Genomic DNA, 51826 nt, shown 5'->3' with positions numbered 1-51826 from the left:
ATAGCCCCGCTCCGGGACTGAAGGCCATCCATGAAGTTCGTTGACGAAGCCACCATCGATATCGCCGCCGGCAACGGCGGGGCGGGCTGCGCCAGTTTCCGCCGCGAGAAGTTCATCCCGTTCGGCGGACCGGACGGCGGGGACGGCGGCCGGGGCGGCAACGTCTTCGCGATGGCCGATCGCAACCTCAACACGCTGATCGACTACCGCTATGCGCGCCGCCACGAGGCCCGCAACGGCGAGGCCGGTCGCGGCTCGGACCAGTTCGGCGCCGCCGCCGAGGACATCACCTTGAAGGTGCCGGTCGGCACCATCGTGCGTGACCTGGAGACCGACGAAATCATCGCCGAGTTGATCGAGCCCGATGTGCCGGTGCTGCTGGCCAAGGGCGGCGACGGGGGCTTCGGCAACCTGCACTTCAAGACCTCGACGAACCGCGCGCCGCGTCAGAAGACGCCCGGCTGGCCCGGCGAGGCCAAGAAGATCAAGATGGAGTTGCGTGTGCTGGCCGACGTCGGTCTGCTCGGTCAGCCCAACGCCGGCAAGTCGACGCTGATCGCGGCCGTGTCCAACGCGCGCCCGAAGATCGCCGACTACCCCTTCACGACGCTGTACCCCAACTTGGGCGTGGTGCGCGTGGGGCCGGAGAAGAGCTTCGTCATCGCCGACATCCCGGGCCTGATCGAGGGCGCCGCCGAAGGCGCCGGCCTTGGCCACCAGTTCCTGCGCCACCTGCAACGCACGCGTGTCCTGCTGCATGTGGTCGACCTCGCGCCCTTCAATCCGGATGTCGATCCGGTCGCAGAGGCCAAGGCCATCGTCAAGGAGCTGAAGAAGTACGACGAGGCGCTCTATGAGAAGCCGCGCTGGCTGGTGCTGAACAAGCTGGACATGGTGCCGGTGGAAGAGCGTGCCGCCCGCGTGAAGGACTTCGTCAAGCGCTACAAGTGGAAGGGGCCTGTGTTCGAGATCTCCGCGCTGACGCGCGAAGGGTGCGAACCGCTGATCCGCACCATCTACGACCACGTGGCGGCGATCCAGTCGCCGCCGGTGGAGGATCCGGACGCGCGCTTCGACGAGCCGACGATCGATCCGCCGAAGGCTTTCCAGGAAACGCGCAAGACCCGCGCCACGAAGAACAAGGCGGTCAAGGCGGCGAAAGCCGACAAAGCCGAGAAAGCGGAGAAGGCTGAAAAGCCGCCCGAGCGCGATCCGCGCTTCGATCCGCTGCCCTGACTTCCGGCTCCGCACTCACGGCTCCCTGATCCTCCTCGCATGAGCAACGGCAATCTGACTGGCAACCTGGGTGGTGAACTGGCTGGTGTCCTCAAGGACGCGCGACGCATCGTCGTGAAGGTCGGTTCCAGTCTCGTGACGAACGAGGGTCGCGGCGTCGATGCCGAGGCGATCGGCAACTGGTGCCGGCAGCTCGCGGAGCTGGCGCGCGAGGGGCGTGAGGTCGTGATGGTGTCCAGCGGCGCGATCGCCGAAGGCATGAAGCGCCTGGGTTGGGCGAGCCGCCCGAAGGAATTGCACGAGCTGCAGGCCGCGGCGGCCGTCGGGCAGATGGGCCTGGCGCAGATGTACGAGACCAAGCTGCGCGAGCAGGGCCTGACCAGCGCGCAGGTGCTGCTGACGCATGCCGACCTGGCCGACCGCGAGCGCTACCTGAACGCACGTTCGACGTTGCTGGCGCTGCTGCAGCACCGTGTGGTGCCGGTGATCAACGAGAACGATACCGTCGTCAACGACGAAATCAAGTTCGGCGACAACGACACGCTGGGCGCGCTGGTCGCGAACCTGGTCGAAGCCGATGCGCTGGTGATCCTCACCGATCAGAAAGGTCTGTACTCGGCCGATCCGCGCAAGGACCCGAACGCCCGCTTCATCGACCGCGCGACGGCCGGCAAGCCCGAGCTCGAGGAGATGGCCGGCGGTGCCGGGACCAGCCTCGGCCGCGGCGGCATGATCACCAAGATCCTGGCGGCCAAGCGCGCGGCCAGCAGCGGCGCGAACACCGTGATCGCCTGGGGTCGCGAGCCCGACGTGCTGCTCCGCCTGGCCGGCGGCGAGGCGATCGGCACGGCGCTGATGGCGTCGACTGCCAAGCTCGCGGCACGCAAGCAGTGGATGGTTGATCACCTGCAGCTTCGCGGGAAGGTCGTCGTCGACGCTGGCGCGGCGATCAAGCTGCGGGAAGAGGGCAAGAGCCTGCTGCCGATCGGCGTGCAGGAGGTGTCGGGTGAGTTCCATCGCGGCGATGTCATCGCGGTCGTCGACCTCGCCGGGAAGGAACTTGCGCGTGGACTCACCAACTACGGCAGCGCCGAAGCACGCCTGATCGCCCGCAAGCCGTCGTTCGACATCGAGCGCGTGCTGGGTTACGCGGCCGAGCCGGAACTGATCCACCGCGACAACCTCGTGCTGCGCTGAGGCGGCACGCGAGCGCCGCGGAAGCGCTCAGTCCTTCGAAGGCTCTGCGGGACCGCCGTGAGCGGCACCCGGCGGCGACACCTCGCGACCGTCGTGCGGCGTCTGATGCGTGGTTTCCGCATGCGCCGGGCCGTCATGCTCATGGGGCCGTGGATCGAAGCGCTCGTGCCGGTGGTGGTCCTGATCGCCGTGATGATCTGCGTGATCGCCGTGCCCGCCGTGGCGATCGCCGCCGCGCGGCGGCGGCCGCATGCCGGCGCGCAGGTAGCGGTTGTGGTGATTCAGGCGCGGCAGGAATCGCGCGAGCTCGGTCAGCGCCATCTGATACACGCCGCGCTTGAACTCGATCACGGCCTCCAGCGGCACCCAGTACTCGTTCCAACGCCAGGCGTCGAACTCGGGGTGGTCGGTGGCGCGCAGATTCATGTCGCTGTCGCGACCCATCATCTGCAGCAGGAACCAGATCTGTTTCTGTCCGCGGTAATGCCCCCGCGCGTCGCGCCGGATGAAGTGGTCCGGGACTTCATAACGCAGCCAGTCCCGCGTGCGCGCGATGATGCGCACGTGGTCCGCAGTGAGGCCCACTTCCTCATGCAGCTCTCTGAACATCGCCTGCTCGGGCGTTTCTCCATGCTTGATGCCCCCTTGGGGGAACTGCCAAGAATGGGTGCGTATGCGCTTGCCCCAGAACACCTCGTTCTTGTGGTTGAGCAGGATGATGCCGACGTTGGGCCGGAAGCCTTCACGGTCGAGCATAATCAACCTTCAAATCATTCGTTGGATTGATTATTGCACCCGGGCAACAACCCGGCGCGATCATCGCTAACCCTCGGTGATGCACGGTGTTTTCCGCGGCGGCCCGGCTGACCGCGGACTTTTATTTTCTGCGCCCATGAAAGCCTCCCAGTTCTTCATCTCCACGCTCAAGGAAGCGCCCGCCGATGCGGAAATCGTCAGCCACAAGCTGATGATGCGGGCCGGCATGATCAAGCGCCTGGGCGCCGGCATCTACAACTACATGCCGATGGGACTGCGCGTGATCCGCAAGGTCGAGCACATCATCCGCAGCGAGATGAACCGCGCCGGCGCGGTCGAGCTGCTGATGCCGGTCGTGCAACCGGCCGAGCTGTGGCAGGAGACGGGCCGCTTCGACAAGATGGGCCCGGAGCTGCTGCGCGTGAAGGATCGCCACGGGCGTGACTTCATCATCCAGCCGACGTCGGAGGAGGTCATCACCGACATCGCGCGCCAGGAGTTGCGCAGCTACAAGCAGCTGCCGAAGAATTTCTATCACATCCAGACGAAGTTCCGCGACGAGCGCCGGCCCCGTTTCGGGATCATGCGCGGCCGCGAGTTCACGATGAAGGATGCGTACTCGTTCGACCGGGACAAGGACGCGGCGGGTCGCAGCTACGATGCGATGTACTCGGCCTACGGCCGGATTTTCGACCGCCTGGGCCTGCAGTACCGCGCCGTGGCGGCGGACACCGGCGCGATCGGCGGCGACCGCTCGCATGAATTCCAGGTCATCGCCGAGACCGGTGAAGACGCCATCATCTACTGCCCGACCAGCGACTACGCGGCCAACATCGAGCTGGCCGAGGCGCTGTCGCTGATCGCCACGCGCGGCGCCGCGACGCAGCCGCTGACGAAGACGCCGACGCCCGGCAAGGCCACCTGTGCCGATGTCGCCGACCTGCTGAAGCTGCCGCTGTCGCAGACGGTGAAGTCGCTGGTGCTGGCGACCGACGAGCTCGACGACGACGGCAACATCGTCAAGTCGCAGGTCTGGCTGCTGCTGGTCCGCGGCGACCACGACCTGAACGAAGTGAAGGTCGGCAAGCTTGAAGGCCTGAAGGGCGGCTTCCGCTTCGCCACGGCCGCCGAGATCGACACCCACTTCGGCTGCAAGCCCGGCTACCTGGGCCCGATCGGCCTGAAGCAGCCGCTGAAGGTCATCGCGGACCGGACCGTCGCCCACATGGCGGACTTCGTCTGCGGCGCCAACGAGGCCGACTTCCACTTCACCGGTGTGAACTGGGGCCGCGACCTGCCCGAGCCCGATCTGGTGGCCGACATCCGCAACGTCGTCGAGGGCGATCCCTCGCCGGACGGCAAGGGCGTGCTGGCGATCCAGCGCGGCATCGAAGTCGGCCATGTCTTCTATCTCGGCACGAAGTATTCGGCCGCGATGAACGCGAGCTACCTCGACGAGACCGGCAAGCCCCAGCTGATGGAGATGGGCTGCTACGGTATCGGTGTGACCCGCATCCTGGGCGCGGCGATCGAGCAGAACCATGACGAGCGCGGCATCGTCTGGCCCGACGCGATCGCGCCGTTCACCGTCGTGGTCTGCCCGATCGGCATGGACCGCAGCGAGGACGTGAAGGCCGCGGCGACGAAGCTGCACGAGGAACTGCTGGATCTTGGCATCGACGTGCTGCTGGACGACCGCGGCGAGCGCCCCGGCGCGATGTTCGCCGACTGGGAACTCGTCGGCGTGCCTCACCGCGTGGTCATCTCCGACCGCGGCCTGAAGGAAGGCCAGGTCGAGTACCAAGGCCGCCGCGATGTCGCCGCCACCAAGCTGGCGCTGGCCGACGTCGTCCCCCATCTGAAGCAACGACTGGCGTGAACACGGCCCGTCCGCCGCAGCGTGTCGCGGCGGTGGACGCGCTGCGCGCGCTCGCGCTGTTCCCGGTGGTGGCCGTCAACTGGGTGGGTTATCCGGCCTTGCCGGATGCGGGGCCCCTCAGTCCGCCGTCGCCCGTCGACGGTCCCCTGGCCCAGATCGTGTCCTGGTTCCTGCACGCGCTCATCGCGGGCAAGGGCATTGCGCTCCTCGCCTTCCTGTTCGGCTACAGCCAGGGCCTGTCCCAGTCGCGAGGCGAGGAGGCCCTGGGCAAGCGTCGACGGCGCCTCGCGAAGCTGCTGACACTCGGCCTGCTGCACGGCACGCTGCTCTACATGGGCGACATCCTGACGCTCTATGCGGTCTCCGGCGCGGTGCTGGCGATCTGGGCCGGGCATTCGATGGCGATGCTGAAGGTCCGGCTGCGGGTGCTGATCGGATTGGAGCTTGCGGTGATCGCACTCACAGTCCTGATGGCCAGCATGCCGCTGTCGGGCGAGCCGTCGATGGCGCTCTCGGCGCCGGCGGCCTGGGGCGACTGGACGCTGCGCAACGCGGGTCACTTCATCACGTCGACCATCGCCTTCGCCACCTTGGGCTTGCCGACGCCCTTGCTGCTGATGACCGCCGGGTTGATGGCCGCGCGCTTGCGGCTGTTCTCCCATCCGCGTTGGGAGCCCGCATTGCGGCGCTGGTCGCGTCGCGCGTTGTGGCCGGCGGTGGCGGTGAACATCGCGTTCGCCTCGTTGCTCTGGCCGGGGCTGCGCGACGGCGACAGCCATGTCACCGGCCGCTACGCGATCTTCTACCTCTATCCGACGATGCTGCTGCTGAGCGCCGCCGTGCCCGCGCTGGTGCTGCGCCTGCGCCGCGATCCGCGGCTGCTGGACGTGCTCGCGCCGTTGGGGCGGCACACGCTCAGCCTGTACCTCTTCAGCTCCGTCCTGAGCTTCGTGTTGTTCAGCGGTGCGGGCCTGGCGTGGCAGCCGGGCACGGTGGTGGCGGCCGGCCTCGCGCTCTCGTACTGGACCGGCGGCCTGCTGCTCGCGCGCGTGCGCGGTCCGCGACCTTTGCCGCTGGAACGCTGGCTCTCCCGCTGACGGCGGCGGCGCACGCCGTTATGCTGCCGCGCCTCGGCCTCTCGCTTGTCGATCGAGTTCCGATTTCCCCCTGATCCCCTGATCCCCTGATCCCCTGATCCCCGCCGTTCCCGTGACTGACTCTGGCTTCAAGACGATTGCTCCCACCTCGCGCCGCGCGCTGCTGCTCGCCGGCGCGGCCAGTTGCCTGCCGCGTCCGGCGTTCGCCGGCGCCCAGGTGGAGGAGCCGCTGGCCGATGCAGTCCGCTCCGCGATGTCGGCCGCGATCGCCTCGGACGCGCCGCCCAAGCCGCATTTCGATTCGATCGAGCCGCGCCTGGCCTACCTGCGCTGGCTCGGCGAGATGAGCGAGCGCATGAAGCGCAAGAAGAGCGAGACCCAGGTGCGGATCGAATTCCTGGAGACCCTCTGGTACGAGAGCGCCCGCGCGGGCCTGGAAACCGCGCTGGTGCTGGGCCTGGTGCAGGTGGAGAGCGGCTTCAAGAAGTACGCGATCAGTGTCGCGGGCGCGCGCGGCTACATGCAGGTGATGCCGTTCTGGATGCGCTCCATCGGCGACGGGCAGGTCTCCCGGCTGTTCCACATGCAGACCAACCTGCGCTTCGGCTGCGTGATCCTGCGGCACTACCTGGACCGCGAAAAGGGCGACCTGTTCCTCGCGCTGGGCCGCTACAATGGCAGCCGGGGGCGCGCCGAGTACCCCAACATGGTGATGGGCGCCCGCAAGGGCTGGTTGATGCCGGGTCAGACCTGAGGTCGAAGCCCCCGCCACGCCTGCGGCGTCGCGCCGGGCAGTTGCGCGAGTTCGAGCACGCGCTCGACGGTCTCGGCCACCATCTCGTCGATCGAAGTCGGCTTCAGGTACAGCGCCGGCAGCGGCGGGAAGACGATGCCGCCCATCTCGGTCACCGCGGTCATGTTGCGCAGGTGGGCGAGGTTGAACGGCGTCTCGCGCACCATCAGGATCAGACGGCGACGCTCCTTGAGCGTGACGTCGGCGGCGCGGGTCATGAGGTTGTCCGACAGCCCGTGCGCGACCGCGGCGAGCGTGCGCATCGAGCAGGGCGCGATCACCATCGCGGCGGTCGGGAAGCTGCCGCTGGCGACGCAGGCGCCGATGTCGCCGGGCGCGTAGGCGAAGTCCGCCTCGCGCTCCAGCGCGTCGCGCGCGAGCCCCAGTTCATGGTGGGCGTTGAGCACGCCCGCGGGGCTGAGGACCAGATGGGTCTCAGCGCCGATCGCGCGGGCCCGGCGCAGCAGTTGCAGCCCGTACGCGGCGCCGGTCGCGCCGGTGATGCCGACGATCAGGCGCGGCCGAGATGCCGCGGCCGCGGTCATCAGGCCTTGGCCAGCAGCTGCTGCAGCTCGCCGCTCTCGTACATCTCCATCATGATGTCGGAGCCGCCGACGAACTCGCCGTCGATGTAGAGCTGCGGGATGGTGGGCCAGTTGGCGTAGTCCTTGATGCCTTGGCGGACGCTCTCGTCCTCGAGCACGTTGAAGGTCTTCAGCTCGCTGGCGCCGCTGGCCTTCAGGATCTGGATCGCGCGGCCGGAGAAGCCGCACATCGGGAACTGCGCGGTGCCCTTCATGAAGAGCACGATGCGGTTGCCCTTGACCAGGTCGTCGATGCGTTGCTGAACGTCGCTCATGGCGGAGATCCTCTGAAAGCTGATGCGGGAAGGCGTGTGCGGTGCGCGGCAGGATCCGTTCCGGGGTCCAGGGACCTGGACCGTCACCGAGCTGCGCGATGAGAGGATTATCAAGCAGCGCGCAAGCCCGCGCTGGGCTGGGCTCAAACCGTTCGCCTGGCCTCAGCCGGGCGGCTCCACCCGGTCGGCTCGATCCGGTGCGGACCGGATCAGAAGCTGTAGCTGACGCCCAGCTGGATGACCGGCTTGTAGCGCAGGTCCTGCGACAGCTCGGCCTGCGGGGCGCTGTTGCCCAGACGCAGGCTCGAAGCACCGCCGCCCACCACGCCCACGTCGGCGCTGAAGCCCCAGCCGTTGCGCAGCGAGTAGCTGGTGTAGCCGACGCCCACATAGGAGAGCGACAGGTTGGGTTCGCGCTCCGGCCCGGTGAGCAGGCTGAGGCTGCGGCGACCGGCCGACAGCGACGGCGTGACCGTCGCGGCCTGGCCCAGCGCCACGCCGGAACTGCTCTGCAGCAGCGACATCGGGCCGAGCATCAGGCCGCCGGTGGCCCGCAGGCCGCCGCGCGTGCCGGCGCCCATGCCGGATCCGGTGAGGTAGTAGTCCGCCAGCAGATTGGCGCTCAGCACGCGGCTGCCGCTGCGGGCGTCGAAGGAGAGGCTGTCGTTGTCCTGGGTCTGGCTCAGCTGCAGCCGGCCCTGCCAGCTGGTGAAGGCCTTGCGGTCCGGTTTCAGTTGCAGGCCCTGTTGGGCCCACGCGGCGCCGACCATGCAGACACTGCCGGCCAGGACCACGGCAAGGCGCAGGAGCAAGGGGGCGGCGCTCATGACAGGTCTCCCAGACTCACGACAAACCCGTTTCAAGATGGATCAAAACGGGCACCAAGTCAGACCATGCTACGCCCGGGCCGGTTACCGCGCCAGATCGAGTTGAGGGGGTTTCCAGGCACTGTTGCGGATTCCCGGCGCAGTTTCTCGCAGTGTGGAAACAGTCTGTGAGGCGCGCCACATTCCTGTGCGGGCCGCCACATTCCTTACGCCGGCCAGCGGCCGCCGCTGGCGCGGGGTTGACCGCCCAGATCGCGCCGGTTCTCGACGTCGACGAAGCCTCGTGCGCTCAGCAGACCGGCCACTGCCTCGGCCTGGTCATACCCATGTTCGAGGAGCAGCCATCCGTTCGGACGCAGCCGGGCCGGCGCGCCGTCCACCAGCTCGCGCAGGTCGGCCAATCCGTCGCCTTCCGGCGTCAGCGCCATCCGGGGTTCATGCCGCAGCGCATCGAGGTGATGGTCGTCCCCCGCAACGTACGGCGGGTTACTGAGGATCAGGTCGAATGCCGATTGACCCGCCAGCGGCTCGTACCAATGGCCGAGGTGGCTGTCGACCGCCAGACCCAGCCGGCGGGCGTTGTCCTGGGCCACGGCGAGGGCGCCCGCACTCGCATCGATCATCCGGACGTCCGCGTCGGGACGTTGCGACTTGATCGACAGCGCGATCGCACCGGTGCCGGTGCCCAGGTCGACGACCCGGGGCGCGGACAGTCCCTCGAGGCGTTCGAGCGCCCACTCCACCAGCACCTCGGTGTCCGGCCGCGGGATCAGCGTGTCCGGCGTGACGCGCAGCGTGAGGCCGAAGAACTCCTTCTCGCCGGTCAGGTAGGCGAGCGGCACGCCGTCGAGGCGGCGGGCGAGCCAGTCCTGGAAGCGCTCCTGCTGGCGCGCATCGAGCGGATCGGTGTCGTGCGCGATCAGCCACGCGCGCGAGACGCCGAGCAGTGCCTGCAGCAGGTACAGCGCTTCGGCGCGCGGCAGGCCGGCGGCGATGGCGGCACGTGCTGCGCCGACGATCGTCAAGGCCCCATCGGGGGTGCTCATGCCTGACCGCCTTCCAGCGCGGCGAGCTGTTCAGCGGCCTGCGCCTGCTGCAGACCTTGGAGGACGTCGTCGAGGTCGCCGTCCATGATCGCGCCGAGCTTGTAAAGCGTCAGGTTGATCCGATGGTCGGTCAGGCGTCCCTGGGGGAAGTTGTAGGTGCGGATGCGGTCGCTGCGGTCGCCGGTGCCGACGAGGCTCTTGCGCTGCGCGGCCTCCTTGGCGGCACGCTCGTTGCGGTCCTTGTCGCGCAGCCGCGCGGCGAGCACCGCCATCGCCTTGGCCTTGTTGCGGTGCTGGCTGCGGTCGTCCTGGCACTCGGCGACCAGGCCGGTCGGCAGGTGCGTGATCCGGATCGCGCTGTCGGTCTTGTTGACGTGCTGTCCGCCCGCGCCGCTGGCGCGGAAGGTGTCGATGCGCAGTTCGGCGTGATTGAGCTGGATCTCCTCGGCCTCGTCGGGTTCCGCCATCACCGCGACCGTGCAGGCGCTGGTGTGGATGCGCCCCTGCGATTCGGTGGCGGGCACGCGCTGCACGCGGTGGCCGCCCGACTCGAACTTCATCTGCCCGTACACGCCGTCGCCGTCCAGGCGCAGCACGATTTCCTTGTAGCCGCCCAGGTCCGATTCGCTCACGGACAGCACCTCGCAGCGCCATCCGCGGCCTTCGGCGAAGCGCGTGTACATGCGCGTCAGATCGCCGGCGAAGAGCGCCGATTCGTCGCCGCCCGCGCCGGCGCGGATCTCGAGGAACGCGGGTCTGTCGTCATCCGGATCGCGAGGGATGAGCGCGAGCTGCAACTCCTGGTCGAGCTGCGCCAGATCGGCTTCGGCGCCGGCGATCTCCTCGCGGGCCATCTCGATCATGTCGGCATCGCCGCTGTCGAGCAGCTCGCGCGCCGCGACGAGGTCCTGCTCGCGCTGCACGTAGCGCCTGTAGCGCTCGACCAGCGACGACACCTCCGACTGCTCGCGCGTCAGCGCGCGGTAGCGCTTCATGTCGGCGGCGGCGCTGCCGTCGGCCAGGGTGCTGTCGAGCTCCGCCAGCCGGTAGCCGAGGCGGTCGAACTTCTGGCGCAGGGCGTCTTTCATGGGGGATGGGCAGCGAGGGCGGGGAGAACGAAGCGGCGGAGGGACGATCGGTCGATGGACCGGGAGCAGGGCGGCAGGGGGTGCCGAAGAGCAGCCGGTGCCGGCCGCTCGCGCGCGGAACGCGCCGCTACGAGTCCGCTTCGTCGCCGAGCGCGTCCGGGCGGACGCCCGTGGTCTTCGCGCCGCCGCGCAGGAACAGCCGCGACACGGTCTGCGCCATCTGCAGGCGCTGCTCGCCGTCGCTGCCGTTCAATTCGGCCATGGCGCCGTGCAGCATCTTCTGTGTCAGTCCGCGCGCCAGCGCGTCCAGCACGCTGTCGATGTCCTCGCCCTTGGCGATCAGCTTGCGCGCGCGCTGGATCTCGGCCTGACGCCAGGTGTCGGCCTGCTGATGCAGGGCCTGGATCAGCGGCACCGTATGGCGCTGGCCCAGCCAGTGGACGAAGCTCTGGACGCCGGACTCGATGATGGCTTCCGCCTGCTGGACCGCGGCCTGGCGCTTCTCGCCGGCGGTCTGGACCAGCTGGGAGAGGTCGTCCACCGTATAGAGGTAGACGTCGTCCAGCTTGGCGACTTCCTGTTCGATGTCGCGGGGCACCGCGAGGTCGACCATGAACATCGGCTTGTGGCGGCGCTTCTTCAAGGCGCGTTCGACGGCGCCGAGCCCGATCAGCGGCAGGCTGGAGGCGGTGCAGGAAATCACCGCGTCGAATTCGTGCAGGCGGTCGGGAAGGTCGGCCAGCCGGAAGGCCTCGCCGCCGAGCTGATGGGCGAGCTTCTCGCCGCGTTCCTGGGTTCGGTTGGCAATGGCGATCGCCTTCGGCGCCTTGGCGGCGAAATGCGTGCCGACCAGCTCGATCATCTCGCCCGCGCCGACCAGCAGCACCTTGATGTCGGTGAGCTTCTCGAACAGCTGCGAGGCCAGACGCACGGACGCCGCGGCCATGCTGATCGAGTGGCTGCCGATCTCGGTGGAGCTGCGGACTTCCTTGGCCACCGAGAAGCTGCGCTGGAACAGCTGGTGCAGCGTCGTGCCGAGCGTGCCGGCCGAATCGGCCTCGCGCACGGCCTGCTTGAGTTGGCCGAGGATCTGCGGTTCGCCCAGCACCATCGAGTCCAGCCCGCTGGCGACGCGGAAGGCGTGCCGCGCGGCGGCGCCGTCCTCGACCACGTAGGAATGGTCCATCAGCATTGAACTGCCGACCCCGCCCATCTGCGCCAGCCAGTCGACGGCGGGGCGGACCATGTCGGCATCGCCGGCGACGTAGAGCTCGGTGCGGTTGCAGGTGGAAAGGATGGCCGCTTCCGCGGCGGCGGTGCGACGGCGCTGATTCGTGCCGATCTGGTCCTGGAAACGCAGCAGCGTCGGCGCCAGTTGCTCGAGCGTGAACGCGAAACGTCCACGCAGATCGAGCGGCGCGGACGTGTGGTTCAGACCCAGGGCAAAGACGGACATGCGGCGATTATAAAATTCCCGCCCGGCCCGTGTCTCGCACGGGCCTTGGCGGCGCGCTCATCGCCCCGGGATGCGTCAAGGAAAGACGCCTTTCCACCGCCGTCCCGTTACATCTACCTCTCGCCCGGAGCGACCGACCCGTGGATCCACTCGACGCCGTCTGGCATTTCGGCAACCTGTTCCTGCCCGCCTGGGGCGTCGCGGCGCTGATGGCCGCCGCCCTCAAGCTGATCTGCCGGGAGACCGTCTCAGGCATGCGCTGGCGCACGCTCGCCCTGTGGGGCGGCGTCGGCGGCTCGCTCGGCCTGTTCGCCGCGCTGATGCTCCTCGGCGCCGACGGCACGATGGCCGGCTACGGCCTGATGCTGCTCGGCATCACGGTCACGCAGTGGGGCGTCAGTTACAAGCGATGAGCCTGGCGGGGCGCGGGCTGACGCCACGCGCTACCGCTTTCGAGTGAGGCGTACCGGCCCTTCAGCCCACCCGCTCGTCAGCCCTGCAGGTCCTCGGTCACCGGCACCTCGCCGCGCAGCGAGTGCGCGAAGGCTTCGGTGATGTGCATCGGGATGATCTGGTGCATCAGGCGCTCGTGGCCCTTGAAGTTGACGATGCGGTTGCACTCGGTGCGGCCCATCAGCTCGGTGGCGTCGCGGCGGGCGTGGCCCGAGACCAGCACCGGCACGGTCTTGCCGACCATGCTGTGGTTGTAGCGGATGGCGGTTGCCTCGATCTCGGCCTGCAGCTCCTGCAGACGGCGCACCTTCAACTCATGCGGCGTGTCGTCGGCCAGGTTGGCCGCCGGCGTGCCGGGACGCGGGCTGAAGATGAAGCTGAACGAGGCGTCGAAGCCGATGTCGCGCACCAGCTGCATGGTCTTGGCGTGGTCCTCGTCCGTCTCGCCGGGAAAACCGACGATGAAGTCGGAAGCGATGCGGATGTCCGGCCGGATGGCGCGTAGCTTGCGCACGATGCTCTTGAACTGCAGCGTGGTGTAGCCGCGCTTCATCGCCATCAGGATGCGGTCGGAGCCGTGCTGCACCGGCAGGTGCACGTGGTTCACCAGTTTCGGGATCGTGCCGTAGGCGTCGATCAGGCGCTGGCTGAATTCGTTGGGATGGCTGGTGGTGTAGCGGATGCGCTCGATGCCGGGGATCTCGGCGACGTATTCGAGCAGCAGCGCGAAGTCGGCGATCTCGTCCGTGCCGCCCATGCTGCCGCGATACGCGTTCACGTTCTGTCCGAGCAGCGTCACTTCCTTGACGCCCTGGTCGGCCAGTCCGGCGACCTCCTCGAGCACGTCCTCGAAGGGTCTGCTGACTTCCTCCCCGCGGGTGTAGGGCACGACGCAGTAGGAGCAGTACTTCGAGCAGCCTTCCATGATGGACACGAAGGCCGAGGCGCCTTCCACCTTGGCCGGCGGCAGGTGGTCGAACTTCTCGATCTCGGGGAAGGAGATGTCGACCTGCGGGCGCGACTGCTGCTGGCGCTGGGCCAGCATCTGCGGCAGGCGGTGCAGCGTCTGCGGTCCGAAGACCACGTCGACGTAGGGCGCGCGCTCGATGATCGCCGCGCCTTCCTGGCTGGCAACGCAGCCGCCGACGCCGATCATCACGCCCTTGGCCTTCAGGTGCTTGATGCGGCCCAGGTCGGAGAACACCTTCTCCTGCGCCTTCTCGCGGACCGAGCAGGTGTTGAACAGCACCAGATCGGCCTGATCGACGTCGGTGGTGGGCTCGTAGCCTTCGGCGGCGCGCAGGACGTCGGCCATCTTGTCCGAGTCGTACTCGTTCATCTGGCAGCCGAAGGTCTTGATGAAGACTTTCTTGCTCATGGGGAGCTCCGGGAGTCGGAAGGAATGCGGCGGCCCCGCGCAGTGCGCCGATCCGGTGGTCGGTTGGCGCGGCGCGGGTGGAGGCTCAGTGGATCAGGGCTTGCGCCAGACCTGGCTGGCCTGGTCGAACACCAGCTTCGAGGCCTGGTCCGGCGTGGTCGGCCAGGTCTTGTTGGCCAACTCGACCTCGTTCAGCACCCAGACGTCCATCAGCAGGCCGCTGATGTCGGTGGTGTACAGCACGACGACCTTCTGGCCATACAGCGAGCCGGGCGTGGCGACCTGGTCGACCGCGTTGCGGATCCGGGCGCCCGGGGCAAGGCGCGCCGCCTTGCCGTTGAGCTTGACGTCCGGCGTGACGCCGACGATCAATTCACCGCGCAGCGCGCGCTGCGGGAAGTAGCGATGGCCCGGGGCGATCTGGGCCTGGGCGGGCGTCGGCGTCGCGATCGCGGCGATCCCCCCGAAGGCGGCGACGAGCGAGAGCAGGGCGGTGCTGGCGGCCGCCGCCATCATCGGACGACGGCGGGGCAGGGCGGGCGAGGCACAGCGGTACATGGTGTAGATCCAGTGGCTGCGGAAATGCGCAAGGGCGCAAGTGTAGCGGGGGTGTTCCCAGCTCAGAGACGCCCGGTGGCGGTGTTCTGCGCGACGGCCGCGGAGCCGGGTTCGGGCAGCACGTAGACGACGCCCGGTCCGCGGCCGAGCACCGGCGCGACGACCCGGTCGAAGAACTCGCCCGCGACGACCACGCAACCCAGCGAGATGCGGTTGTCGTCCGGCGACGGCGACGCGAGGCGCTCGGCGCGACGCTCGTATGCCGGGCTCGGACGCAGCCGGTGGATGGCGAACGCGGCGTCGTAGTCGACCCAGATGACGGTCTCGCCCTTGAGGTTGGGACCGGGCTGGCTGTCGTAGCGACCGGAGGGCGTCGTGCGCAGCGCCGGCGGGATCCCGGTGTTCACCATCTGGCCGACGCCGGGGGCGACGGTGTCGCCGCGGGCCAGGCCGAGTAGCGCCGACGCCGCGCCGACCAGTTGGCCGTCCGCGTTGAAGACGAAAAGCTTGGCTTCCTTCTTGTCGACGACCGCGAAGGGGCGCCCCTTCGCGTCGAAGCCCTCGAACGCCGCACGCGCCGCGGCGCGCGCTTCGGGAGAGGCGGTCTCACCGTGGAAATCGACCGCGAGCGGCGCGATATGCGTGGCAGAAGGGGCAAGTGGCGCATGGACGGCGGGTTCGGCATGAACCCCTGCGACGCCCAGCGACATGGCGGCAACGGCCGCCATTGCCATCCATTTCCGCTTCACCTGTTTCGATTGATCCAACCACCACCCGATCGACTGCATACGGCCCGATGTCCTTCTGGCGGACGTTCTGGCTGGCGCCGGCTGAGGCCGGGGCGAGTCCGCTGGGGCCGCATATTAAGGAGCAACAGCGTATTCCAACGGTCGATCTGTCGGCAAAAACGGCAGGATTTTCCCGTGAATTTGTAAGACGTGCGCGTTGCGGCACCAGTCGACGTACGTTAGGTGCGCGATGGGAACTTCCGCCCCGCACTTGGTCCCGGTTCGCACCATCCCGATGCAGGCCGCCCAAACGCGGGGTGAGTGACCCCGTACGCGTACGGTCATTACCGATCAGCAATACAGGGGCGCGTGCCGACACACAGAATCCGCGCTCGACAAGACCGTCAAACGGTCTTCCACCAGAGAAGCACCGATGACAACGATCGTGGGAACCCGTCCATGCTGATGGCCGCCGTGCGCGTCGCGCTGCGACGCCCTTACACCTTCTTCGTGCTGGCGCTGCTGCTGTTGATCATCGGCCCGCTGGCCGCCGTGCGCACGCCGACCGATATCTTCCCGGAGATCAAGGTGCCGGTCATCGCGGTGGCCTGGCAGTTCACCGGACTGCCACCGGACCAGATGGCCGGGCGCATCTCGACGCTGTTCCAGCGCTCGCTGACGACCACCGTCAACGACATCGAGCACATCGAGGCCAACACCTATCCCGGCGTCTCGGTGGTGAAGATCTTCTTCCAGCCGGGGGTGAACATCTCGGTGGCCAACGCGCAGGTCACCGCGATCGCACAGGTCGCGGTGCGGCAGATGCCGGCCGGCACGACGCCGCCGCTGATCCTGAACTACAACGCCGCCACGGTGCCGATCCTGCAGCTGGCGCTGTCGGGCAAGGGGCTATCGGAACAGCAGCTCTTCGACCTCGGCTTCAACACGATCCGCACGCCGCTGGTGACCGTGCCCGGCGCGGCGATCCCGCTGCCCTACGGCGGCAAGCAGCGCCAGGTGCAGATCGACATCAATCCCGCGGCGCTGCAGGCGCGGGGCCTGTCGGCGCAGGACGTGGCCACCGCGCTGGCGACGCAGAACGTGCTGACGCCGATCGGGACGCAGAAGATCGGCGAACTCGAGTACACGCTGCAGCTCAACAGCGCGCCCTCCGCGATCGAGGAACTGGGCCGGCTGCCGGTGAAGGTGGTCAACGGCTCCACGATCTACCTGCGCGACGTCGCCGACGTGCACGACGGCAACGCGCCGCAGACCAACATCGTCCATGTGGACGGCGGTCGCTCGGTGCTGATGTCGGTGCTGAAGAACGGCGCGGCGTCCACGCTCGCGATCGTCGACGGGGTGCGCGCCAAGCTCGCCGACCTGCGGCCGTCGCTGCCCGACGAGCTGGAGGTCAAGCCGATCAACGACCAGTCCGTCTTCGTGCGGGCCGCCATCAAGGGCGTCGCGATCGAAGGCGCCATTGCCGCGGCGCTGACCAGCGCGATGATCCTGCTGTTCCTCGGCAGCTGGCGGTCGACCGTGATCATCGCGGTGTCCATCCCGCTGTCCATCCTCGGATCCATCATCGGCCTGGCGGCGATCGGCGAGACGCTGAACCTCATGACGCTGGGCGGGCTCGCGCTCGCGGTCGGCATCCTGGTCGACGATGCGACGGTGACCATCGAGAACATCAACTGGCACCTGGAGCACGGCAAGGGCGTCGAGGAATCGATCATGGACGGCGCACGCCAGATCGTGACGCCGGCCTTCGTCTCGCTGCTGTGCATCTGCATCGTGTTCATCCCGATGTTCTTCCTGGAAGGCGTGTCGCGCTTCCTGTTCGTGCCGATGGCCGAAGCGGTGATCTTCGCCATGGCGTGCTCGTTCATCCTGTCGCGCACACTGGTGCCGACGATGGCCAAGTACCTGCTGCATCCGCATGCGCCGCTGACCGACGGTCACGGACATCTGGCGCAGCCGCCGTCGCGCAACCCGCTGGTGCGCTTCCAGCGCAACTTCGAGGCCCGCTTCGAGAGCGTGCGCGAGGGCTACAGCCGCCTGCTGGCGGCCGCGCTGGGACGCAAGAAGCCGTTCCTGCTCGGCTTCACGGCGGTGGTGCTGGTGTCCTTCGCGCTGGTGCCCTTCATCGGCAGCAACTTCTTCCCGCAGGTCGATTCCGGCCAGATCCTGATGCATGCGCGGGTGCCGGTGGGTACGCGGGTCGAGGAAACCGCCGCGCGCTTCGCGAAGATCGAGCAGGCCATCCGCCGCGTGATCCCGTCGGAGAAGATCGAGACCATGGTCGACAACATCGGCCTGCCGCCGTCGTCGATCAACCTGACGTACAACAACACCGGCGTGCTGGGCACCTCGGACGGCGACTTCCAGATCGCGCTGAAGGAAGGGCACGCGCCCACGGCGGACTATGTGCGGCAATTGCGCCAGGTCCTGCCGCGCGAGTTCCCGGACACGACCTTCTCCTTCCCGCCGGCCGACATCGTCAGCCAGATCCTGAACTTCGGCGCGCCCGCGCCGATCGACGTGCAGGTACGAGGGCGCGACGTGGAGTCCAACTTCGCCTACGCGCAGCAGCTGCTCAAGCGGATCAAGGCGATCCCCGGCGTGGCCGACGCGCGCATCCAGCAGTCCGACAAGGCGCCGACCTTCAATGTCGACGTCGATCGCACGCAGGCGCAGCTGCAGGGCCTGACCACGCGCGACGTCGCCAACAGCCTGGTGGTGAACCTCGCCGGCAGCAGCCAGGTCGCGCCGACCTTCTGGTTGAATCCGCAGAACGGCGTCAGCTACTCGATCGTGATGCAGACGCCGCAGCATCAGCTGGACTCGCTGGCCGCGCTGAGCAACCTGCCCATCGGCAACGGCAGCCAGCCGGGCACCTCGACGCTCGGCGGCGTGGCGAGCTTCCAGCGCGTCAACAGTCCGGCGCTGATCAGCCAGTACGACGTGGCCACGATGGTGCAGATCCACGCGACCACGCAGGACCGCGACCTCGGCGCCGTCGCGCGCGACATCCGGAAGGTGATCGCCGAGACGCAGGTCGACGTGCCCAAGGGCTCGAACGTGCAACTGCTCGGCCAGGTGCGCACCATGGACCGCGCGTTCTCGGGGCTGCTGTTCGGACTGCTCGGCGCGGTGGTGCTGATCTACCTGCTGATCGTCGTGAACTTCCAGTCGTGGCTGGATCCGGCGGTCATCGTGTCGGCGCTGCCTGCGGCGCTGGCCGGCATCGTGTGGATGCTGTTCGCGACCGGCACGACCTTGTCGGTGCCCGCGCTGACGGGCGCGATCATGTGCATGGGCGTGGCGACCGCCAACAGCGTGCTGGTGATCAGCTTCGCGCGGGAGCGGCTGGACGCACTCGGCGACGCCACCGCCGCCGCGATGGAAGCGGGCTTCGTGCGCTTCCGTCCGGTGCTGATGACGGCGTTGGCGATGGTCATCGGCATGCTGCCGATGGCGCTGGGCCTGGGCGAAGGCGGCGAGCAGAACGCGCCACTGGGACGCGCCGTGATCGGCGGCCTGGTCTTCGCCACCTTCGCGACGCTGGTCTTCGTGCCGGTGGTGTTCAGCATCGTGCACCGACACCACCGCAAGACCGGACCCGCCGCCGACCTTTCCGATCCGAACGGACTGAACGACTTGACCGCCGGCGCCGCCACCGCGCTGCCCGGGGCGGGAGATGCTTCCCATGCGAACTGATCACGACCACACCGCGGTGTCCTCGCGTCCTCCCGCGCGCTTCAAGCTCGCCGCGACTGTCGCGGTCGTCATCGCGATGGCGGTGGTGGCGGCGGGCCTGTGGTCCCGCAAGTCCAACGCCGAGCAACTGCGGACCGCCGCCGACGAACGCGGCCAGCCCAGCGTCGCGCTGGTCTCGCCGCAGCCGCTGACCGAAGGCGGACTGGAGCTGCCCGCGCGCATCGAGGCGTGGTCACGCGCGCCGATCTACGCACGGGTCAGCGGCTACCTGAAGCGCTGGAACGTCGACATCGGCGGCAAGGTGAAGGCGGGGCAGCAGCTCGCCGAGATCGAGACGCCCGACCTCGACCAGCAACTGATGCAGGCCAAGGCCGAGCTCGCGACCGCACGCAGCAATGCCGCGCTGGCGGCGAGCACCGCCAAGCGCTGGCAAGGGCTGCTGGAATCGGATTCGGTGTCCAAGCAGGAAGTGGATGAACGAACCGGCGACATGACCGCCAAGCAGTCGCAGGTCACGGCGCTGCAGGCCAACGTGGATCGCATCGAAGCGCTGAAGCGCTTCACGCAACTGACGGCGCCGTTCGACGGCGTCGTCACCGCGCGCAACACCGACGTCGGCGCGCTGATCAACATCGGCGGCGCGCCGGGCAGCGAGCTGTTCGTCGTCTCCGACACGCGCAAGCTGCGCGTCTACGTGAACGTGCCGCAACGCCAGGTCGCGCAGGTGCGCGCTGGGGGCCGGGCCGCGCTGACGGTCCCCGAGCGGCCCGGCCAGCGTTTCGCCGCGACGGTGCAGTCGACCTCGCAGGCCATCAACACGGCCAGCGGCGCGATGCTGGTGCAGCTCGCCGTCGACAACGAGAAGGACGAGCTGCTGCCGGGCGGATTCGCGACGGTGCGATTCGACGGCGCCGCGCCTGCCGTGGCTGGCGCGCAGGCGACCGGGCAAGCGAACGCGGCGGTCTCTCTGCCACCGGGTGCCGTGATCATCAACAAGGACGGCGTGCAGGTCGCGACCGTCGATGCGGGCAATCGCGTGAAGCTGCGCAAGGTCACGATCACACGCGACATGGGCACACGCATCGAGCTCGGCGGCGGCCTGACCGCGGCGGACCGCGTCATCGCGAATCCGCCGGACGGCATTGCCGATGGCGACGTCGTGCGCGTCGCGCAGCCGGTGGCCGCCGTGAAGGGGCGCACATGAAGGCATCCGTGACGGCGCTCGCGGTCGCCGCGTTGATCGCCGGCTGTGCTGAGCCCCCAAAGACGGTGCTGCCCGACGTGCCGATGACGACGGGCTTCAAGGAGGCGCGAGGTCCATGGGTCGAGGCGGGATCGTCGACGACGGCGCCCATCGCCTTCGACGGCTGGTGGAAGGGCTACGGCGATCCGGAGCTCGACGCGCTGCAGCAGCGGCTGATCGCGAACAGCCCCGATCTCGCGTCGGCGCTCGCGCGTTATCAGCAGGCCAAAGCGGCGACCGACAGCCTCCGCTCGGCGCAATCGCCGACCCTGAACAGCGCTCTGAACGGCCAACGCATCCGGCAGTCGGAGAGTCGTCCGCTGCGCGTGCTCGGACCGACCTCGCCCGATTGGTACAACAGCGCGACGCTGGGCCTGGATCTGAGCTACGAAGTCGATCTGTGGGGGCGCATCTCGCAGCAGGTCCGCGCCGGCCTGGCGTCGGAGCGGGCGGCGGCGGCGGACCTCGCTGCGGCGCGGCTGGCGCTGCAGGCGCAACTGGCCGATTCGATGCTGCAACTGCGCGGACTCGATCGCGACAACGCGCTGCTCGCCGATGCCGAAGAGGCCTACACGCACGCGTTCGACCTGATCTCGCGCCGTCACCAGGCCGGCATCGCGTCCGGTCTTGACCAAGCACGTGCGGAGGGCCAACTGGAATCGGCGCGTTCGCAGCGCCGGCAGTCGCAGGCGCAGCGCGCCGTGCTGGAGCACGCGATCGCCGCGCTGGTCGGTGCCAACGCCTCGAACTTCCGCATCGAGCCGGCCGCTTCGCTGGATCTGGCGGTGCCGGTCGTGCCGACGGGCCTGCCGTCGACCTTGCTGGAGCGCCGTCCCGACATCGCCGCGGCGCAGCAGCGCGTGGTGGCGGCGACCGCGACGCTGGGCGTGGCGAAGACGGCGTTCTTCCCCTCGGTCGTGCTGAGCGCGCAGGGCGGCTTCCAGAGCAGCGACTTCGGTCGTTTCCTTGAAGCGCCCAACCTGTTCTGGGCGATCGGACCGACGCTGGCCTACAACCTGTTAGACGGCGGCCGACGCAAGGCCGAGGAAGCGCGCGCGTCCGCGGCGCTGGACGAATCGGCGCAGCGCTATCGCGGCACGGTGCTCGCGGCGTTCCAGCAGGTCGAGGACCAACTCGTGCTGCTTGATCGCTACGGCGAGGCGCTGGCATCGGAGAACAAGTCGGTCGCCGCGGCGGAGCGCTCGCTCGCGCTGGCGACGAACCGCTATCGCGCCGGCGCGGCGGCTTACCTCGAAGTGGTGACGTCGCAGACGGCCGGTCTGCAGGCGAGGCGCAGCGCGGTGGACCTCGCCACGCGGCAGCGCCGCGCCACGGTGGCGCTGGTGAGGGCGCTCGGTGGGGGATGGCAGGAGCCGGTGGAGATGAAGGCGGACGCGCAGCGTTGAACGCCTTGGCGGGAGACCTCTGACGTCAAGCGGGGCGCAGGGGCATCGCCACGAGGCGCAAGCCCAGTGCCGCGCAGACCTTGCTCACCGTATCGAACCGGGGAGAGGCGCCAGGACGCAGTGCCTTGTAGAGTGCCTCGCGGGTGATGCCGGAGTCCTTGGCAATCTGCGTCATTCCGCGAGCGCGGGCAATGTCGCCGAGGGCGGCGGCCAGCAGTGCGGGGTCGTTCTCCTCAAGGACCACCGTCAGATAGATCGCGATGTCTTCTTCCGACGTCAGGTATTCGGCCGCAGGCGGTTGGTCAGACGCAGCCGGGTGGTCGGGTCTTCGCAAGCTCCTGAGCCAGTGGGAGAACTCGTTCACCTGCATGACTGTGTCAGGCATCCGGCGAGCGTAATCGAACGATGACACCCACCCACCCAGTCGACGCAGCGTTTGATGGATTTCCGTAACGCTAGATCGTCAAATGTAAAACGCCTTTCCGAAATCAGGCGGGCTCGTTAGTCTGCCTCCCGTTGTCGACGTGGCCGCGCCTGCGCGCTGGCGTGTCGACACGTGGCCTGTGCCGACGGCCACCGTCCCCGATGCGGATCCTGCTGGTTCGTGTCGTGCGAGGCGGAGGAAACGGCTTTGGGTTCCCGAGCATTTTTTGATTCACCGCTGACCGGTGAGGGCGGAGCCATGCCCGTGCCGATCGCTTCAACATTGGGAGACATTCGATGAAAAGCACCCGAATTGACGAGTCCGCCATGCTGGTCGCGCCGAAGCCGCCGACTGCCGGCGCGTTGCGCGCACCGAGCCCTCGGCACGGTCTGTTGGCGATGGCGGTCGCCGTCGGCGCCGTGGCACCGATCGGCGTGGCCCACGCGGCGGACTGGCCGTCCGGCTTCTCCAAATGCGCGGACGAAGGCGGCACCTGCAAGGCCGGCGACACGACGCGCCAGGTCTCCTTCGGTGTGAAGGACAAGTGGGTCATCAAGAGCTTGAAGGGCAATATCGCCTGCACGTCGGCCACCTTCGGCGGCGCGGATCCCAACCCGGGCAAGGCCGAGAAATGCGCGGTGGGCCCGACTGGATCGCCGGCGCCTTCTCCGTCCCCGGCACCGTCCCCCTCGCCGGCGCCATCGCCTTCTCCCGCACCGTCACCGGCCCCGGCCGGCCACAGCGGCGGATACGCGGGTCAGGTCACCGGCGGCGGCTCGGCAACGCCGATCACCGTCACCACCGCGGCGCAGATGCAGGCGGCGATCGATGCCTACAGCGGCACCGGCGGCCTGGTGATCCGCTATGCGGGCACCTTCGATTTCGGCACCATCCCCGATCCCTGCACGCAGTGGAAGAAGGTGGCGGGCGCGGTCGTCGAGGTCAAGAACAAGAGCAACGTCACGATCGAAGGCGTCAACGGTTCGGCGGCGAACTTCGGTCTCGCCATCAAGGCCGCGGCGACCAACATCATCATCCGCAACATGACGATCGGTCTGCTGCCCGGATCCATCGATGCCATCGGCATCGAAGGCCAGAGCGGCAAGTTCCCGGGCTATGTCTGGATCGACCACAACACGCTGTTCAGCTCCACCGCCGAATGCTCCGGCGCGGGCGACCTGGAGTTCGACGGCCTCATCGACAGCAAGGCCGGCGCGCATCACATCACCTACTCGTACAACTACCTGCACGACCATCACAAGGTCGGCCTGATCGGATCGAGCGACAGCGACGCGAGCGACCGCTACATCACCTTCCACCACAACGTGTACAGCAACGTCGGCTCGCGGCTGCCGCTGCAGCGCGCGGGCTACACGCACCTGTACAACAACCTGTACTCGGGCGTGCTGACCTCGGGCGCCAACATCCGCATGGGCGGCTACGCGCTGATCGAAGGCAACTACTTCGAGAACGCGCAGAACCCGGTGACCTCGCGGGACAGCTCGTCGATCGGCTACTGGGAACTGCGCAACAACAACGTGCGCAGCCCGGCCGACTTCGCGACCTACGGGATCAAGTGGGTGGCCAGTGGTTCGAGCCCGTCGCGCGACGCGACCGATTGGGTGACGACGGCCAACTTCCCGGTGGGCATCCCGTATCCGTACACGGTGCACACGCCGGCCTGTGTGAAGCAGAAGCTGCTCACGGTGGCGGGGGCGGGGAAGAACTATGCGACCTTGAGCTGCAATTGAGCTGCCGTTGATCAGTCATTGAGTGGCTGATTGAAAGGGGCCGTCGCTATGCGATGGCCCTTTGTCGCTGAGAGACCGTTGAGAGGCGTTGGAAACTTGGATCCGGCGGCCCAAACGGAAAACCCCGCAGAACTTACGTCCTGCGGGGTTTCGTATCTGGTGGCGCTTCAGGGATTCGAACCCCGGACCTGCGGATTATGATTCCGTCGCTCTAACCGGCTGAGCTAAAGCGCCTTGCGAAGACAACGACTATAGCAAAGTTTTCGAAGACAATGCAAGCCCCGCCGATCACGGCATCGACATTTCGGCGCGCGCGTCCCACTCGACCCCTCCATGTTCAGCTTCCTCAAGAAAAAACTGGGCTTCGGCTCCGCCGAACCCACGCCGGCTCCCGCTCCCGAAGCGCCGCCGGCCCTCGACTCCGCGCTCCCTCCGGCCGCCCCCGCGCCCGCCATCGAGCCGCCGTCGACACCGCCATTCCCCCCGGCCACTCCGCAAGCCCTGACCCCGCCGACAGCGCCCGTTCCGGCGGCCGCCCCAGTCGTCGCTCCGGCCGTTGTTCTGGCGCCTGTCGCAGCCCCCGCGCCGGTTGCGCCTGTACCGACGCCCGCGCCTGTCGCCGCGCCGAAACCTGCTCCCGTTCCCGCACCTGCTCCCGTCGCGGTGGCTCCGGTTGCGGTCGTTGCGCCCGCGCCAGCACCGGTCCCCGAACCCGCACCGCGCAAGAGCTGGATGGACAAGCTCCGCCAAGGTCTGCGCAAGACCGGGTCGAGCATCTCCCAGGTCTTCACCGGCACGCAGATCGACGACGCGCTGTATGAAGAGCTCGAAGCCGCGTTGCTGATGGCCGACGCCGGCGTGAAGGCGACCGAGTTCCTGCTCGACGACCTGAAGCGTCGTGTGAAGGACGCCAAGGCCACCGATCCGGCCGCCGTGCGGCAACTGCTGGTGGACGCGCTGACCGACCTGCTGCAGCCGCTGCAGCGCCAGCTCGTGATCGGCGAGCACTCGCCGACGGTGATGATGGTGGTCGGCGTCAACGGCGCCGGCAAGACGACCAGCATCGGCAAGCTCACGCGCCATCTGGCCGATGCCGAAGCCAACGTGCTGCTGGCCGCCGCGGACACCTTCCGCGCGGCGGCGCGCGAGCAGCTCGCCGTGTGGGCGGACCGCAACCGCGTTCAGATCGTCAGCCAGGAGGGCGGCGATCCGTCCGCGGTGACCTTCGACGCGGTGGTGGCGGGCAAGGCGCGCGGCTGCGACGTCGTCATCGCCGACACCGCCGGCCGGCTGCCGACGCAGCTCCACCTGATGGAGGAGCTCAAGAAGATCAAGCGCGTGATCGGCAAGGCGCAGGAGACGGCGCCGCACGAGGTGCTGCTGGTCGTCGACGGCAACACCGGCCAGAACGCGCTGATGCAGGTGAAGTCCTTCGACGACGCGCTCGGCCTGACGGGCCTGATCGTCACCAAGCTCGACGGCACGGCCAAGGGCGGCGTGCTCGCCGCGATCGCGCGCGAGCGGCCGATCCCGGTCTACTTCATCGGCGTCGGCGAGAAGCTCGAAGACTTGCAGACCTTCGACGCGCGAGAGTTCGCACAGGCGCTGCTGGAATGACGTGCCCCGGGGATTGAACCGAAGCAATCCCGGCGGATCTCATCGATGAAAAAAGGGCTCCGTGTGGAGCCCTTTGTCTTACATCGGGAACCCGCCGCCTCCGCCGCCCATGAGGTTCTTGAGGCCGCCCATCTTCTTCATCATCTTCATCAGGCCGCCGCCCTTCATCTTCTTCATCATCCCCTGCATCTGGTCGAACTGGTTGAGCAGGCGGTTGACTTCCTGGATGTGGACGCCCGCGCCCGCGGCGATGCGGCGCTTGCGGCTGGCCTTGGACTTGCCGTCCATCAGCAGCGCCGGCTGGCGGCGCTCCTTGGCGGTCATGGCGTTGAGGATGCCTTCCATGCGCTTCATGTCGCGCTCGGCCTTGTCCATGTCGGGCTGGCCGGCCTTGGCGGTCATCTGCGTGGGCAGCTTGTCCATCAGCCCGGACAGCCCGCCCATCTTCTTCATCTGCGAGATCTGCGCGAGGAAGTCGTTCAGGTCGAATCCGTCGCCGGACTTGAGCTTCTCGGCCAGCTTCTGCGCCGCCTCGACGTCCACGCCCTTCTGGACTTCCTCGACCAGCGCGACGATGTCGCCCATGCCGAGCACGCGACCCGCGTGACGCTCGGCGTCGAAGACCTCCAGGCCGTCGATCTTCTCCGACACACCCGCGAACTTGATCGGCGCGCCGGTGATCTGCTTGACCGACAGCGCCGCGCCGCCGCGCGAGTCACCGTCCAGCTTGGTCAGCACGATGCCGGTCAGCGGCAGCGCTTCCTTGAAGGCTTTTGCGGTGTTGATCGCATCCTGACCCTGCATCGCGTCGACGACGAACAGCGTCTCCACCGGCTTGAGCGTCGCATGCAGGTCGCGGATCTCGGCCATCAGCGCTTCGTCGATCGCCAGGCGGCCGGCCGTGTCGACCAGCAGCACGTCGAAGAAGTGGCGTTTCGCATGGTCGAGCGCGGCCAGCGCGATGTCGTGCGGCTTCTGGTCCGGCGCCGAGGGGAACCATTCGGCGCCCGCCTGCTTCGTCACCGTCTTGAGCTGTTCGATCGCGGCGGGGCGGTACACGTCCGCGGAAACCGTCAGCACCTTCTTCTTGCGCTTCTCGGTCAGGTGCTTGGCCAGCTTGGCGGTCGTGGTCGTCTTGCCGGCGCCCTGCAGGCCGGCCATCAGGATGATGGCGGGCGGCTGCGCGGCGAGGTTGATGTCGGCGACGCCGTCGCCCATGGTCGCGGCCAGTTCCTTGTGGACGATGGAGACCAGCACCTGGCCCGGGTTCAGCGAGGCCGCCACCTCCTGGCCCAGCGCCTTCTCCTTCACGCGGGCGACGAAGTCGCGCACCACGGGCAGCGCGACGTCCGCCTCCAGCAGCGCCATGCGGACCTCGCGCATCATGTCCTGCACATTGGACTCAGTGATGCGGGCTTGGCCCCGCATGGTCTTGACGAGCCGGCTCAGTCGATCGGTCAGGGTGGATGCCATCGTTTCGGCCCCGCGCAAGCGGGCGCGCCTCATTACACTTTGAGGATGATTTTATCGTCCGCCTCCGCCGAGCCCAGCGGCCTGCTCCTCGCCGCCCTCAGCGCCGCCGGGGGCCTGGCCTATGCCGCCGCCGCCGTCTTCGCCCACCGCCGCCCCCGCACCTGGCGCGCGGTGCTGGTCCTGGCCTGGCTGCTGCATCTGGCCGCGCTGGTCGTGGACATCGGCGGCATCGGCGCCGCGCCGGTCAACGGCGGACATGCGGCGCGCTTCGGATTCGCGCCCTCGCTGTCGATGACGATCTGGCTCATGATCGGCGTCTACCTCGTCGAAAGCCGCTTCCTGCCGCTGCCGTCCGCGCAGCGGCTGCTCAGCGTGCTGGGGCTGGCCGTCATGCTGGTGGCCTGGGCCTTCCCCGGCGAGTACCGGCCCCAGGCCGGATCGCCGCTGGCGCCGTTGCACTGGGCCATGGGGCTGGCGTCCTACGGCCTGTGCGGCGTCGCGGTGATGCACGCGGTGATGCTCAACCGCGCCGAACGCCAGATGCGGTCGCAGAAGGGGCAGGGCGCGCCCGCCTTCGGCACGCCGCTGCTGCGGCTCGAGCGCCTGACCTTCCAGTTCGTCGGCGCCGGCGTCGTCGTGCTGTCGATTGCGCTGCTGCTCGGGGTCGCCTTCACGCCGGAATGGCGCTGGGACCACAAGACGCTGTTCGCGGTGCTCGGCTGGATCGTGCTGACGGGATTGCTCACCGGGCGCCGCGTGTTCGGCTGGCGCGGCAAGCGGGCCACGCGCTGGCTGTACTTCGGCGCCGCGCTGCTGCTGCTGTCCTATGCCGGGTCGCGCTTCGTGCTCGAAGTCGTCCTGCAGCGCGCGCCGCTCTGATCGCAGATCGCCCTGTCATGTCCTGCCCCTCGATCCCTTCGATGGCTCTTCCTACCGCTCTTTGGACCGTCCTTCCGGCGGCCTCATCGTGATCAAGCTGCTGTTCTGGATCATCCTGCTGGCGGTGGTCGCCTTCATGCTCGGCTTCAAGCGCGGGCGGCCGGCCTCGCGGGACGACCGTGCCTCAGCACCGCCTGCACCGGCGGCATCGCCGGTGCCGCCGTCCGCGCGTGAACTCGAATCCATGGTGAGCTGCGCCGAGTGCGGCACCCACCTGCCGGCCGGCGAGGCCTTGCCCGGTCGCGGGGGCCAGTTCTGCAGCGCGTCCCATCGCGCGGCCCACGAAGCCCGCCTGGACGCGGCCGCCACGGCGCGCGCCCGCGACGGCGCCTCCGGATCCTGAGCGCCGGAGCACGCATGGCCAACAACGAGGCCCGCGGCGCCATCAGCGCCAGCACCATCCAGCGGCTGTACCGCGCCTTCATGGGCGCACGCGCCGCGCTCGGTCTGGCCTTGCTGGCCACGCAGTCGCTGGCCGGCCTGATGGGCGCGCGGCCGACGGGCTGGGTCGCGCTCCTCGCACTGGTCTATGGCGTGCAGACGGTGCTCGCGTGGCTGCTGCCGCGCTGGTTCGGCGGCGGCGAGGCGCCGCCCAAGGATCGCGCCGGCCTGAGCGCGCGCCAGTTCCTGGTCAGCATCGGCGCCGACTTCGTCCTCTTCACGGGCTTGCAATTGCAGGACCCGGGCGGCCCCTACGGCGCGTTGTTCTTCATGCCGGCGCTGATGGCCGGCGCCCTGCTGCCGCGCCTGCGGGCGCTGGGCTGCGCGGCGCTGCCGAGCCTGATGCTGCTGACGCTCTCCGGCTGGGCCGTGATCAGCGAGCGCGATGGCGCGCTGCGCATCAGCCAGGCGGGCCTGCTGGGCTGCGGCCTGTTCGTCGTCACCTTGCTGTCCAACGAGATCGCTTCCCGCCTCGCCCGCGAGGAGCGCGCCGCGCGCGGCAGCCTCGAGTACGCGCGCCAACAGGCCGACCTGAACCGTCTCGTCATCGAGGAGATGGAAGAGGGCGTCCTCGTCGCGGACCGCCGCGGACTGGTGCGCACCGCCAATCCGGCCGCGCGCGCGCTGCTGGCCGAAGGCGCCGCGCTGCGGTCGGGCGCGTTCCGGCTCGATACGACGCCGGCCTGGAAGCCCTTGCTGCGCGCCATCGAGAAGGCCTTCGGCGGTGAGCAGTGGCCCGAGTCCGGCCGCGACCTGTTGCTGGAGTTCGGCCGCGGCAAGCAGCGCTCGCTGCGCGTGCGGATGCGCTTCACTCAGCGGCCGGTCGACGGCGACGACCTCTGCGTGCTGTTCCTCGAGGACAACCGGATGCTGGAGGCGCGCAACCGCCAGGAGAAGCTGGCGGCGATGGGGCGTGTCTCGGCCGGCATCGCGCACGAGATCCGCAATCCGCTGACGGCGATCGCGCAGGCCAACGCGCTGATGGCGGAGGACCTCGCCGACGACCCGCGGCTGGAGCCGCTGACGCGGATGGTGACGTCCAACGTCGAACGCCTCAAGCGCCTGGTCGACGACGTGATGGAGGTGGCGCCGGGTATCGCGCCGGTGTCGCTGACGCTGGCCGTCGCCCCGTTGGTGCGCGAGTACTGCGCCGACTGGGCCCTCACGCAGCGCCTGCCCGAGGGCGATGCCAGCCCGCTGCGCATCGAGATCTGGCGCGACGGGCTGCTCGTGAGCTTCGAACCCGAACATCTGCGTCGCGTGCTGATCAACCTGCTGGACAACGGGCTGCGACATGCGCGGCCCGGCCCCGGTGCCCTGCGCGTGCAGGTGGCCGAGTCCGATGAATGGGTGCGTCTGTCGGTCTTCAGCCGCGCCGAGGCCATTCCGCCGGAAGTCGAGCGGCATCTGTTCGAACCCTTCTTCTCGACGCGCAGTCGCGGGTCCGGCCTCGGCCTGTACATTTGCCGCGAGCTGTGCGAACGCTACGGCGCCCGCATCAGCTACCACCGCCATGCCGCGCCCTCCGGCGGCCCGGCGGATGCCGAAGCCAACGAATTCCGCGTGCTGCTGCCGCGCCCGGTGACGCCGGCCGGCGTGCTGGCCTCGATCCCGTCCGCGGGACCCGACACCTTATTCCCCGATACCGAACTCCATGAGCGCTGATCCCCGCCTGCTGGTCGTCGACGACGAGCCCGACCTGCGCACCCTCTACGAGATGACGCTGCTGCGCGAAGGCTTCACGCTGGACAGCGCGGGCACCGTCGAGGACGCGCTGGAGCTGCTCGGTTCGCGCCGCTACGACGCCGTCATCACCGACATGCGGCTGCCCGACGGCACCGGGCTGGACATCCTGCGCTGGCTCGAGCAGCAGGGCCGCAGCGAACGCGCGCTCGTGATCACCGCCTACGGCTCGGCCGAGAACGCCGTCGAGGCGCTCAAGGCCGGTGCCTACGACTACCTGACCAAGCCGGTCGACCTGCGCCAGTTCCGCATGGTGGTCGCGTCCGCGCTCGGACGCGCGCCCAAGGCCGAAGGCACCGTGCCCCGGCCGTTCTCGTCGGCGCCGCCGGTGTCGACGGTGTCGCCCACGGTCGCCGCGCCGCCGGCCCGCCCGGTCGCCGCGGCCCCTGCTGCGGTCGAACCCGTGGACGACGCGTTCGCGCCGACGGCGCCCGGCACCTTCGACGTCCTGCCCCCGACGGACACGCCCAGGTCGGGCGCGCCCGAACGGCGCAAGGCGCCGCGTCCCGCGCCGCCGCTGACCGGCTCGACCTCGGCGCTCGCCCGCCTGGTCGGCGACTCGGCGCCGATGCGGCAGGTGCGCGAGCTGATCGAGAAGGTCGCGCGCAGCATGGCGCCCGTGCTGATCAACGGCGAGTCCGGCACCGGCAAGGAACTGGTCGCGCGGGCGATCCATGACGTCAGCGCGCGCCGTCCTCAGCCCTTCATCGCGGTCAACTGCGGCGCGATTCCGGAGCAGCTGCTGGAAGCCGAGTTCTTCGGTTATCGCAAGGGCGCGTTCACCGGCGCGAGCGAGGACCGCGAGGGCTTCTTCCAGGCCGCGCAGGGCGGCACGCTCTTCCTCGACGAAATCGGCGACCTGCCGATCGCGATGCAGTCCAAGCTGCTGCGCGCGCTGCAGGAGCGTTCGGTGCGTCCGGTCGGCGCGGTGGCCGAGGTCCCGGTCAACGTGCGCCTGCTCAGCGCCACGCACAAGGACCTGACCGCGGAGGTCGCGGGCGGCCGCTTCCGGCAGGACTTGTATTACCGGCTCAACGTCATCCAGATCCGTGTCCCGCCGCTGCGCGAGCGCATGGAGGACCTGGCGCCGATCAGCGCCCGGATCCTGCTGCGCATCGCCGCGGACGCGGGCGTGGAACCGGTGCCGGTGCTGACCCCGGCGGCGCTGGCGACGCTGTCGCGTTACAGCTTCCCCGGCAACGTGCGCGAACTCGAGAATCTGCTGCATCGCGCGTTGGCGCTGTCCAGCGGCGACGGCATCGACCTGGCCGACCTCGGACTGCCCGACAGCGTGCTGGGCCTGGACGATGCGCCCGCCGATGCCGCCTTCGGCGCCGAGGCGTCGCTCCTGACCGCGACCCTGCCCGCCGAGACCGCGGGTGGCGCGCCGCTGCCGTCCGATCTCGCGGCCTACCTGGACGAGGTCGAGAAGCAGATCCTGCTGCGCGCCCTCGAGCGTCATCGCAACAACCGTACGGCGGCCGGCGCGAGCTTGGGACTGTCGCTGCGGCAGATGCGTTACCGGATGGCCCGCCTGGCCATCTCGATCGGCGGCGACGAGTCCTGACGGGGCAGTCTTCTGCGCGCATTGCGACCATGACCCCACCGCCAGTGGCGGCTAGGGGGTGGTCCTGATCGGGACTTGTCCTACCCCCCGGGGACACCCCGCGAAGTCGTCATCGGATTGCCATCGTCGCAAGCGCAGCAACCATGGGCGTTCGCAGCACATTCGCGCCGCCAGACCGCGTGGATCCTCGCGATCCGGACACGATGCGCGAATCCATCGGGGATGTGCGGGGTCAGGCCTTCCGGCTAGACCAGCGGGTCCCCCACGTCAAGCGGGTGGGGCACTAGCGGTAGTTCCTTGAAGGTCGGGGAGCCACTAGATATAGTGTTTTGCATGCTATCCTGCTGACTTCGCAAACACGGCGATGAATGCTCCATCAGAAGTCTTGTCCGCGGTGCCGGCCCCTCAGCCGGAGGCGCGGAATCACCAAGCCGAGGCGCATCTTCAGCATCGCGAGCACCACCTGACCCCCTGATGTTTGGCCCTTCGGAAAAGCCGGGCCGGGCGCAGCTTTTTTTGTTTTCAGACCAGAACGAGGAACCCATGCAGACAGTCGCCGCCACACCGACCGCTGAAAAGGGCCTGGCGCAGACTCCGCGCGAGTCCGCCGCCGCTTCGGCCAGCTTCCCGCAGCACCAGATCATCCGCCGCAACGGCGCGGTGGTGCATTTCGAGCCCAGCAAGGTGGCGGTGGCGATGATGAAGGCGTTCCTCGCGGTGCACGGCACCAGCGGCGCCGCCTCCGCCAGCGTGCGCGAGACCGTCGACGCGCTGACCGACTCCGTGACCCGCGGCCTGCTGCGGTCGCGTCCGGCCGGCGGCACTTTCCATATCGAGGACGTGCAGGACCACGTCGAGCTGGCGCTGATGCGCGGCGGCCATCATGAAGTGGCGCGCGCGTACGTGCTGTACCGCGAGCGCCGCACGCAGGAGCGTGCCCGCCAGGGCGAACAGCAGCAGGCCGCCGTGCTGGAGTCCGGCATCTCGGTGACCGAGAACGGCGTGCGCGTCCCCCTCGACCTGAACAAGCTGGCCGCGCTGATCGCGTCGAGCTGCGAGAACCTGGGCGCCGACGTGAAGCCGGATCCGATCCTGGCCGAGACCAAGCGCAACCTGTACGACGGCGTGCCGATCGACGAGGTCTACAAGGCCGCCATCCTGGCCGCCCGCACGCTGATCGAGAAGGATCCCGGCTACACGCGCGCCACCGCGCGTCTGCTGATGCACACGATCCGCCGCGAGATCCTGGGCGAGGAAGCGACGCAGGCCGAGATGGCCACCAAGTACGCCGACTATTTCCCGGGCTTCATCAAGAAGGGCGTGCAGGCCGAGCTGCTCGACGAGAAGCTGCAGCAGTACGACCTGGCCAGGCTGGGCGCCGCGCTGAAGGCCGAACGCGACCTGCAGTTCGACTACCTGGGCCTGCAGACGCTGTTCGACCGCTACTTCCTGCACGTCGACGGTACCCGCATCGAACTGCCTCAGGCCTTCTTCATGCGCGTCGCGATGGGCCTGGCCCTGGGCGAGATCGACCGCGAAGCCCGTGCCATCGAGTTCTACGAAGTCCTGTCGACCTTCGACTTCATGAGCTCCACGCCGACGCTGTTCAACGCCGGCACGCGCCGCTCGCAGCTGTCGAGCTGCTACCTGACGACGGTGGCCGACGACCTGGACGGCATCTATGAAGCGCTGAAGGAAAACGCGCTGCTGTCGAAGTTCGCCGGCGGCCTGGGCAACGACTGGACCCCGGTCCGCGCGCTCGGTTCGCACATCAAGGGCACGAACGGCAAGTCGCAAGGCGTCGTCCCGTTCCTGAAGGTGGTGAATGACACGGCCGTCGCCGTGAACCAGGGCGGCAAGCGCAAGGGCGCCGTCTGCGCGTATCTGGAGACCTGGCATCTGGACATCGAGGAATTCCTCGAGCTGCGCAAGAACACCGGCGACGACCGCCGCCGCACCCACGACATGAACACGGCGAACTGGATTCCCGACCTGTTCATGAAGCGCGTCATCGAAGGCGGCGACTGGACGCTGTTCAGCCCGTCCACCTGCCCGGACCTGCACGACCTGTTCGGCAAGGCCTTCCAGACCGCCTATGAGGCGTACGAAGCCAAGGTCGACCGCGGCGAGCTCAAGCTCTACAAGCGCATGCCGGCCCGCGACCTGTGGCGCAAGATGCTGACGATGCTGTTCGAGACCGGCCATCCCTGGATCACCTTCAAGGACGCCTGCAACGTGCGCTCGCCGCAGCAGCATGTCGGTGTCGTGCACTCGTCCAACCTGTGCACCGAGATCACGCTGAACACCAACGACAACGAGATCGCGGTCTGCAACCTGGGCTCGGTCAACCTGGCGCAGCACGTCAAGGACGGCCAGATCGACCAGGAGAAGCTGAAGAAGACGGTGTCGACGGCGATGCGCATGCTCGACAACGTCATCGACATCAACTACTACGCGGTCAAGAAGGCACGCGACTCGAACCTGCGCCACCGTCCGGTGGGCCTGGGCATCATGGGCTTCCAGGACGCGCTGTACCAGCTGCGCGTGCCTTACGCCTCCGACGCCGCGGTGGAGTTCGCCGACCGTTCGATGGAAGCCGTCTGCTACCACGCCTACTGGGCCTCGACCGAACTGGCCGCCGAACGCGGCCGCTACAGCAGCTATCGCGGTTCGCTGTGGGATCGCGGCATCCTGCCGATCGACTCGCTGGACCTGCTGGCCGAAGCCCGCGGCGGCTTCGTCGACGTGGACCGCTCGTCGACGCTGGACTGGGACGCGCTGCGCGCCAAGATCGCCCGCGACGGCATGCGCAACAGCAACTGCGTGGCGATCGCGCCGACCGCGACGATCTCCAACATCATCGGCGTCGACGCGTCGATCGAGCCCTGCTTCGGCAACCTGTCGGTGAAATCCAACCTGTCGGGCGAGTTCACCGTGGTGAACGAGCACCTGGTCCGCGATCTCAAGAAGCTGGGCCTGTGGGACGACGTGATGGTCATGGACCTCAAGCACTTCGACGGCTCGCTGCGCCGCATCGACCGCGTGCCGGAGGAGCTCAAGCAGCTCTACGCGACCGCGTTCGAAGTCGACACCGTGTGGCTGGTCGAAGCCGCCGCGCGCCGCCAGAAGTGGATCGACCAGGCGCAGAGCCTGAACATCTACATGGCCGGCGCGTCGGGCAAGCGCCTGGACGACACCTACAAGCTGGCGTGGCAGCGCGGTCTGAAGACGACCTACTACCTCCGCACGATGGGCGCGACGCACGCCGAGAAGAGCACCGTGCAGAACGCCGGTCAGCTCAACGCGGTGAGCAGCGGCGCCGGCGGTTTGAGCGCGGCGCCTGCCGCGGTCGCACCGATTTCCGTCGCGCCGGTCGCAGCGGTGGCCGCATCGACCGCGCCTGATCTGGGCAGCGCGACGCCGGCGACCGACGTCACGTTCTGCGCGATCGACGACCCCGGTTGCGAGGCCTGCCAGTAAATCGAAACAGGAGGTGTCGACGTCACGCGTCGACACCTCCGACGCTCGCGATGCGAGTGTTCATCGATGTTTGCGGCGATCGGCGGTTTTCTCCGCGACGCCCGCAAGCGATCGATGAACGCTTGAAACGACGCCCCGCCGCGCTCATCAGGAGGCGCGCCGCACACGGTCCCGCGCAGCGAATGCGATGCGGACCAGCAACAGCGAAGCGGCGTCAAAGTCAAGAAGTCCTTTGTGTTTGAACACAACACTCCGATAATCCGCGACCATAGGAAGACCACCATGCTGGTTTGGGAAGAAGACCGTAAACCCTCGAGCAACGCGCCGCAGTCGGGCGCATCGAACCACGCAGCGACGCAGCCCGTCGCGCGTGATGTCGCCGCCGCCGCGACGGCCTCGGTGTCCTCTTCTGAATCGTCGACCGCCGATGCCAGCGAGCGCCGTGTGAACGTCGCCGACAAGCGCATCATCAACGGCCAGACCGACGTCAACCAGCTGGTCCCGTTCAAGTACAAGTGGGCGTGGGAGAAGTACCTCGCCACCTGCGCGAATCACTGGATGCCGCAGGAAGTGAACATGTCGCGCGACATCGCGCTGTGGAAGGACCCGAACGGCCTGACCGAAGACGAGCGTCGCGTGATCAAGCGCAATCTCGGCTTTTTCGTCACCGCCGATTCGCTGGCCGCCAACAACATCGTGCTGGGCACCTACCGCCACATCACGGCGCCCGAAGCCCGCCAGTTCCTGCTGCGCCAGGCCTTCGAGGAAGCGATCCACACGCACGCGTACCAGTACATCGTCGAGTCGCTGGGCCTGGACGAGAGCGAGATCTTCAACGCCTATCACGAGGTGAAGTCGATCCGCGACAAGGACGAATTCCTGATCCCGTTCATCGACGCGATCATGGATCCGAACTTCGTCACCGGCACGCCCGAGAACGACCAGACGCTGCTGAAGTCGCTGATCGTCTTCGCGTGCCTGATGGAAGGCCTGTTCTTCTACGTCGGCTTCACGCAGATCCTGGCGCTGGGCCGCCAGAACAAGATGACCGGCGCGGCAGAGCAGTACCAGTACATCCTGCGCGACGAGTCGATGCACTGCAACTTCGGCATCGACCTGATCAACCAGATCAAGCTCGAGAACCCGCACCTGTGGACGCCTGAATTCCGCGCGGAGATCAAGGCGCTGTTCCAGAAGGCCGTGGAGCTCGAGTACCGCTACGCCGAGGACACCATGCCGCGCGGCGTGCTGGGTCTGAACGCGGCCATGTTCAAGGGTTACCTGCGCTACATCGCGAACCGCCGTGCGACGCAGATCGGCCTGGAAGCGCTCTTCCCGAACGAAGAGAACCCCTTCCCGTGGATGAGCGAAATGATCGACCTGAAGAAGGAACGCAACTTCTTCGAGACGAGAGTGATCGAATACCAATCGGGCGGCGCCCTGTCCTGGGACTGAGTCCCGGTGCGGAGCGACCCTCGAGCATTGTTTGTTGAAGAAGAGATCAAGATTGGCGATGCACCCTGAGACCGACGCAGAAGCGGCTCAAGCGCATCGCACCCCGATTCACCGCACCGCGGAGCGCAACTCCCGCGCGTCGTGGGCGGTGAATACCTGCACCGGCATCAACCGGTTGATGACGGGCAGGGCTATTTCCACTTGATCAAGGAGAACTGAAATGGCAACTGCGAAGAAGGCCGCTCCGGCCAAGAAGGCCGCCCCCGCGAAGAAGGCGGCTGTGAAGAAGGCTCCGGCCGCGAAGAAGGCCGCTCCGGCCAAGAAGGCTCCGGCCGCCAAGAAGGCCGCTCCGGCCAAGAAGGCTGCTGCGCCGGCGAAGAAGGTCGCTGCGAAGAAGGCAGCTCCTGCGAAGAAGGCCGCTCCGGCCAAGAAGGCGGCTGCTGCGAAGAAGGCGGCTCCGGCGAAGAAGGTTGCAGTGAAGAAGGCTGCACCGGCGAAGAAGGTCGCTGCCGCCAAGAAGGCTGCTCCGGCCAAGAAGGTCTCCGCCGCCAAGAAGCCGCCGGTCAAGGCGACTGCCAAGGCTGCGAAGCCCGCCGCCAAGAAGGCTGCTGCGCCGAAGAAGGCTGCTGCGCCCAAGAAGGCCGCTGCCAAGGCTGCCCCCAAGGCCGCCGCGAAGCCTGCTGCGAAGCCGGCCGCCAAGAAGGCTGCTGCGCCGAAGAAGGCTGCCGCCAAGCCTGCCGCTGCCCCTGCCGCGAAGCCTGCCGCCAAGCCTGCCGCTGCCCCTGCCGCGAAGCCTGCCGCTGCGCCGGCTCCTGCCGCGAAGACCGCGCTGAGCCCCCAAGCCGCGTGGCCCTTCCCGACCGGCAACAAGCCCTGAGCTTGAATGATGACCGGGCCTTCGGGTCCGGTCCTCTCCCAACCCGGCGCAGGCCGGGTTTTTTCTTTTGGGCTCGGCGCAAGCCGGGTTGTTTCTTTCCGGGCTACGGGTAGAACAGCTCGACCGAGTAGCCGCTGATCTTCTGCGCGCCGCTGTCGAAGACCACCTGCAGCTGCTGGTCGGTGCCCGACGGCAGCGCCGCGCGGCCGGCCTGCATCTCGGTCGGCGACAGCATGCGACGAACGACGAGCACGCCGCTCGCGTCGGTGAGGCTCAGGTCCACCCACGGCTGCGCGACTTCCCAGTTGCTGCGATTGCGCAGGCTGATGCTGAAGCGGTAGTGGTTGCCCGCGCCGGCCGGATTCAGGCTGCTGCTCTCGACGCTGAGCGCCTCGATGTGCTGCCAGGGCTTGATCTCCTGGCCCAGCGCCTGAGCGACCGAGACCAGCATCGGCTTGGCCTGCGGGTACTGCGCCGCGATCGCCTCGCGCGCGTGCCAGAGCAGCTGCGCCATCAGGCCGAGTGCCAACACCGTCGTCGCGCTGCCGAGCGCGAGGCGCACGCCCGGACGGCTCCAGCGGCGGGCCTCTTCGGCCTGGCGCATGAAACTCGGCAACTGGTCCGGCATCACACTTGGCGAGCCTTGGGCGGAGGCCGCGTCGGCCATCGCCGCGCGCGCGGCCATCAACTCGGACTCGGCGGCAAGCACCGTCATCGTCGTCTCAGGACTTTCGCCCGGAGCGCGTTCACTCGTCTTGCGTCTGAACGGATTCCACGAGCGACCCGGCGGCCTGGCGGCCTTCGCCTCTTTCCTGGCTTCCTTCTTCGCGGCCTTCTTGGCCAGCTTCGCCGCCTTGGCGTTGCGCTTGCCGTCGGCGATCGTGTCCTCGTCCGCGACCATCAGCGAGGAGGTGGGCTCCGGCGCCGGCTCGCGGTCCGGCGTCAACTCGTTCGCGCGCAGCTGCGCGGCCGTCGCAGGGCTGAGTGCGAGCGTCACGTCCGGACGCTCGTCGTCATCGATCATCGGCGGCGGCAGCTCGTCTTCCTCGAAGCGCATGCCGCGAGGCTCGGGCAGATGCTCGCGAGGGTCGGGAGCGGCCGGTGCGGGAGCATCGAGGAAGGGTTCGCGGCGCTCTTCGAACGACGGCTCGTCGAAGCGCGATGCGGGTGCGGGGAAGCGGGCGTCGACGATGCTGTCCGGCGCCTCGCGATCGGGGCCGCGATCGGGCAGGCGATCGGGCGCGCGTTCCGGCAGGCGATCCGGCACGCGTCGCGGCGGCGCGAAGGGATTCAGCGACTCGTCGTCGGCCGTCATCCAGCCGCTGTCGCGCGGTGGCTGATGGTGATGCGGCGGCGGCTCCGGCGCGAAGATCGGAGGCGGCGCGAAGACCGGCGCCGGTGTCGGTGCCGGCGGCAGCGGCGCGGGCTCGGCCGGCGCGCTCAGCGGCGGCCACGGCGGCGGACTGTCGCGTTCGAGGTCGAACAGCTGCTCGCGCGCGTCGAAGACCTCGGCGCAACGGCCGCAGCGGACCCAGCCTTCGGAGACGCGCAGCTGGTCCTGCACCACCCGGAAGATGGTGCCGCAGGTCGTGCAGCGGGTCGCGAGATTCATGGACGCGATGATGCCACGAAGCAGGGTCAGTCCTTGCCGCGAACACCCCCAGGTTGACACTCGGTCACCGGGTGGGCGGAGGCGGAGAACTGTCTGTTCATCGGGGATGGCGGGCCGGTGGGGCGGTCGATCGGAGACGGTGCGACCGTCAGGCCGCGCGTCGTGCGGTCATGAGGATCCAGCCGTCCTCGCTGTCCGCGACCTCGAGCTGGACATGCGGCGCATAGGCCGCTTTCAGCTCGTCAGCCTGACGCTCGAGGATGCCGGCCAGCACCAGGTGCGCGCCGGGGCGAAGGTGGTTGCACAGCAGCGGTGCGAGCAGCTTCAGCGGCGTCGCCAGGATGTTGGCCAGCACGACCGGGTATTCGCCGCGGGCGGCGTCGGGCATCGCGGCGTTCAGCGTCACGCCGTTGTCCTTGGCGTTCCGGGTCGAGGCGATGAGCGCTGCCGGGTCGATGTCGACCGCGTCGATGGCCTTCGCACCGAACAGGCCCGCGGCGATCGCGAGGATGCCCGAGCCGCAGCCGTAGTCGAGCACGCGGTCCCAGCCCGCCGCCTCGGCGCCGTGGCCGGCGATCCAGCGCAGGCACATGCGCGTCGTCGGATGCGTGCCGGTGCCGAAGGCCAGGCCCGGGTCCAGCCGCATGATCTGCTTGGCCTGCGCGGGCGCCTCGTGCCACGACGGCACGATCCAGAACGCCGGCGTGATCTCGACCGGCGCGAACTGCGATTGCGTCAATCGCACCCAGTCCTGTTGCGCGATCGTCTGGATGGACTGGACATGCACGTCCTCGGCCCAGTCCTGCGCGAGCAGCAGGGTCGCAGCCTCGGTGGCTTCCTCTTCGGTGGCGAACAGCGCCTTCACCACCGATCGGTCCCAGCCCGCGCGAGGCGCCGGCATGCCCGGTTCGCCGAACAGCGCGCGCTCGGCGGGCGTGTCGGCGTCGGCGTCCTCGACAGACACGGCCAGCGACTCCACCTCCATCAGCGCATCGCTGACGGTCTCCACGTCCTCTTCGCGGCAGATGAGCACGAGCTCGTGCAGCAGGGGATCGTTGGCGTGGTCTTCGCTCACTTCGCTCACTTCGCTCATGGCGGCTCCGGGACTTCAATGGACTTCGGAAATGGAGAAGCCCTCAAGGCGGACTCTCGTCCGCGCCTGAGGGCCTCGATATTGTCGCTTAGCGCGAGATCAACGCTTGTGCGCCGCCATCCACTGTTCGAGATAGTGGATGTCGGTGCCGCCTTCGATGAACTTCGCATCGGCCATCAGCTCGCGGTGCAGCGGGATGTTGGTCTGGATGCCCTCGATCACCGTCTCCGACAGCGCGATGCGCATGCGCGCCAGCGCCTGCTCGCGGGTATCGCCGTGGACGATGATCTTGCCGATCATCGAGTCGTAGTTCGGCGGCACGAAGTAGTTGGTGTACGCATGCGAGTCCACGCGCACGCCGGGACCGCCCGGCGGGTGCCACATGGTGATGCGGCCCGGCGACGGGATGAACTTGACCGGATCTTCCGCGTTGATGCGGCATTCGATCGAGTGGCCGCGCATCGTGATGTTGCGCTGCGTGAAGGGCAGCTTCTCGCCAGCGGCGATGCGGATCTGCATCTGCACGATGTCGATGCCGGTCACCAGTTCGGTCACCGGGTGCTCGACCTGCACGCGGGTGTTCATCTCGATGAAGTAGAACTCGCCGTCCTCGTACAGGAACTCGAAGGTGCCCGCACCGCGGTAGCCCATCTTCTTGCAGGCGGCGGCGCAGCGGTCGCCGACGCGTTCGATCAGGCGGCGCGGGATGCCCGGCGCCGGCGCTTCCTCGATGATCTTCTGGTGGCGGCGCTGCATCGAGCAGTCGCGTTCGCCCAGCCAGACGGCGTTCTTCTGCCCGTCGGCCAGCACCTGGATCTCCACGTGACGCGGATGCTCCAGGAACTTCTCCATGTAGACCTGCGGATTGCCGAAGGCGGCGCCCGCCTCGGCCTTGGTCATTTGCACCGCGTTGACCAGGGCGGCTTCGGTGTGGACGACACGCATGCCGCGTCCGCCGCCGCCGCCGGCCGCCTTGATGATCACCGGATAGCCGATGGCGCGGGCGATGCGGACGATCTCCTTCGGGTCGTCCGGCAGGGCGCCCTCGGAGCCCGGCACGCAGGGCACGCCGGCCTTGATCATGGCCTGCTTGGCCGAGACCTTGTCGCCCATGGTCCGGATGTTCTCCGGGGTCGGGCCGATGAAGGTGAAGCCGCTGCGCTCGACGCGCTCGGCGAAGTCGGCGTTCTCCGACAGGAAGCCGTAGCCGGGGTGGATCGCCTCGGCGTCGGTGACTTCGGCCGTCGCGATGATGGCCGGCATCGACAGGTAGCTCTGCGCGGACGGTGCGGGGCCGATGCAGACGGCCTCGTCGGCCAGCTTCACGTACTTCGCGTCGCGGTCCGCTTCCGAATACACGACGACCGACTTCACGCCCAGCTCGCGACACGCGCGCTGGATGCGAAGGGCGATCTCGCCGCGATTCGCGATGAGGATCTTCTTGAACATCTGGGGACCGCCTTACTCGATGACGATCAGCGACTGGCCGAATTCCACCGGCTGGCCGTTCTCGACCAGGATCTTGACGATCGTGCCGGTCTTGTCGGCTTCGATCTCGTTCATGATCTTCATCGCTTCGATGATGCAGATGGGGTCGCCTTCCTTGACCTGCTGGCCGACCTCGGCGAAGGCCTTGGCGTTCGGGCTGGAGGCGCGATAGAAGGTGCCCACCATGGGCGACTTCACGATGTGGCCGGTCTCGGCCGCCGGGACCGGGGCCGCGGCGGGGGCGGCAGGGGCCGCGGCCGGCTGCGCGGCCACCGGCTGGCCGGCTGCCTGCGGCACAGCCTGCATCATGGGCATGGCCGCCACGAGGGGCTGACCATCGGACTTGACGATGCGCACCTTGCCGTCGGCTTCGGTGATTTCAAGTTCAGAAATGTTCGACTCGGACACGAGGTCGATCAGGGTCTTGAGCTTGCGCAAATCCATAAGAACTCTCCAACGGGGATCGGTGATCGGTGATCTTCGGTGATGTCTTCCGGTCCGCGACGAGGATCGACGGACCGCGGTGCTCAGGTGGACGAGGCTGACCGGCTCAACTGCTGGATCGCGAACTGCAGGGCCAACCGGTAACCGGTGGGACCCAGGCCGCAGATCACGCCTTCCGCGAGTGCCGACAGGTAGCTGTGATGCCTGAACGGTTCGCGCTTGTGGATATTGGACAGGTGCACCTCGACGAAGGGCAGCGCCACCGCCGCCAGCGCATCGCGGATCGCGACGCTGGTGTGGGTGTAGGCCGCCGGATTGATCAGGATGAAGCGCGTTCCATCGCGACCCGCCGCCTGAATGCGATCCACCAGCGCACCTTCGTGGTTGCTCTGATAGCTCTCCAGAGCTACGCCGGCTTCCTGCGCGATCTGGCGAAGATCGGTGTCGATCTCCGCCAAAGTGGTCGCGCCATAAACCCCAGGCTCGCGGGTGCCGAGCAGATTGAGGTTGGGGCCGTGTAGTACCAGGACTTGCATTCAGCGACCGGCCCCGCCAATTAGAGCGAAGACACTAGAAGCGTAAAAGGGTGGACTTTACGCGTTTTGAGACCAGATCCCGGCAGCAAGCCAAAAATAAACCGCTTGACCGGCCATGGGGCGGCGGCTATGGCCGGCGGTCGCGACTTCTAGGGGTTGACCCGTGGTCAGGCTTTGCTGCCGTGCGCCATCGCGCGCAATTCCTCAAGGGTCGTCGCTCCGAGTTTGCGCCAGATCGGTTCGCCTTGGGGACCGAAGGCGACGGTAAACGGCAGGCCGCCTTTGGCATTGCCGAGGGTCTTCGAAAGGTCGGTGCCCGTCAGACCAGCCAAAGCGACCGGGAATTTCAGCGGGATCTTCTCCAGGAATCCGCGCACCGGCGTCGGCGCGTCGACGGCCAGACCGAGCACCTGCCACCCCTGGGCGCTGAACTCGTCGTGGAACTGGTTGATCTCTGGCAGTTCCTTGACGCAGGGCGCACACCAGGTGGCCCAGAAGTTCAGGAGCAGCGGCTTGCCGCGCAGATGGGCGCCGGGCTGGAAACTCTGCTGGTCGAGGGTGTCGAAGCTGGCGTTCCAGAAAGCCGCTGCTTCCGCCGACAACGGACCGGTGGGCGCGCCCGTGCGTGAACCGCCTTGCCCGGCCTGCTTTTCATGATGCAGGGCGAGGTAGGTGCCCGCTCCCGCAGCCACCAGCCCGGCGGCGCCCAAACCTAGAACAGCACGTCGTTGCATTCAATCGTCCTTCGAATTCATCAGTTGGCGCAGCGCGGCAAGGTCGCCGCGTTCGGTCCGTCCGCGTCCATCGGGCTTGAGCCCGCCGCGCAGGTCGTCATGGTCCAGGATGGTCAGGGCGATCGCGACCCGTTCGTTCAGCGCGCGGCACGGCGCGTCGATGATCAACTGGTCGACCGTGGCCCCTTTCGCGTTGCGTGATTGGCCGACGTCGAAGTCGATGCCCTGGTTCAGCAGCGCGATCTCCGTCGATTTGCTGTCATCACAATACAGCTGCAGATGGATGGGCGACAGGCGAGTCGCGGTACCGCGCCAGACGGCGCCGGTCAGGTGAGGACGGAATTCAGCCAGACGCGCCATCCAGACGGCGGCCAGTTCACGCAGCGCCTGCAGTTCGGCCGGCTGGGTGTCGGCGCAGAAGATGTCCAGGTACTCGCGGACCTGGTCCTCCAGCTCGTCGTTGTTGGGCAGCGCGGTGCGGGACGGCAGTCCCAGCACTTTCAGCGCGCGGGCCTTGGCGGGGCCGTATTCCAGGCCTTCTTCCACCACCAGCCGGGCAGCGGTGGCGGCGATCTCTTGGGTCAGTTCGGATGTCATGGCGGTCTCCGGCCCGGGGCGGGCGGTCCGGAAGGCGCGCAAGCGCGCCTGCAGAAACAGTCAGGGCAGCTCGACTGCGTTCATCCGGGCCTCAATGGTGCCAGCACGGCCAATCACGTAGGGCGAACCGGGGCGTTTCTCGAACCGCTTCGGTGCCGGCAGCATCACCGCCAGCCGCGCCGCCTGGTTCGGACCGAGCTTGGACGCGTCGACGCGGTAGTAATGACGCGCCGCCGCCTGGGCGCCGAACACGCCTTCGCCCCACTCGACGTTGTTCAGATAGATCTCGAGGATGCGCTGCTTGCTGAGCATCGCCTCCAGCATCAGCGTCAGCACGAGTTCCTGGCCCTTGCGCGCGAGGTGGCGCTCGGAATTCAGGAACAGGTTCTTGGCCAGCTGCTGGGAGATCGTCGATCCGCCGATGACCTTGGGGACCGGCGGCGGCTTGTCCGGATTGGTCCTGGCGAGCCGCGCGGCACGCTTGTCGGCCTGCTCCTGTGCGCGCTGGTTCTTGTCCCAGGCCTTCTCGAGCGCGTCCCAGTCCACGCCGCCGTGCTCGTTGAAGCCGGCGTCCTCGCTGGCGATCACGGCGCGCTTGAGGTGGCGGCTGATCTGCGCGTCGTCGACCCATTGCTGGGCCCATGGGATGTAATGTTTCTCCCGCAGCAGGCGCATCGCCTCGGAGCGTTGGAAGGTGGTCGACTGCGGGGACACGGCGGTCATCACCGCGATGCGCGCGGCGAAGAAGAGCTGCAGGCAGAGGATGCTGAGCAGCAGCATCCCGGCAAAGCGCCAGAACTGTTTCATGCCTCGTGGCCTCAGTGCGGCGCCAGTCGCTGGCGGAGGTCCGCGAGCACCGTCGCGCTGTCGGGGCGCACGCCGCGCCAGAGGAGGAAGGCTTCCGCGGCCTGTTCGACCAGCATGCCCAGGCCGTCGCGCGTCGCGCCGCCGGGGCCGGCCTGGTCGGTGGCCCAGTCGAGGAAGGGGGCCGTGGACGGTCCGTACATCATGTCGACGGCCAGGCCGTCGCGCGCCAGCACCGGGATGTCGGGATCGGGCAGGGGCAGGCCGGCGCCGCTGAGCGAGGCGCTGGTGCCGTTGATCACCACCTCGTGGCGGCCATCGGGCGCCGGGGCGTCGAGGCCTCCGGCGCTCAGGCGCACGCCGTGTTCCACCGCCCAGGCGCGATGGCTGTCGGCGAGCGCGAGGGCCTTGTCGGCGCTGCGGTTGACGATGCGGATCTCCGCCGGCCTTCCGGTGATCAGGCTGCCGAGCACGCCCGCCGAGGCGCCGCCGGCGCCGATGAGCAGCACGCGCTGGCCGCGCAGTGGTCGCGCGGCGTTGCGCTCGATGTCGGCCAGCAGGCCGGCGCCGTCGGTGTTGTCGCCGAGCCAGCCGCCCGCTGTGGCGTCATCGAAGCGGAAGGTGTTGACCGCGCCAGCCAGTTGCGCGCGCGGCGTGCGGCGGGCGGCAAGCCGGAAGGCTTCGAACTTGAAGGGCACGGTGATGTTGCAGCCGCGACCGCCGGCGGCGACGAACGCCCGGATCGAGGCCTCGAACCCGTCGAGCGGGCAGAGCAGCCGTTCATAGACCAGCGACTGGCCGGTCTGCGCGGCGAAGGTGGCGTGGATCTCGGGCGAGCGGCTGTGCGCGACCGGGTTGCCGGCAACCACGTAGCGGTCGGGGCCGGTGCCTTCGTGGGCAGTGGAAACGGACGGATCAGCGCTCATGGCATTTCCCTGGAAACAGGACGACCGGCGTGGCGGTGCTCAGGACGGCTGGGCGGTGCTGAGCGTCGTTTCCACGCTTTCATCGCGGTTGAACCGGAAGCGGAAGGTCATCACGAGCACCTCGGCGCCGCGACGCATCTCCGACGTGAACTGGCCGAAGGGGCCGCTGGCACGCACGATCGCAACGGCGCGGCGGTCCAGCACCGCATTGCCCGAACCCTGGACGATCTCCGTGTCGACCACGCGGCCGCGGTAGTCGACCTGGATGTTCATCGTGAGTTCGCCGTAGAGCTTGCGACCCTGATAGCTCGGGAAGTCGCGCGTGCCGCGCGCCTCGATCCGGCGACGCAGCTGGTCGTAATAGAGCGCATGCACGGTCTCACGCGTGGCGGGACTGACGTAGCGCTTCTTCGGGCGCGCGTTCTCCGTGTTCACGCGCTTCTCGATCTCCGCCAGCGTCTGCACCAGTTGCCGGCGGTGCTCGGCGACTTGACGGCCTTCGGCGGTGCTCTTCTCGCGCGCGGGATCCGGCGGCGGCAGCATGGCCAACTGCCGGCGCAGCACGGTCAGCAGCTGTTCCTGCGCCTGCTGCAGCTGCTGGATCTGGCTCTTCTGGAGTTCGATGCTGTCGCCGGTCTCCTCGAGCGGCGAGGGCGCCAGCGGGGACGTCGCCCGCACGTTGGCCGAGAGTTCGCCGCCGCCGGCCAGGTTGGCCTGCGCGAGCGCCTGCGCCTGGGTAGGGGCTTCCTGGCCGCGCGCGTTCACGAGGATCACCTCGAGCGGTTCGTCCTGGAAGATCCGGTCGAACTGCTCCGGGGCGACCAGTTTCAACGTCCCCAGGCCCAGGTGCACCCCGGCCGAGACGATCAGCGCGTAGTGCAAAAGGCTGAGCTTGGGCATCTTGAACAAGGAAGGGATCAGGAAGCGGCGGGGGCGGACGCGGCCGCAGCCGGCGTCGCGCCATCGCCGCCGCTCTTGGCGGTGGCGGTGTCGGTGCCGTCGTCGTTGACGTCGATCGCCAGCGTCAGGACACCGCTGGGTTCTTCGTCCTCGTCGGCGCCTTCGTCGGCCGTCACCGGGGCGGCTTCGGCGTCGAGGCGCTCGACGAGGTTGGCGTGCAGGTCCAGCGTCAGTTCATCGAGGCCGGTGATGCGCACCTTCACGTGGGCGTTGCGCGGCAGGTTCTCGCAGCCGAGCGCCCGGAACACCAGCGGCAGCTCGTCGGCGCGGACCAGGCCGTCCTTCAGCACGGACGCGGTCAGCTCGGTGATGCCTTGCTGCTGCAGGTAGCGCAGCGTCCAGTAGCGCTCGATGCCGGACTGGAACCCGTTGTAGGCGCTGTAGGCCGCGTCGAAGCCCGAGATGACCGAGAACAGCTGCGCATCCTTGGGCTTGAACGGCGCGGCCAGCGCGGCGGTCTTGCCATGGCGGGCGCAGGCGATGATCTGCCACTGGTTGACCAGGTCGACGTAGCGGCGCAGCGGCGAGGTCGCCCAGGTGTACTGCGGGACGCCCATGCCGGCGTGCGGCGCCGGCTTGGTGCCCATGCGCACCTTGATGCCGGGCGCCAGGCTGGCCTGGCTGCGGTAGATGCCGGGCACGCCGCATTCGGCGAGGAAACCGCCCCAGCTGGAGTTGGCCAGGATCATCGCCTCGGCCACGATCAGGTCCAGCGCGGTGCCGCGCTTGCGCGTGGTGATGCTGACCTGCTCGGCGCCGGCGGGCTCGGCCCCGTCGTTGTCCAGGCGGAAGTTGTAGTCGGGCCGGTTGAAGGTCTCCGGCTTGCCGCGCACCACTTCGCGCTTGGCCTTGAGATCCTTGGCCAGCCGGTAGGCGAAGGCCAGTTCCGGCGCGAAGTCGTAGTCGGCTGGTGCCGCGCCGGTCAGCGTCGCGTCGGTGATGACGTCGTCGAGCTTGTCGTGGCGCAGGTTGGCGGCGATCGGCACGCGGTCGAGCTTCGTCTCGCGCGCGGTGATCTCCAGCGTCGCCTCGTCCATCGTCAGGTAGATGCTGACGGCCGGGCAGTCGCGGCCTTCGATCAACGTGTAGGCCTGGACGACGTCGTCGGGCAGCATCGTCAGCTTCCAGCCCGGCATGTAGACGGTGGAGAAGCGTTCGCGGGCGACCTTGTCGACCGGCGAATCCGGCTGGATGGCAAGACCTGGCGCGGCGATGTGAACGCCGAAGATCACCGTGCCGGTGCCCAGACCCTGGACCGACAGCGCGTCGTCGATCTCGGTCGTGGCCGAGTCGTCGATCGAGAAGGCGCGCACCTGGGCGAGCGGCAGCGCGTCCTTGATCTCGGGCGCGGACAGGGCCGGGAAGCCCGTGCCTTTCGGGAAATGCTCGAAGAGGAAGCGCTTCCAGTGGAACTGGTAGGGACTGGCGATCGCGCCGGCGTCCTTGAGCAGGTCCAGCGGCGCCTTGTGGCTGCGCTTGGCGGCCTCGACGACGGCCTTGTACTCCGGGCCGTTCTTGTCGGGGCGGAACAGGATCTTGTAGATCTGGTCGCCGATCGGGGCCGGGCACTGGCCCGCGGCCAGTTCAGTCGCCCATTGTTCAATCTGCGCGGCGATCTGCTTCTTGCGCTCGATGCCGAGCAGGGCGGCCTTGACCGTCTCGGCCGGGGCCTTCTTGAAGACGCCCTTGCCCATCCGGCGGAAATAGTGCGGCGCGTCGAACAGCCGGAACAGCGCGCCGGCCTGCTGGGCGAGCGTGGATTTGGCGTCGAAGTAGTCGGCGGCCAGGTCGGCGAAACCGAACTCGCCTTCCGGCGCGAACTCCCAGGCCAGGTCGAGGTCGATCTCTTCGGCCAGGCGCTGCCCGTCCGCGATCAGTTCGGCCGGCGACGGCTTGTCGAACTTGAGCAGGACATGGGCGGCTTTCACTTTGACGCGCTTTCCGGATTCGAGCTCGATCTGCATCGAGGAATCGGCTTCGGACAGGATGCGGCCGGCAAGAAATTTTCCGGCGTCTTCAAACAAGGCAAACATAGAGGGCGGATTGTCGCTGATCGTGGAGGAGGTGCCGGGTGGGTGCGTGTGGGGCGCGTGTCAATTCGTTGTCAACAGGCGGTCACGCCACCGACGCAGACTCGCGCCGCACCCCGCGCGCCCATGCCCCCACGTTTCCACACCCTCATCGCCGCCCAGTTCTTTTCCGCATTGGCCGACAACGCGCTCCTGATCGTCGGCATCGCGCTGCTTCGGGAGATGGGTCAGCCGGTCTGGCGGGCGCCGCTGCTGAAGCTGTGCTTCACGCTGGCCTACGTGGGACTGGCGCCGGTGGTCGGGTTGATCGCGGACGCCTGGCCCAAGGTGGCACTGATGAGCTGCATGAACGGGCTGAAGGCGGTCGGCGTCGGCGCGATGGCGGCGGGGCTGGATCCGCTGCTCGCCTTCGGGATCGTCGGCACGGCGGCCGCCTGCTACGCACCCGCCAAGTACGGATTGATCACCGAGATCGTGCCGCCGACGCGGCTGGTGGCGGCGAACGGCTGGATCGAAGTCTCGGTCGTGTGCTCCGTGCTGCTCGGGACGGTGCTGGGCGGACTGCTGGTCAGTCCCTGGTGGATGGCGGCGATCGGAGAGCTGGGCGTGGCGCGGCCGCTGACCGCGTCGCTGTGCGCGTTGCTGGGCGTCTACGCGCTGGCCGCCGCGCTGCAGCTGCGGGTGCCGGAGAGCGGCATCGTCTATCCGAAGCCACCGCTCCGGATGCGCGAGATCCTGCGCGACTTCCGGATCTCAAATCAGGCGCTGTGGCGCGACCGGCTCGGCGGGCGCCTGTCGCTCTCCATGACGACGATGTTCTGGGGAGCGGGCGCGACCTTGCAACTGGCCGTGCTCCAGTGGGCGCAGGATGTGTTGGGGCTGCGCCTCAACCAGGGCGCCTACCTGCAGGCGACGGTGGCCATCGGCGTCGTCGCGGGCGCGGGCCTCGCGGGGCGTTGGATCGCGTTGCATCACTCACTGCGGGTGATGCCGCTCGGCCTGATGCTCGGCGCGCTGATGCTGGCGACGCCGTGGGTGACCTCCCTGGGTTGGGCACTGCCCTCGATGGTCATGGTCGGCGCCGTCGGCGGCGCGATGGTGGTGCCGATGAATGCGCTGCTGCAGCATCGCGGCGTGCAGATCCTCAGTGCAGGCCGCTCGATCGCCGTCCAGGGATTCAACGAGAACCTGAGCATCCTGCTGATGCTCGGTGCCTACGCGGTGCTGCAGGCACTGGGGGTACCGCTGGTCTGGCTGATGAGCGGACTGGGCGTGTTCGTCTTCAGTGGGGTGCTGATCCTGATGATCCGCCAGCACAGCCGCCGCGAAACCCTCTCTGCGGATGTCGCAGGAAGCAGCATCGTCGGTTGAGGCGACCGAGCCGGACGAAGAGCGCCCGGGGCCGGCGGCGTCGTCCGCCCAGGGCGCCAACTCGCGACGTTCACCTGCGGTTCACTCTGCTCGAACAGACGGCGCCCAGTCAGATAAGAAGGCGGACGACGCCGCCGGCCCCGGGCGCCCTTCGTCAACAACAAGTGGTTCAGTGCGCGCGGGCTTCCAGTCCGGAGAGCTGCGAGCCAACACGCATCGCCACGGACGTGCCGTCGATGGCCGAGGCGTACACGTGCTCGATGCCCTGCACAATGCCGTCCCAGGCGAGCGACTCCGCACTCTCTCTCGCCGCAAGACGCATGGCGCGCAGTCGAGGCAAGTCTTCAAGCAGCGCCAGCGTGCGGGCCTGGAAGAGCGCAGGATCGTTGAACGGCGCAAGTCCGCCGTTGTGGCCGTCGCGCACGAGCAAAGCCGCCGCAGCGTACTGATAAGCCATCACGGGAAGCCCGCTGGCGAGTGCCTCGGGCGTCACGTTGCCGTAGGTCTCGGTGATGCTGGGGAACGCAAACAGGTCGCCGCTGGCGTAGCAGGCCGCCAGGTCCTCACCATGTTTCATGCCGGCAAAGACAACATTGGACGAGGGCGGCAGCAATGCCTGGAAATCAGCCCGCGCCGGACCGTCCCCGACCAGCACGAGACGAGCCCGCGGATGCCGTTGCCGGACAGCCGGCCAGAGGTGGACGAGCAACTGAAGGTTCTTTTCCGCGGCGAGCCGGCCGACATGGAGCAGCACGGGATCGCCAGGCGCGGCGCCCCAGCTTTCACGCAGCACATCGCTGCGGCGGGAGGGATGGAAGAGCTGCGTGTCGACGCCCCGCGCGATGACGCTGACGTGACGGAAGCCCTGCGCCATCAACTCGCCAGCGAGCGTGGCATTGGGCACCATCGTCGAATGGCAGCGGTTGTGGAATTTGCGCAGGTACGCGAGGAGCGGGCGGCGCAGCCAGCCGATGCCGTAGTGCTGGGCATAGGCGTGGAAGTTGGTGCGGAACTCCGAGACGACAGGCAGCTTGAGCTGGCGGGCAGCCTGGAGCGCGGACCAGCCCATCGGGCCCTCGGTGGCGATGTGGACGATGTCGGGGCGCTTGCTGGCCCAGAGGTTGACCAGCGTGCGCTTGGACACCACGCCCATGCGCAGGTGCGGGTAGCGCGGCACGGCCAGGCCGCGCATCAGCACTTCGTCGACCGGCGCTTCCGGCGTGGGCGGCGATCCGGCGGGCGCCTGGCGCGGACGCAGCAGTTGCACGGCGTGGTCGCGGGCCTGCAGGCCCTGGACCACGCAGGCGATGCTGCGTGCCACGCCGTTGACCTCGGGCGGATAGGTCTCCGTCACGACCGCGACGCGGAAGTGCCGCTGCCGTGTGGGGAGCTCGTCGACTTCGAGTTCGATCGCCGGTGTCGTCATGGCGCGCATGATGGGACGCGAACGCAACAGTTCTGTGACGGTGGGGTTCGTCACGCGCCTGACACGGCCGATGGACACAGTCGCCACGCGTCCGTCATCGATGCATCATCGCGCCATCACGGCGCTGCCATCGAATGCCGTCACGCTCACCGCTCATTTCACGGACGAGGGCCCCATGAAGGACTTTCTGGCACTTCTGAATGAACAGCGTTGGGATGACCACCGCTACTACCATCACTGCCGCATCAACCAGTCGCTGCATCTGCTGAGCGCCTGCTGCTTCGTGGTCGCCTACGGGCTGCTGCTCGTGGACCC

The 51826-nt window shown here is 68.2% G+C and carries 44 protein-coding genes and 1 tRNA gene (1 of these 45 cut by a window edge); 20 read left to right on the top strand and 25 right to left on the bottom strand.

The genetic code is table 11. From position 1 onward, the window contains the following. Positions 1–30 precede the first annotated feature (30 nt). Together cgtA and proB are read left to right on the top strand one after the other, a co-directional pair. Positions 31–1236 carry an Obg family GTPase CgtA gene (gene cgtA / locus PV762_RS10475; RefSeq protein WP_421034972.1) on the top strand — a complete coding sequence of 402 codons (1206 nt, stop codon included), beginning with the start codon at positions 31–33 and terminating at the stop codon, positions 1234–1236. A 39-nt stretch (positions 1237–1275) separates the two neighbouring features. After that, positions 1276–2433, top strand: a complete 1158-nt coding sequence (gene proB, locus PV762_RS10470; RefSeq protein WP_421034971.1) for a glutamate 5-kinase — start codon at positions 1276–1278, stop codon at positions 2431–2433. 27 nt (positions 2434–2460) lie between these two features. Here the strand turns inward: proB and PV762_RS10465 are convergent, their stop codons facing one another. Then, positions 2461–3189 carry an RNA pyrophosphohydrolase gene (locus tag PV762_RS10465; protein WP_421034970.1) on the bottom strand — a complete coding sequence of 243 codons (729 nt, stop codon included), beginning with the start codon at positions 3187–3189 and terminating at the stop codon, positions 2461–2463. 136 nt (positions 3190–3325) lie between these two features. Here PV762_RS10465 and PV762_RS10460 point away from each other — a divergent pair, with 136 nt between their 5' ends. From PV762_RS10460 to PV762_RS10450, 3 genes are all read left to right on the top strand, one after another. Then, complete coding sequence (locus PV762_RS10460; RefSeq protein WP_421034969.1) at positions 3326–5068, top strand: proline--tRNA ligase; 1743 nt, start codon at positions 3326–3328, stop codon at positions 5066–5068. Next, entirely contained in the window at positions 5065–6165 is a 1101-nt protein-coding gene (locus PV762_RS10455; protein ID WP_421034968.1) for a DUF418 domain-containing protein, read from the top strand. The genes PV762_RS10460 and PV762_RS10455 overlap by 4 nt, the downstream gene beginning before the upstream one ends. 112 nt (positions 6166–6277) lie before the next feature. Continuing rightward, on the top strand, positions 6278–6919 hold the full coding sequence (locus PV762_RS10450; protein ID WP_421034967.1) for a lytic transglycosylase domain-containing protein: 642 nt from the start codon (positions 6278–6280) through the stop codon (positions 6917–6919). On the opposite strand, the gene PV762_RS10445 is transcribed toward PV762_RS10450, so the two are convergent. The 6 genes from PV762_RS10445 to hemA form a co-directional block, all read right to left on the bottom strand. After that, on the bottom strand, positions 6910–7503 hold the full coding sequence (locus PV762_RS10445; protein WP_421034966.1) for a UbiX family flavin prenyltransferase: 594 nt from the start codon (positions 7501–7503) through the stop codon (positions 6910–6912). The genes PV762_RS10450 and PV762_RS10445 overlap by 10 nt on opposite strands. Then, positions 7503–7817 carry a Grx4 family monothiol glutaredoxin gene (gene grxD / locus PV762_RS10440; RefSeq protein WP_377160166.1) on the bottom strand — a complete coding sequence of 105 codons (315 nt, stop codon included), beginning with the start codon at positions 7815–7817 and terminating at the stop codon, positions 7503–7505. The genes PV762_RS10445 and grxD overlap by 1 nt, the downstream gene beginning before the upstream one ends. 209 nt (positions 7818–8026) lie before the next feature. Next, positions 8027–8644 (bottom strand): hypothetical protein, encoded by a 618-nt coding sequence (locus tag PV762_RS10435; RefSeq protein ID WP_421034965.1) that lies wholly within the window; start codon positions 8642–8644, stop codon positions 8027–8029. A 206-nt stretch (positions 8645–8850) separates the two neighbouring features. Then, positions 8851–9690, bottom strand: a complete 840-nt coding sequence (gene prmC, locus PV762_RS10430; protein ID WP_421034964.1) for a peptide chain release factor N(5)-glutamine methyltransferase — start codon at positions 9688–9690, stop codon at positions 8851–8853. Continuing rightward, on the bottom strand, positions 9687–10778 hold the full coding sequence (prfA, locus tag PV762_RS10425) for a peptide chain release factor 1 (RefSeq protein WP_421034963.1): 1092 nt from the start codon (positions 10776–10778) through the stop codon (positions 9687–9689). Before prfA ends, prmC begins: the two co-directional genes overlap by 4 nt. A gap of 127 nt (positions 10779–10905) precedes the next feature. After that, entirely contained in the window at positions 10906–12234 is a 1329-nt protein-coding gene (gene hemA, locus PV762_RS10420) for a glutamyl-tRNA reductase (protein ID WP_421034962.1), read from the bottom strand. A gap of 140 nt (positions 12235–12374) precedes the next feature. On the opposite strand from hemA, the gene PV762_RS10415 reads away from it, so the two are divergent. Further along, positions 12375–12647, top strand: coding sequence for a hypothetical protein (locus tag PV762_RS10415; RefSeq protein WP_421034961.1), 273 nt, complete (start codon positions 12375–12377; stop codon positions 12645–12647). A 77-nt stretch (positions 12648–12724) separates the two neighbouring features. Here the strand turns inward: PV762_RS10415 and miaB are convergent, their stop codons facing one another. From miaB to PV762_RS10400, 3 genes are all read right to left on the bottom strand, one after another. Next, positions 12725–14065, bottom strand: coding sequence for a tRNA (N6-isopentenyl adenosine(37)-C2)-methylthiotransferase MiaB (gene miaB / locus PV762_RS10410; RefSeq protein WP_421034960.1), 1341 nt, complete (start codon positions 14063–14065; stop codon positions 12725–12727). A 93-nt stretch (positions 14066–14158) separates the two neighbouring features. After that, a complete protein-coding gene (locus tag PV762_RS10405) occupies positions 14159–14623 on the bottom strand; it encodes a hypothetical protein (protein ID WP_421034959.1) in 465 nt (154 codons plus the stop codon). Between the two features lie 62 nt (positions 14624–14685). Next, complete coding sequence (locus tag PV762_RS10400; RefSeq protein WP_421034958.1) at positions 14686–15351, bottom strand: L,D-transpeptidase; 666 nt, start codon at positions 15349–15351, stop codon at positions 14686–14688. 462 nt (positions 15352–15813) lie between these two features. On the opposite strand from PV762_RS10400, the gene PV762_RS10395 reads away from it, so the two are divergent. Genes PV762_RS10395 through PV762_RS10385 form a run of 3 tightly spaced genes read left to right on the top strand, consistent with a single transcriptional unit; the run spans position 15814 to position 21723 of the window. Beyond that, positions 15814–19074, top strand: a complete 3261-nt coding sequence (locus PV762_RS10395; RefSeq protein WP_421034979.1) for an efflux RND transporter permease subunit — start codon at positions 15814–15816, stop codon at positions 19072–19074. Further along, on the top strand, positions 19064–20278 hold the full coding sequence (locus tag PV762_RS10390) for an efflux RND transporter periplasmic adaptor subunit (protein ID WP_421034957.1): 1215 nt from the start codon (positions 19064–19066) through the stop codon (positions 20276–20278). The genes PV762_RS10395 and PV762_RS10390 overlap by 11 nt, the downstream gene beginning before the upstream one ends. Further along, positions 20275–21723, top strand: coding sequence for an efflux transporter outer membrane subunit (locus PV762_RS10385; protein WP_421034956.1), 1449 nt, complete (start codon positions 20275–20277; stop codon positions 21721–21723). The genes PV762_RS10390 and PV762_RS10385 overlap by 4 nt, the downstream gene beginning before the upstream one ends. 25 nt (positions 21724–21748) lie before the next feature. On the opposite strand, the gene PV762_RS10380 is transcribed toward PV762_RS10385, so the two are convergent. Beyond that, the gene (locus PV762_RS10380) at positions 21749–22093 is read right to left on the bottom strand and encodes an addiction module antidote protein (protein ID WP_421034955.1); all 345 of its coding nucleotides are present in this window, start codon (positions 22091–22093) and stop codon (positions 21749–21751) included. 350 nt (positions 22094–22443) lie between these two features. On the opposite strand from PV762_RS10380, the gene PV762_RS10375 reads away from it, so the two are divergent. After that, positions 22444–23898: a pectate lyase family protein gene (locus PV762_RS10375; RefSeq protein ID WP_421034954.1), complete on the top strand. Its 1455-nt coding sequence runs from the start codon at positions 22444–22446 to the stop codon at positions 23896–23898. A gap of 157 nt (positions 23899–24055) precedes the next feature. On the opposite strand, the gene PV762_RS10370 is transcribed toward PV762_RS10375, so the two are convergent. Next, positions 24056–24132 (bottom strand) — tRNA-Met (locus PV762_RS10370). A 99-nt stretch (positions 24133–24231) separates the two neighbouring features. On the opposite strand from PV762_RS10370, the gene ftsY reads away from it, so the two are divergent. Continuing rightward, on the top strand, positions 24232–25515 hold the full coding sequence (ftsY, locus tag PV762_RS10365) for a signal recognition particle-docking protein FtsY (RefSeq protein WP_421034953.1): 1284 nt from the start codon (positions 24232–24234) through the stop codon (positions 25513–25515). A 78-nt stretch (positions 25516–25593) separates the two neighbouring features. On the opposite strand, the gene ffh is transcribed toward ftsY, so the two are convergent. Beyond that, a complete protein-coding gene (gene ffh / locus PV762_RS10360; protein WP_421034952.1) occupies positions 25594–26988 on the bottom strand; it encodes a signal recognition particle protein in 1395 nt (464 codons plus the stop codon). Positions 26989–27033: 45 nt separating this feature from the next. Here ffh and PV762_RS10355 point away from each other — a divergent pair, with 45 nt between their 5' ends. The 7 genes from PV762_RS10355 to PV762_RS10325 all read left to right on the top strand — a co-directional run bounded on the left by PV762_RS10355 (position 27034) and on the right by PV762_RS10325 (position 37490). Beyond that, on the top strand, positions 27034–27867 hold the full coding sequence (locus tag PV762_RS10355; RefSeq protein ID WP_421034951.1) for a cytochrome C assembly family protein: 834 nt from the start codon (positions 27034–27036) through the stop codon (positions 27865–27867). A 61-nt stretch (positions 27868–27928) separates the two neighbouring features. Continuing rightward, positions 27929–28270: a PP0621 family protein gene (locus PV762_RS10350; protein ID WP_421034950.1), complete on the top strand. Its 342-nt coding sequence runs from the start codon at positions 27929–27931 to the stop codon at positions 28268–28270. A gap of 14 nt (positions 28271–28284) precedes the next feature. Beyond that, positions 28285–30033, top strand: coding sequence for a sensor histidine kinase (locus PV762_RS10345; RefSeq protein WP_421034949.1), 1749 nt, complete (start codon positions 28285–28287; stop codon positions 30031–30033). After that, on the top strand, positions 30023–31678 hold the full coding sequence (locus PV762_RS10340; protein WP_421034948.1) for a sigma-54-dependent transcriptional regulator: 1656 nt from the start codon (positions 30023–30025) through the stop codon (positions 31676–31678). Before PV762_RS10345 ends, PV762_RS10340 begins: the two co-directional genes overlap by 11 nt. A 543-nt stretch (positions 31679–32221) precedes the next feature. Beyond that, positions 32222–35158, top strand: a complete 2937-nt coding sequence (locus tag PV762_RS10335; protein ID WP_421034947.1) for a ribonucleoside-diphosphate reductase subunit alpha — start codon at positions 32222–32224, stop codon at positions 35156–35158. Between the two features lie 282 nt (positions 35159–35440). Further along, positions 35441–36613, top strand: coding sequence for a ribonucleotide-diphosphate reductase subunit beta (locus PV762_RS10330; RefSeq protein ID WP_421034946.1), 1173 nt, complete (start codon positions 35441–35443; stop codon positions 36611–36613). Between the two features lie 220 nt (positions 36614–36833). Continuing rightward, positions 36834–37490 carry a histone gene (locus PV762_RS10325; protein WP_421034945.1) on the top strand — a complete coding sequence of 219 codons (657 nt, stop codon included), beginning with the start codon at positions 36834–36836 and terminating at the stop codon, positions 37488–37490. Between the two features lie 103 nt (positions 37491–37593). On the opposite strand, the gene PV762_RS10320 is transcribed toward PV762_RS10325, so the two are convergent. The 11 genes from PV762_RS10320 to PV762_RS10270 all read right to left on the bottom strand — a co-directional run bounded on the left by PV762_RS10320 (position 37594) and on the right by PV762_RS10270 (position 48717). Beyond that, positions 37594–39102, bottom strand: a complete 1509-nt coding sequence (locus tag PV762_RS10320; protein ID WP_421034944.1) for a zinc-ribbon and DUF3426 domain-containing protein — start codon at positions 39100–39102, stop codon at positions 37594–37596. A gap of 148 nt (positions 39103–39250) precedes the next feature. Beyond that, a complete protein-coding gene (gene prmA / locus PV762_RS10315; protein WP_421034978.1) occupies positions 39251–40147 on the bottom strand; it encodes a 50S ribosomal protein L11 methyltransferase in 897 nt (298 codons plus the stop codon). A gap of 147 nt (positions 40148–40294) precedes the next feature. Beyond that, complete coding sequence (gene accC, locus PV762_RS10310) at positions 40295–41644, bottom strand: acetyl-CoA carboxylase biotin carboxylase subunit (RefSeq protein WP_421034943.1); 1350 nt, start codon at positions 41642–41644, stop codon at positions 40295–40297. A gap of 12 nt (positions 41645–41656) precedes the next feature. Further along, the gene (gene accB / locus PV762_RS10305) at positions 41657–42127 is read right to left on the bottom strand and encodes an acetyl-CoA carboxylase biotin carboxyl carrier protein (RefSeq protein ID WP_421034942.1); all 471 of its coding nucleotides are present in this window, start codon (positions 42125–42127) and stop codon (positions 41657–41659) included. 83 nt (positions 42128–42210) lie between these two features. After that, positions 42211–42663: a type II 3-dehydroquinate dehydratase gene (gene aroQ, locus PV762_RS10300; RefSeq protein WP_421034941.1), complete on the bottom strand. Its 453-nt coding sequence runs from the start codon at positions 42661–42663 to the stop codon at positions 42211–42213. A 167-nt stretch (positions 42664–42830) separates the two neighbouring features. Next, positions 42831–43397: a TlpA disulfide reductase family protein gene (locus PV762_RS10295; protein ID WP_421034940.1), complete on the bottom strand. Its 567-nt coding sequence runs from the start codon at positions 43395–43397 to the stop codon at positions 42831–42833. After that, positions 43398–43994: a hypothetical protein gene (locus PV762_RS10290; protein WP_421034939.1), complete on the bottom strand. Its 597-nt coding sequence runs from the start codon at positions 43992–43994 to the stop codon at positions 43398–43400. A 60-nt stretch (positions 43995–44054) separates the two neighbouring features. After that, positions 44055–44801, bottom strand: coding sequence for a transglycosylase domain-containing protein (locus PV762_RS10285; RefSeq protein WP_421034938.1), 747 nt, complete (start codon positions 44799–44801; stop codon positions 44055–44057). A gap of 11 nt (positions 44802–44812) precedes the next feature. Further along, positions 44813–45724: a shikimate dehydrogenase gene (aroE, locus tag PV762_RS10280; protein ID WP_421034937.1), complete on the bottom strand. Its 912-nt coding sequence runs from the start codon at positions 45722–45724 to the stop codon at positions 44813–44815. A 39-nt stretch (positions 45725–45763) separates the two neighbouring features. Further along, on the bottom strand, positions 45764–46624 hold the full coding sequence (locus PV762_RS10275; protein ID WP_421034977.1) for an energy transducer TonB: 861 nt from the start codon (positions 46622–46624) through the stop codon (positions 45764–45766). Positions 46625–46641: 17 nt separating this feature from the next. After that, positions 46642–48717 (bottom strand): ribonuclease catalytic domain-containing protein, encoded by a 2076-nt coding sequence (locus tag PV762_RS10270; RefSeq protein WP_421034936.1) that lies wholly within the window; start codon positions 48715–48717, stop codon positions 46642–46644. 123 nt (positions 48718–48840) lie between these two features. On the opposite strand from PV762_RS10270, the gene lplT reads away from it, so the two are divergent. After that, entirely contained in the window at positions 48841–50085 is a 1245-nt protein-coding gene (gene lplT, locus PV762_RS10265; RefSeq protein ID WP_421034935.1) for a lysophospholipid transporter LplT, read from the top strand. 169 nt (positions 50086–50254) lie between these two features. Here the strand turns inward: lplT and PV762_RS10260 are convergent, their stop codons facing one another. Continuing rightward, positions 50255–51520: a glycosyltransferase family 4 protein gene (locus tag PV762_RS10260; protein WP_421034934.1), complete on the bottom strand. Its 1266-nt coding sequence runs from the start codon at positions 51518–51520 to the stop codon at positions 50255–50257. 166 nt (positions 51521–51686) lie between these two features. Between PV762_RS10260 and PV762_RS10255 the strand changes: the two genes are divergently transcribed. After that, positions 51687–51826: the beginning of a hypothetical protein gene (locus PV762_RS10255; protein WP_421034933.1), read on the top strand. Its footprint extends 502 nt past the window's final position; only the first 140 of its 642 coding nucleotides appear in the window; its start codon is at positions 51687–51689; its stop codon lies off the right edge, out of view.

Source organism: Mitsuaria sp. CC2, from assembly GCF_048957715.1.
GTDB lineage: Bacteria > Pseudomonadota > Gammaproteobacteria > Burkholderiales > Burkholderiaceae_C > Roseateles.
This window is presented reverse-complemented; position numbering and strand designations above follow the sequence as displayed.

What these genes read in the sequence shown, in the direction of transcription:
- PV762_RS10445 (WP_421034966.1), bottom strand. Translation starts at nt 7,503, where the DNA reads ATGACCGCGGCCGCGGCATCTCGGCCGCGCCTGATCGTCGGCATCACC.
- PV762_RS10385 (WP_421034956.1), top strand. Translation starts at nt 20,275, where the DNA reads ATGAAGGCATCCGTGACGGCGCTCGCGGTCGCCGCGTTGATCGCCGGC.
- ffh (WP_421034952.1), bottom strand. Translation starts at nt 26,988, where the DNA reads ATGGCATCCACCCTGACCGATCGACTGAGCCGGCTCGTCAAGACCATG.
- PV762_RS10335 (WP_421034947.1), top strand. Translation starts at nt 32,222, where the DNA reads ATGCAGACAGTCGCCGCCACACCGACCGCTGAAAAGGGCCTGGCGCAG.
- PV762_RS10355 (WP_421034951.1), top strand. Translation starts at nt 27,034, where the DNA reads ATGATTTTATCGTCCGCCTCCGCCGAGCCCAGCGGCCTGCTCCTCGCC.
- hemA (WP_421034962.1), bottom strand. Translation starts at nt 12,234, where the DNA reads ATGTCCGTCTTTGCCCTGGGTCTGAACCACACGTCCGCGCCGCTCGAT.
- PV762_RS10405 (WP_421034959.1), bottom strand. Translation starts at nt 14,623, where the DNA reads ATGTACCGCTGTGCCTCGCCCGCCCTGCCCCGCCGTCGTCCGATGATG.
- aroQ (WP_421034941.1), bottom strand. Translation starts at nt 42,663, where the DNA reads ATGCAAGTCCTGGTACTACACGGCCCCAACCTCAATCTGCTCGGCACC.
- PV762_RS10375 (WP_421034954.1), top strand. Translation starts at nt 22,444, where the DNA reads ATGAAAAGCACCCGAATTGACGAGTCCGCCATGCTGGTCGCGCCGAAG.
- PV762_RS10295 (WP_421034940.1), bottom strand. Translation starts at nt 43,397, where the DNA reads ATGCAACGACGTGCTGTTCTAGGTTTGGGCGCCGCCGGGCTGGTGGCT.
- PV762_RS10275 (WP_421034977.1), bottom strand. Translation starts at nt 46,624, where the DNA reads ATGCCCAAGCTCAGCCTTTTGCACTACGCGCTGATCGTCTCGGCCGGG.
- PV762_RS10345 (WP_421034949.1), top strand. Translation starts at nt 28,285, where the DNA reads ATGGCCAACAACGAGGCCCGCGGCGCCATCAGCGCCAGCACCATCCAG.
- PV762_RS10380 (WP_421034955.1), bottom strand. Translation starts at nt 22,093, where the DNA reads ATGCAGGTGAACGAGTTCTCCCACTGGCTCAGGAGCTTGCGAAGACCC.
- cgtA (WP_421034972.1), top strand. Translation starts at nt 31, where the DNA reads ATGAAGTTCGTTGACGAAGCCACCATCGATATCGCCGCCGGCAACGGC.
- prmC (WP_421034964.1), bottom strand. Translation starts at nt 9,690, where the DNA reads ATGAGCACCCCCGATGGGGCCTTGACGATCGTCGGCGCAGCACGTGCC.
- prfA (WP_421034963.1), bottom strand. Translation starts at nt 10,778, where the DNA reads ATGAAAGACGCCCTGCGCCAGAAGTTCGACCGCCTCGGCTACCGGCTG.
- PV762_RS10270 (WP_421034936.1), bottom strand. Translation starts at nt 48,717, where the DNA reads ATGTTTGCCTTGTTTGAAGACGCCGGAAAATTTCTTGCCGGCCGCATC.
- proB (WP_421034971.1), top strand. Translation starts at nt 1,276, where the DNA reads ATGAGCAACGGCAATCTGACTGGCAACCTGGGTGGTGAACTGGCTGGT.
- miaB (WP_421034960.1), bottom strand. Translation starts at nt 14,065, where the DNA reads ATGAGCAAGAAAGTCTTCATCAAGACCTTCGGCTGCCAGATGAACGAG.
- lplT (WP_421034935.1), top strand. Translation starts at nt 48,841, where the DNA reads ATGCCCCCACGTTTCCACACCCTCATCGCCGCCCAGTTCTTTTCCGCA.
- PV762_RS10390 (WP_421034957.1), top strand. Translation starts at nt 19,064, where the DNA reads ATGCGAACTGATCACGACCACACCGCGGTGTCCTCGCGTCCTCCCGCG.
- PV762_RS10460 (WP_421034969.1), top strand. Translation starts at nt 3,326, where the DNA reads ATGAAAGCCTCCCAGTTCTTCATCTCCACGCTCAAGGAAGCGCCCGCC.
- PV762_RS10340 (WP_421034948.1), top strand. Translation starts at nt 30,023, where the DNA reads ATGAGCGCTGATCCCCGCCTGCTGGTCGTCGACGACGAGCCCGACCTG.
- PV762_RS10285 (WP_421034938.1), bottom strand. Translation starts at nt 44,801, where the DNA reads ATGAAACAGTTCTGGCGCTTTGCCGGGATGCTGCTGCTCAGCATCCTC.
- ftsY (WP_421034953.1), top strand. Translation starts at nt 24,232, where the DNA reads ATGTTCAGCTTCCTCAAGAAAAAACTGGGCTTCGGCTCCGCCGAACCC.
- PV762_RS10435 (WP_421034965.1), bottom strand. Translation starts at nt 8,644, where the DNA reads ATGAGCGCCGCCCCCTTGCTCCTGCGCCTTGCCGTGGTCCTGGCCGGC.
- PV762_RS10400 (WP_421034958.1), bottom strand. Translation starts at nt 15,351, where the DNA reads ATGGCGGCCGTTGCCGCCATGTCGCTGGGCGTCGCAGGGGTTCATGCC.
- PV762_RS10320 (WP_421034944.1), bottom strand. Translation starts at nt 39,102, where the DNA reads ATGAATCTCGCGACCCGCTGCACGACCTGCGGCACCATCTTCCGGGTG.
- grxD (WP_377160166.1), bottom strand. Translation starts at nt 7,817, where the DNA reads ATGAGCGACGTTCAGCAACGCATCGACGACCTGGTCAAGGGCAACCGC.
- PV762_RS10290 (WP_421034939.1), bottom strand. Translation starts at nt 43,994, where the DNA reads ATGACATCCGAACTGACCCAAGAGATCGCCGCCACCGCTGCCCGGCTG.
- accB (WP_421034942.1), bottom strand. Translation starts at nt 42,127, where the DNA reads ATGGATTTGCGCAAGCTCAAGACCCTGATCGACCTCGTGTCCGAGTCG.
- PV762_RS10325 (WP_421034945.1), top strand. Translation starts at nt 36,834, where the DNA reads ATGGCAACTGCGAAGAAGGCCGCTCCGGCCAAGAAGGCCGCCCCCGCG.
- PV762_RS10330 (WP_421034946.1), top strand. Translation starts at nt 35,441, where the DNA reads ATGCTGGTTTGGGAAGAAGACCGTAAACCCTCGAGCAACGCGCCGCAG.
- aroE (WP_421034937.1), bottom strand. Translation starts at nt 45,724, where the DNA reads ATGAGCGCTGATCCGTCCGTTTCCACTGCCCACGAAGGCACCGGCCCC.
- PV762_RS10465 (WP_421034970.1), bottom strand. Translation starts at nt 3,189, where the DNA reads ATGCTCGACCGTGAAGGCTTCCGGCCCAACGTCGGCATCATCCTGCTC.
- PV762_RS10260 (WP_421034934.1), bottom strand. Translation starts at nt 51,520, where the DNA reads ATGCGCGCCATGACGACACCGGCGATCGAACTCGAAGTCGACGAGCTC.
- accC (WP_421034943.1), bottom strand. Translation starts at nt 41,644, where the DNA reads ATGTTCAAGAAGATCCTCATCGCGAATCGCGGCGAGATCGCCCTTCGC.